We start from the raw sequence: 55,785 nt of genomic DNA on the forward strand, positions 1-55,785 counted from the left end.
AGCCGCGACCCACACTGCAGACCCGCCAGCACCAGACCATCAGCAGGTACAAAGCTAGAGATAACACCGTACTAAAGATGAAAACGACCTCTGAGAGGGCATCTGAAAAGCCTGTCAGCGACTGGGTTTTCGAGGCGACGCACCAGAAGCATGGCCATGGCGAGGCCCCTCGCAACTCTTGCCGGCACCGGGCGAACAAGCTGACGTCTTGGGGCCCCAGTGCCGGAGCAGTGCGTCAGAGCAGTGACTGCACGGCGTAGAGGGCACCGAGTGCGCCGAGCAGCAGGTGCAAGGCGGTTTCCGTCAGTCGGGGTTGCAGGCGTGCGCTGACGTAGCCGCCGATCAGCCGCCGAGGCCAGGCCTAGGTGCCAGTCCGTGGACATCCCGCAGGGCCGGACCTGAACATCACCCGCGTGCACCGGCGCTGGGGCACGGCCAGCCTTCCCAAGGCGGGCCGGGTCCGCTTCCGGTGGACCAAAGACCTTCCCGTGGGCAAGCGTGCGGGCGCGAAGTACCGGATCACCGGGGGCCCGGCTGGTCAAGGACGCGCTCGGCTGGCACATCGCCTTCCGTGTCCAGACCCTGGAGCCCAAGCCTGAGTCCCGCACCGGGCCGGATGTCGGCATCGACGTGGGCGTCACCGTGCCCGTCGCCCTCTCGGACGGCGAAACGTACGAGCACGGCGCATGGCTGACCGGCAAGGGAAGGCCAAGCTCCTGCACCTGGAGCGGCGCGCCGCACGGCGTAAGCAGCACCGTAAACCCGGCGAGCGCACCAGCCGCCGGCTGCACCGTACCTACGACCCGATCGCAGGCCTGCGCGCGAAAGCCAAGCACCGGGCCTTGGACTGGCAGCACCGGACGACCACCGCCATCGCCCACACCTACGGCACTGTTGTGGGCGAAGCCCTCACCGTCACGAACATGGTCAAGAACCCGGACTGCGGCTGGTCGGGCAACGCCGACCACAACGCAGCCCGCAACGTCCTGCACCTCTACCGGATGGGCCTCGCGCTCATTTTGGCTGCCGGAAGGGCAGTCGTCAGGCGCGCAAAGCGCGTCAAACCCGCTACCGCGAGGTAAGCAGGAATCTCCCCGCTTCAGGCGGGAGAGCACTTCACCTGAAGGTCCGTAGGCGCAGGCTGTTGGTGACGACGAAGACCGAGGAGAAGGCCATCGCGCCTCCGGCGATCATGGGGTTGAGCATGCCGAGTGCGGCGAGGGGGAGGGCGGCGATGTTGTAGCCGAAGGCCCAGAAGAGGTTGCCTTTGATGGTGGCGAGGGTTGTGCGGGAGAGGCGGATCGCGTCGGCGGCCACGCGCAGGTCGCCTCGTACGAGGGTGAGGTCGCCGGCTTCGATCGCTGCGTCGGTGCCGGTGCCCATGGCCAGGCCCAGGTCGGCGGTGGCGAGGGCGGCGGCGTCGTTGACGCCGTCGCCGACCATAGCGACGGTACGGCCCTCGGCCTGGAGCCGTTTGATCACGTCGACCTTGTCCTGGGGGAGGACTTCGGCGATGACCTCGTCGATACCGACGGCCTTGGCGACCGATTCTGCGACGGGTTGGTTGTCGCCGGTCAGCAGCACCGGCGTCAGGCCCAGCCTGCGCAGTTCGGCCACGGCTTCGGCGCTGGTCTCCTTGATCGCGTCGGCGACGGTGAGGATGCCGCGCGCCTCGCCGTCCCAGGCGACGGTGACTGCCGTGCGTCCTTCGGCCTCCGCCGCGGCCTTGGCCTCGGCCAGTTCGCGGGGCAGTTCGATGGCCCACTCCGTGAGGAGCTTCTGTCGGCCGACGAGTACGGCGTGGCCGTCGATGACGCCCTGGACGCCGAGGCCGGCGATGTTCTGGAAGTTCTCCGGTACCGGCAGGCTGCCCACCCTCTCGGCGGCGCCGGCCGCGATGGCCTGGGCGATGGGGTGCTCGGAGGCGTGCTCCAACGAGCCCGCCAGCCGCAGCAGTTCGTCCTTGTCCACGCCGGAGGCGACGTACACGTCCTGGAGTTGCATGCGGCCGGTGGTGACGGTGCCGGTCTTGTCCAGGACGATCGTGTCGACGCGGCGGGTGGATTCCAGGACCTCGGGGCCTTTGATGAGGATGCCGAGTTGGGCGCCGCGGCCGGTGCCGACCATCAGGGCGGTCGGGGTGGCGAGGCCCAGCGCGCAGGGGCAGGCGATGATCAGGACGGCGATGGTGGCGGTGAAGGCGGCGGCCGTGTCGCCGGTGGCGCCGAGCCAGGCGCCGAACGTGGCGACCGCGATGAGGATGACGACCGGTACGAAGATGCCGGAGATGCGGTCGGCGAGGCGCTGCACCTCGGCCTTGCCGTTCTGCGCGTCTTCGACCAGCCGTGCCATCCGGGCGAGTTGGGTGTCCGTGCCGATGCGGGTCGCCTCGACGACGAGCCGTCCCCCGGCGTTCACGGTCGCGCCGGTCACGGCGTCGCCGGCACTCACGTCGACCGGCACCGATTCGCCGGTGAGCATGGAGGCGTCCACCGCCGAGGCGCCCTCGACGACGGTGCCGTCGGTGGCGATCTTCTCGCCGGGCCGTACGACGAAGCGGTCACCGGCCGCCAACTGCGCGACGGGGATGTGTACTTCCTGGCCGCCCCGCAAGACCGCGACGTCCTTGGCGCCCAGCTCCATGAGCGCCCGCAGGGCGGCGCCCGACTTCCTCTTGGCGCGAGCTTCCAGGTACCGGCCCGCGAGGATGAATGTTGTCACCCCGGCGGCGGCCTCCAGGTAGATGGAGGAGGAGCCGTCGGAGCGGGAGATGGTGAACTCGAAGCCGTGGCGCATGCCCGGCATGCCCGCGTCGCCGAAGAACAGCGCCCACAGCGACCAGCCGAGCGCGGCGAGCGTGCCGATCGACACCAGGGTGTCCATGGTCGCGGCGCCGTGCCGCAGGTTCGTCCAGGCCGCCTTGTGGAACGGGAAGGCGCCCCAGACCACGACCGGAGCGCCCAGTGTCAGCGACAGCCACTGCCAGTTGTCGAACTGCAGGGCCGGAACCATCGCCATCAGGACGACCGGCACCGAGAGCGCGAGCGACCCCAGCAGGCGCTGCCGCAGGGAGAGCAACTCCCCGTCCACAGCGGGTCCGGCCGCCCGGGCGGCGCCCTCGTCACCGGCCGGTGGAGTGGGAGGCGGCGGCTCCTTGGCCGTGTAGCCGGCCTTTTCGACGGTGGCGATGAGGTCGGCGACCCCGACCCCGACCCCGTCGGCGTAGGAGATCTTCGCCTTCTCGGTGGCGTAGTTGACGGTCGCCGTGACGCCGTCCATGCGGTTGAGCTTCTTCTCGATGCGGGCCGAGCAGGAGGCACACGTCATGCCGCCGATGGAGAGCTCGACCTCGGAGGCGGACCGGGACGCCGGGCCGGGCAGTCTCGTATCAGGAGCCGCGTTTGTCATGGGAGGTTCTCCTGGGACAGGCCGGGACGTGCGGCGTCCATGTCAGAGGGAGCGGCACGCCCCGGCGGGGAGGAAACGCGGGGCCCGGGGCTGTCGGCCCCGGAAGGTCTCAGACCGTGCCGACGAGCTCGTAGCCCGCTTCGTCGACGGCGGCGCGGACGGCTTCCTCGTCGAGCGGGGCGACGGCGGTGACCGTCACCTCGCCGGTCTCCGCGACGGCCTTCACCGAGGTCACACCGGCGATCGCGGATATCTCCTCGGAAACCGCGCCCTCGCAGTGACCGCAGGTCATGCCGGAGACCTTGTAGACGGCGGTCACCTCACTTCCCTGGGTGCCGGACACGCTGGCGGAGTTCTTCTGATCGGTCATGGGTCTTCACCTCAGGCGCGCGATACGTTGGGGGGCATACCCCTGGGGGGTAGATGGTATACCCCTAGGGCGTATATTCCCATCCCGTTGGCGCGATACCCCATGGGGGTATATGTTTCGTCGTAGACCTTACTGTTGTCGGCCCTTCCCGGGAGACTTTTATGAAGACCTGGCCGAAGATCACTGGCTTCATCGCGGCACTCGCCGTCGTGTTCGGGGCGGCCTACGGTGTGGGCAGCCTCGCCGGATCCGACGACGCGGGCACCAAAGCGGCTACGCAAGCCGCCAGTGAGGTCGGGACGGCGGAGAGCGGCGGCGCGGACGAGGCCGTAGAGGTACCCGAGGGACTGCAGGTCTCGGCCCACGGCTATTCGATCGACCTGAAGACTCCGCGGATCGAGCGAGGACGCACCACCGACATACGGTTCGCCATCCTCGACGCGAAGGGGCGGCCGGTCACCGACTACACGATGGATCAGGAGAAGGAACTCCACCTGATCCTGGCCTCCCGCGACCTGACCGTCTATCGCCACCTGCACCCCACGCGCTCCGGCGACGGCACGTGGCGCATGCCCGTGAACCTGCCGACGGCCGGTGACTACCGCCTCTTCGCGGACTTCGCCCCGGCCGCCGGGGACGGTGAAAGCCTCACCCTGGGCACCGACCTGGCGGTCGCGGGGCGCTACGAGCCGCAGTCGCTGCCCAAGCAGGAGCCCGCCAGCGAGGTCGACGGCTACACGGTCACTCTGCGTGGGGGCCTCGACGCCGGCTCCGCACGGGAGTTGACCTTCGAGGTGAACAAGGACGGCAAGCAGGTGACCGACCTGCAGCCCTACCTCGGCGCATACGGGCACCTGGTTGCCCTGCGTGCCGGAGACCTGGCCTACCTTCACGTCCATCCCAACAGCGAAGCCGGCGACCCCAGGACGAAGCCCGGGCCGACCGTCTCCTTCACCGCCACCGCGCCCAGCGCCCACGGCTACCGCCTCTTCCTCGACTTCAAGCACGAGGGCAAGGTGCGGACCGCCGACTTCACCGTCCGGGCCGACCTCGCCGGCGACACCGCCGCAGCGGAGGACGTGCCCGCCGAGGAAAGTGGCTCGGCGGAGCACGACGAGCACGAGTGACACCTCACCGCCGGCCGCGGGCAACCCGGCGGCGGTCGGGAAACACGGCCCGGTAGAAGCGCGAGGAGCAGTCGCCCGCAGGGTTCGTCGGAGGGTCGCTCTCCGACCTCCTCGGACGGACGACGCTCCCGCTGATCTCCCTCCTGGGGGTGATCAGCCTGCTGACCGTCCTCGGCGCCGTCGGCGAAGCGGGCCGGATACGACCTCCGCGGCGACGGCCTGCCGCACCGGGGGAATGCCCCTCGGTCAGGCGGACGGTGCGCCGGTGAGGACCTCGACCTGGCCGGTGTCGAGCGAGTAGTAGGCGCTGACCACGGCCAGGTCGCCCTTTTTCACCATCGGCGCAAGGTCCCTGTTGGACCGCAGGTCGGCAGCGGTCTGCTTGACGTGGACGCGGATCATCGTGTCGACCGGGTCGGCGGCCTTCGCCGTGACGGTCGCCTCGTACGCCGGCTTCAGCGCGTCGGAGATCGCCTGCAGGTTGCCGGGCAGCTTCTTGCCGTCGCGCATGGCTTCGTACGCCGCCTTGATGGCGCCGCAGCGCTGATGTCCCAGGACGACGATCAGCGGGGTCCCCGAGGTCACGGGCCCGTACTCGACGGAGCCGGTGACCACCGGGCCGACCACTTGACCGCCGGTACGCAGGATGAACAGATCGCCCAGCCCCGTGTCGAACAGGAGCTCCGGCGGGACCCGGGAGTCGATGCAGGACAGGACGACCCCGTACGGATCCTGCTCCTGGGCGACGAACTCGCGGCGCGCCGGGTCTCGGTCGGGATGCTGCAAGGTGCCGTCCACCCAGCGCTTGTTGCCGTCCATCAACCTCGCGAAGGCCGACCAGGGCGAGTCCGGCCGGACACTCGCGGTGGGTGAGGCGCTCTTCGCCGCCGCGGCTCCCGTCGCCTGCTTGCCCGAACTCTCCGATTTCGACGAACAACCGGCGATCAGGGCTACCGTTGCCGCCGCCCCGCCGGTGATTATGGCTCGGCGATGCTGTTGTCCAGTGCTGCTCAAAGTCATTGCTCTTCCTGTCACGTGCGGATGTCGGTCGGAAATTCTTGGGGTGATGAGGGGGATGAGGGGTGATGAAACGTGCGGCGTCCCGGCTTGTCCCAGCAGGAGCGAAGCGGGTGATCTCACTGTGCGCGACGGTCGTCAAGCGCTCGTACAACGTTGATCAAGCAGAGAAGAAATAGCGGTGCAAGAACGCGCGGTGGCCTCGTGTGAGGCGTCACCACGAAGTGCCGGCACCGTCTCTTGGCGTCCACGTGGTCTAGATCGATGCCGTTCACGCAGGTGGTGCCTTTGTGGTCCAGGTGCGTCAACGGGGTCGGTGACAGCAACGTGACACGTGATGGCGCTCAGGCCCCCGCCGGGCAGCTGCTGGCAGGGACCTCAGCGTTCCGTGGCGGCGAGGTCCGCTCCTCGATCCTGCTGCGGCGTCTGCGAACGCCTCGATTGCCCGCACGGTGGTGCCCTGCCTCGTTGTGCACGCAGCCGTGGAGAGCCGCACCGATCGTTGAAGCAATCTGAACCAAGATGCCGGGTTCTGTGCCGCAAAATGATCGGCCGGAGTCAGAACCAGGATGTGCATAGGAGGAAGGCGTGCTGAAGTTGCTGGGCTTCTTCGAAGAGCTCGGGTATGCGGGCGAGTTCGCGAATGGGTTGCTGCGGATGCAGGTTCAGCCGGTCGGCGAGCCGGATGAAGTTCGTATCGTGGAGTACCTGGATGTCGGCCACCGGATCACGGCTTTCATGGAGGCAGGTGTCGATGTCCTCGCAGGTTCGGTTCATCGCCACACCTCCGGGTGCTCCTCGCTGGCCACCGACGGGGAGTGGATGTGGCGGGCCGACTTCGCGCACTACCTGGAGACGTACCACGTGCCTCTGCCCGCAGCTTTCACCGCACGGGTGCGAGGGCTGCGTCATCAGATGCCGGACCTGGACAGTGCGGACTTCGCTCCGCGCTGGAATGACACTCTGCTGAATCTTGGATGGGGCCCGGTCGGTCCTTGGGACGCTGCGCAGGAAGCCCTCCGCCCGCAGCCGCGAGCTGTGCCTACTCGGGCGGAGTTCGTGGCCCGGGCTCGCCAAGAGCGACCGGCCGGCCCCTGGGGAAGATCACTGCGAAAGCCTCGGCGGCCCAAGGGATAGTCGGCGTCGGACGCTGACTGCGTTCTGGCGGGGCCCCGGTTGGTGGCGCTGCTTCCCGTCTTCCCGCCCACCGGCCCGCGGCCGATGCTGGCGATGGCGGCCGGCTTCTGCGTCGAGCGCGGAGCCGACCCGGTGGCCTGCGCCGAGCCGATCCTCGGCGGCGTCCACCAAGACCTGCTCGACGCCCTGGAGTTCGCCCGCCGCTGGACAGCCCCCGGCGCGGCCGAGGACGAACTACCGGAGCCGGACAAGAAGATCATCGACGATGCGCTGCCGGCCCGCCTCGGCGCCGACACGTACGAGGCCACGCGGCTGGCGCTGGCCTGGTGCTCGGTCGAGGAGTGGCTGCCGCCCGCGCTGGCCGTACTGTGCCGCAGCACCGAGGTGCGCCGTCGGCACGCATCCGGGATCCTCCCCGCCTGCAGCGCCCTGGCGGCTCTGGAGCGCCACGACCTCAAATGTCTGGCCTACGCGCTGGCGGTTCTGGACGACGAGCCCCTCATCGTGCTGCACAGGCCCACCGGGACCGGGTTCGAGGTGCGCATCGGGGGAATCGGGGACAACTTCCAGTTGCACACGCTGCTCGCCCACGTCCTCGTCGGCGGCGGCCATGTGCCCGGCACCACGCCTTCCGCAGAGAGCGTCCGCCTGGCCACGGACCCCGAGCCCGCCCAGGGACGCACCCAGACCGTCGCAACCGGGGCCTTCGAACTCCTCGCCCCGGACGGTGAGCGGATCTGGAACGAGGGGCTGCCCGACGGCATCCCCGTGGTGGAGGGACATCGCGTGCTCGTGCTCGACGAGCCGACATACCAGCGCAGTTGGAACGCCGACCGGTTCTTCCCGCATCTTCCGGGCACGGCCGAACTCACCCGCGTCCTGACAGCTGACGAGACGCGGACCTGGTTCGCCCGCACGTCGCCCGCCGACGGGACCCGCCGGCCTGCCTGACTCGTTGGGCCGGCTTCCCGGCAGGGTCCGTGGCCAGGACCCGGGAACGGTATGCGGTCGGACCCCGCATGACGCGGGTTGTCCGGCCCAAGCGCGGGTTGCCATGGCTTGTGTGGGCAGGTCGCAGATCCTCCCCCTGACGGCGACTGCGCTGTATTTCCTCGTGTGCGCGGTGCCCGCGACCTCGTGGCCGAACCGGCGATGGCGACGACCATCGAAGGTGTCCGCAGTCGCCTGAGTTCGCAGCTGAGCGGCAGCTGCCGCAGCCCGAGCCGGTCCGGGAGGCCCTGAAGTGCTTCAGGGGCGCGCGGGCGGCGGAGCATCGTGAAACCCCGGATGTGGAGGATCTTCGTCCTGCGGCGGACACTTGGGGAGGTCTGGCGAGTGTCCGCGCCCCCGTTCCTGTAGAGAATGTGTGATGTGGGAGCGTGAACGGGTGAGTGAGAAGAACGTCGAAACCCTGCAATATCGCTTTGACGGGCCGGAACAGGCTCCCGTCCTGATCCTGGGACCTTCCCTGGGCACGACCTGGCACAGGTTGGAAACGCCGTCCATACCAGTCCAGTGAGAGCACGTGGGTCCACGAAAGGCCAGGTCAGAGCTTAGAGGATCGGTGGCGTCGATCCAGTCCGTGACACATTTGTGAGACGCGAAGGCAAGAGGGGCACAGTCCGCGGGGCTGTGTCTCTCGGCTTCTGTATCTCGTCTCGGCGGCGGCTGAGTCGCCCGTTGCCGGCGCCGGGAGTCTGGCGGAGTGGGTGCTCAGGTGGGTCCGTAGGGGCTCCAGCCGTGCATGAACGGCTGGAGGTCTTCGGTGCGAGGCTCGGGGATTTCGGGTAGCAGCGGTGAACCGTTGAGCGGGTTAGGCGTGGGACGTGGCTCTCGGTCCACGCGATCCATGCCTCGGCTTCCTCCCTGGCCGGCCAGGGCGGCAGACTTTCTGCGGGAAGTCGGAGTGCGCCGACGTATTCGACGAGGCCGGCTGCGCGTTGCCACGCCGCGTGCTGTGCTTCGAGGGCCCTGGCAAGATTTTTGTAGCCGGAGATCATTACGGGGACGTGGTCCGGGAGGAGCCGTGGCGTCTCAAGTGTGCGATCAGGATGACGCGTTGCCGTAGGAGCGGGACGCCGGCGCGACCGGCCATGATGCGTTTCTGGAGCTTGATGTCCGTGGCGGTTTCGGCGTGGTTACTCAGGTTGAACTCGTAGAGTCGGGCTGAGTACTCATCGCGGTATTGCCGTAGCTGTGCTGGCCTCGGATCACATGCCGTCCGGTGCGGAACGTCGGCGGCTTGTCCAGAAGGAGAACCGACTTCGCCGGTTGGGCCGGGTGTCGAGAATGCGGTCGTGGATAAACGTGCTGGGCAGTTCGGCCGTCCGGCGGGCGAGTTCCTGGAACGCTGAGAGGTATGAGCTGTCGCTTCCTCGCAGCTCGCGCTCTCGTTCTACGAATGGCTGGGTGGCCCTCCAGACGTTGATGATCCGGTGACGTAGAAGCGGAAGAAACAACTTCTCGTCCACGAGCTGGAAGACGGTCAGGGTGGCGAAGGACTGGTAGTAGTACACGACATTGCAGAAGGCCGCCTTCGCCTCGCTGGGAAGCCCACGCACTCCCTCGCTCGGGTCGTGTTCCTGCTGAAGACGGTTGTACACATAGTCGTGCTGGTCGTGAAACGCGGCTGACCGGAACTCGTCGAGCAGAGTGATCATCGCCTGAATATTGTTCACGTGCTGGCTGATCCGCGTCTGCCGGACACCAATCCAGGTGGGAACGGCGATGGCGACCACGGCGATGACGACTGGGAGCACGTTGATGAGGAACGCTTTGAGCATCCGATCAAGCTAGAGAGGAATCGCAGCCGACAAGCCGGATGCACGCATCTGGAACATTTCTGCCTGCTCTTGTAGTGAGCCCGTCGCTATTCAGGTTGACTCGTAGAGCCTGCGGGATCGTGACGGTTCATGATCCCTGCGGTACGACGGGATCATGAGGTACGCGCAGAGGGGCGGGTACACGCCCGCCGAGCGGGAGAAGCGGGAACTGCTGAGGCTGGAGGCGGCGGAGCGGTTCGAGCGCGGTGATGATGCCGCGGTGATCGCGGCCGAAGTAAAAAGACGCGGCGACGACACGATTCTTGCGGCCATCTGGCGGTGGATCAGCTCGGTCATCCCTGGACCAGATCAGAACTTCAGTCCGCCACCAGGCCCATAACCGGTGGGGAAGTATATTCGACCGCCGGTGAGGAAGCCGCTGACCGTCTCCGGTGGAACAACATGGGGGACAGGGGCCGGGGCTTCGGCATAGTCGGTTGATGCCCGGTGGCTGACGTCTCGTCGTGTTGGGTGGAGTCCGATGCAGAACAGGCGCGGACGTCCGTGATCATGGAGTTCTCTACGCTCTGTAACCTTGGACTGCCCGTGCCTGCCGACGCGACGCAGCCGTATAGGGCGTCCACGCAGAGAGTAGTGGGGAATGAGTGTGGTGGAGAGCTGGTCCCGCGTGATGAGTCTTCTTCGGGAGCGCGTCCCGACCGATCATGCGGATCTGCCCGGGCCGGCCACGGAACAGATGCTTGCGGCCGCCGAGGAACGGATGGGCATCCAGCTTCATCGGGAACTGCGGGCGTGGCTGTTGCAGAACAATCTTGATCTTCCTGAGGAAGATGTGGACGACGATGTGGCGTGTTGCGGTTTCGCCGGGTTTCCGGACGAGGGAAGTTTCTTTCTGGGCATCCGGGCGATGGAGAAGCTCTACGCGAACCACTCCGTGCCCGGTTGGGTCAACCCTCCAGATCAGCCGGACAATCCGTTCTGGCGCAATGAGTGGATCCCGTTCCTGTCGGACCAGGACGGCTGGACAGGAAAGTTCATCGACGTGCGGGATGGCCGTATCGGCAGGTGGTTCGTGGGTGAGATCACGACCACGGGCGAGTACGCGTCACTGGCTCACTATTTCGACTCCGTGGCGGAAGCGCTGACGAAAATCGCCGATGGAAGCCATCCGACCTGCTCGGTCGCCGAAGGACGACTTGTCTGGTCGTGAAGCCAAAGTGCCCCCGGTTGTTCCTGCACCGCATCGAGTTCACCCGGCTGCGCCACGACCCGCGCACCCAGGCGTACTACGAACGCCGCACCCAGGAGGGCAAGACCCGACGTGAGATCATCCGATGCCTCAAGCGATATGCCGCCCGAGAGGTCTTCAACCTGGTCAGACCGGTTTCCCGCACCCCCGCGTTATAGGGGCGTCTGTGAGACGCGAGGGCAAGAGGGGCACGGTTCGCGGCGACCGGCTGCGTCTGGGCTTCGGACCGGTACCCCCACCCCGACTTGCATCTGACGTTGGCGTCAGGTTTTAGCGTGGCTGCTGTTGGCGTTCCGCAGCTCCCTGCGGACATCCCCCTTGCCACCAAAGATCTTCCGTGCCTGCTGTGAGCGGGTGCGACCGACAGCAGGAGTACTCATGCGCGCAGCCGTTTACCGTTCGCTCGGCGGCCCGGACGTGGTCGAGGTCGCCGAGGTCGCCAAGCCTGTTCCCGGCTTGAGTGAGGTTCGTATCAAGGTTCAGGCGGCCGCGCTCAACCCGGCCGATGCGGCGGCCTGGGTCGGGGGCTATTACCCGGCTCCGCCGGAGGGGGTCGCCTATGGCCTCGGCTGGGATGTAGCCGGCGTTGTCGACGCCGTCGGCCCGGGTACCCCCTGGACGCCCGGGCAGCCTGCCATCGCGTTCAGTTACGGCTTGCCCCTGGGGCTGAACCGGGGGCAGGCCGAGTACATCGTGGTTCCTGCCCATGCGATCGCGGCGGCGCCGGGGGGTGTCGACCCCGTCCACGCCTCCACCATCCCCCTCAACGGGCTGACCGCTGCCCAGTCCGTCGAACTGCTCGGTATCCAGGCCGGCCAGAGCGTGCTCATCACCGGCGCGGAGGGGGCGGTCGGCGGTTACGCGGTGCAGCTCGCGAAGCGACGGGGAGCGGTGGTCATCGCGACCGACCTCTCGCCCGACGGCGAGTTCGCGAGCAAGGTGGCGGGTGCCGACGTGTACGTGTCGGCGTCGCAGCCTCTCGTCGAGGCCGTCCGCACGGTTCGTCCCGAGGGAGTCGATGCCGTTCTGGACACGGCCAGGCTGGGGCAGGCAGTCATCGGGGCGGTGGCGGACGGCGGCAGGTTCGTGACCACACGGCTCGACGCCCTGCCCCAGGCCGAGCGGGGCATCCGGGTGCTGCTGACGCAGGTCGGCCCGGACGGAGCGATGCTTTCGACACTGTCCGACCTGGCCGCGGCGGGAGACCTGGCGTTGCGCGTGGCGGAGACGTACCCGCTGGAGGAGGTCGCGAAGGCTTACGCGCACATGATCAGGGGTGGGTTCCAGGGGCGTGTGGTCCTCACCATGGAGTGAGCGCGAGGCCCTTTCGTACGACTGGGACATGGCCGGCCGGGGCGGGCCCGTTCGGTGATGAGGTTCTCGGTGAACCGGAGGGCGCGTCGCCCTCGTTCATGCATCGCGGCAGGACCTCCCGGACGAGCCTGCTCGACGGGCCGGCGGCGTACAGTTACTGGATCATCCTGACCCGCTGGACCGAGCCGTCCTGGTACTCTCGCTGCCCGCCGCCGGTACGCGTGGGGCCGAGCAGGCGCTGCTCCTCATGCTCACGGCGTTACGCACGGCCTCGACTACTTGCCCGGCCAGTGCCGGGGGATACGGGGGCCCGCCGTATCCGGGCATGGGCAGGATGCAGCAGAATCGTGAACCGGGTGCTCCGCGCGACCACCCCTGTATCGGCAGCCAGTCGTGGAAGACGGTGTGCACGCATACGTCGTTGCCTCATCTCAGCAACGCCTGAGCCGCCGCGCTGGATCCCCAACGGAACTCATGAGTGTCCAGCAACAACCTCCGGCCCGGAAGGTGCTTCAGGCCGCGCCGACGAGAAGGTGCTGGCCAAAACCATCGCGCACTACGGCCGCGTCGACCGTCTCTGGAGTGACGAGTTCGGCTATGTGGAGCACAACGCTGCATCCGCGGTCACCGCGGCCATCGTCCGCGCCCTGTTCCGTCGCACCAATCATGCCTTCTCCTGCTGCAACTTCCTTACCAGAGCTGCCACTTGTAGGGCAGAGCGGAGGCCAGCCGGGAACGAGGGGCACCTGCCGGGCCATCGGGGGCACCGGAGCGGGTCAGGGTTCGGGCCGACGCGATCCGCCCGCGCACTCGGGGAGTGCGCGGGCGGATCGCTCACCGATGGTTCACACCAACGGCTACCGAGGCGCGGCTACGGCGTGGCTGTCAACGCCGTGTGTCCGAGGGTGGTCGACCCGTCGCCGTACTCGACGGCGCCGACGTACTGTTGGCCGCGTTTCGCGTCCGGCCACGACACCGTGACGTCCGGACGGTCGCCCGCCGAGGCATTCTGCTCGCTCGGGGTGACCGTGGGTGTCACGGCCGGGGTGCCCTGGCCGACCTTCCAGCTCCGCAGGGTGTACTGCTGGCTGGTGGTGCCGGCCGGCAGTTCGTACTGGAGGACGTAGACGTCGTAGTCGCCGGGCGGCAGATCGACGTGTTCGTCGGAGCCGGGGCCGGCCCAGTCGCCGACGTGGTTGCGGGCGGTGTCGAAGGCGTACAGGTCGAGGTTGCTGCCGGGGACGTGGTCCGCGGAGGTGATGGCGAACCGGGTGAAGGGGGCGCCTGCGGGGACGTGGACGCGGTGTTTGACTACGGCGTCGTTGGTGCCCTGACTCATGGTGAAGTCCGCCTGGTCGGTGCCGGTGAGGGTGCCGGTGGTCTGCTCGCCGGTGTAGAGGGACGCCTTCGCGGTCAGTTCGCCGTTCCAGCTGACCCCGGTCCTCAGCGTCGCGGAATCGCCTCCGGTGACCGTGACCTCGTCCGGGGCGGACAACGCTACGGAGCGCAGGGCGACCGGGCTGGTGACCTCGTGGTGGCTGTGCGCGTCGCTCCACGTCAGGGAGCCGAAGGACCAGGCGTTGTGGGCCGCACTCGTACGCTCGAAGGTCACCTTGTACGACGCCGACGCGCCCGGCGTGACCGTCAGCCGCTTCGGGGTGACCTCGGCGCGGAAGCCCGGCGGGGTCTGGAGATTCGCCCTGTACGTGGCGGTGCGCGCCGAGACGTTGGTGACCGTGCGCGTCACCGTCTGACCGGCCAGCAGGTCACCGACTGCGATCGACGGATAGTTGAGGTCGCTGGGGTCGGTCTTCGTGGCCGTGGCGCAGGCATCGGTGCCGTCCTCGGTGGTCGGCTTCTGGCCGATCGCGCAGAGGTAGGCGGTCCAGTCGGCGGAGGTGGAGTCGTAGACCAGGCCGGGGTCGGTGGCCCGGGTGACTCGGGGCAGGCCCGCGCCGTAGTCGAGGGGCGAGGCGGAGTCGGCCAGTTCGCGGCCGATGGGGTCGCCGTTCTCGTCGGTGGGCGTGGCCGTCGTCATCAGCGCCGACTTGATCTCCATCGGTGACCAGTCGGAGTGCAGTTGCCGCAGCAGGGCGGCGAGGCCGGCGATGTGCGGGGACGCCATCGAGGTGCCGTCGGAGAAGCTGAACCGGCCGGGGTAATAGCTGGTGCTGCCGGGCACCACGCCCGCCGGGATGGTCTGACCGAAGGAGGCGATGTCCGGCTTGAGCAGGTCGCCGTCGCTGAAGTGGTCCGGGCCGCTGGAGGAGAAGGAGGCGATCTCCCGGGTGGCCCGGTGGCTGCTCTGGGTGGGCGTGAACCGGGCGGTCGCGCCGGCTTGGGAGGCGTATGCGTGGACTGCCTTCGCGTCGTCGAGGTCGAGTTGGATCAGGGGCACCGAGAAGACGTACGGGGGCAGGAACTCGTCGTAGGCCGGGGTGTCGGTGAGTACGAGACCCTTGCCGCCGACCGCCAGGACCTCGTCCGACTTGTCGTCCTCCCAGATGCCGGCGCCGCCTCGGTCGCAGACGATGATCTTGCCCTTCGCCTGGGCCGGATCGAGCGTGCCCGGCGCGCACAGCGCAGCCCGGCCGGCGTCCGAGCCGTCCTTGCGTACGGCGGCTGCCTCGACCAGCGGGGCAGAGCCGGCACCCGGGTTCAGGCCGACGCGGGTGTAGCGGCGGCCGTCGCCGAGGACCAGGGAGGTGGTGTACTGGGTGTCGTGCGACGACGCGGCGACCGTCGTGACCCACGGGCCGGTGTGGTGCACCGAGTCCGGGCCGCCGTTGTTGGCGGCCGCGGCGACGAACACGCCCGCCTTGGCCGCGTTGAACATGGCCTCCATGTCGGGCTGCTCGGTGAGTGTGCCGGTGATGGAGAAGTTGATGACGTCGACGCCGTCCGCCACGGCCCTGTCGATCGCGGCCGTGAGGTCCACGGTCGGGCAGCCGAAGCCCGGCCAGCACGCCTTGTAGAAGGCGAGGCGGGCAGCCGGGGCGACACCACTGAGCCTGCCCTCGGCGTTGCTGCCGGGTACCGACGCGGCGACGCCGTGGTTCCCGGCGGCCGTGCTGCCGGTGTGGGTGCCGTGGCTGCTGGTGTCCAACGGCGAGGGGGCGTCTTCGCGGTCCGCGGGGACGCCCGCACCGAACCACTGTGCGCCGATCACCTTGTTGTTGCAGGTCACCTTGTGCGTGGGGTCGTCGCCCGGGTCACAGTCGCCGTGCCACTTCCTGGCGATGGCCCCGGCGTCGGGGCGCGGATTCGGCAGTGCGGCGAACATCGGGTTCGAGGGGTCGAACCCGGTGTCCACGATCCCGACGATCACGCCTTCTCCGGCGTGCTCGGGGCCGCCCGCCTTCGCCCACAGGCCCTTGGCGCCGGAGAGGCCGAGAAGTCGGGGGGTGTCGGGGAACTGGGCGTGGCGGGCCGTCCGGGGCGCCTGGGAGCCCGGGGTGTGCGGTGTTCGGACTTCTGCGGGTCCGGTGAGTGCTGATCGCGCGGTGCCCCGCGCCCCTGAAAGACCTTGGCCCTGGGGGCCGCTCACCCCGCCGGAAGGGGTCGGCTGCTGGGCCGCAAAAGCCGTGACCTTGCCCTCGGTCCCGTCCTGGCCATCGGCCACGGTCCGGATGTAGGTTTCCGCCCGGCCGTCCGCCCTCTGCCCATCGTCGGGCCCCGTCGACGTCAGCTGAGCGACCGTGTTCCGGGTCACCGAGACGACACCAGGCGTCGAGGCCAGCTTCGCGGCCTGCCGGCCGGTCAGTTCGGCGGCGAATCCGCTGAACGTGTAGGAGTAGTCGTAGAGCGTCTCGACACCGGGCACGGCGTCGAGGACCCGCTCCCGACGGTCGTCCAGGTGCGCCACGTACTTCTCGACCGTGGCGGAGTCGGCGTCGAGCCGCTTCCCCGCCGTGGGCGCAGTCCGCTGCAGTCGGGGCAGCCCGCCCTCGTACGCGGCGACGGGTGGGTCGGCGAGCTTGACGATGTAGGTGTCGTCGCCGTAACTGCCTTTGCCGCCAGTGGAGTTGGTGTCGGAAGCGGTGGAGGTGGGAGCGATGACCGCCATGAGGGTCAGGGCTCCGGCGAGGAGGGGCGCGAGAGTGGTGATGGCCGCTCTCGGGCGTATGGGTGTGCGTGTCACTTGTGATCCATATCGATCGGGTGCCGCGGAAGAGCCGGGCGCCAGGTGTCCGGGCGCCATCCGCCTCTGCGGCTGTGGGGGTGTGCGGGGGCTACGGTGGGACTGTCGAAACCGTGCGCCCGAGGGGGCTCGAACCGTCGCCGTGTTCGACGAGGCAGAGGTACCGCGTGGCCTGGAAAGCAGGCCAGATCACTTTGAGTCAGAGCCCTCGCCCGCGGCCACCGCCGGGGTGACAGTGGTGGGGGTGTCGGGTTCGCCCTGGCCGAGATTCCGGCTCCAGAGCATGTACTGCGAGGTCTCCCCGGCCGGGCGGTGGCGCACCCTTGCGTGGATCCCGCGGGTCCAACACCTCGGTCAGCCGCGCCGGCAGGCCCGGGATCTCCTCGGAAACGACGTCGGAACACTCACGGAGTTGGCCAAGGGCAATCGGGATCAGCGATGACGCATCGGCAGGCACGGTCACTGTCACACTCCGGCCCCGCTGAACTGACAGATCGCCACGAACTGGGGGCGTAACGCGACAACGCCAAAGCCTTGACGCCGAAGAAGCTCATCGAGTGCCTGCAACCAGCAAGCTGACTCCGTCAGAGCCAGAGCACATCACAGCCTTCGCCAGCCCCGGAGCGGTTCAACGGGCGAGAGCGTCGGGCAGCGCTTCACCTATGTGGTGTGGTCCTCAACGGCCTGGATGAGCGCGCCGTCGGGGTCGTAGAACAGGAAGGATCGGATTCCGGGCAAGGGGGACCGGACGTAGTCGGTCTGAACCTCGATACCAGCGGCCTCGACGCGCTTAAAAAGGTCATCGATGTCGGACACTTTGAGCCCCAGCTCCGTGATGCCGGTCGCGCCGTAGCGCAGGTACTCGTCCGGAGCCTTGGTGGTGAACGGGTTGGCCGCCTGTTGCAGTTCCAGCGTCGCGCCGGAGTCGTCGGAGACGAGCACGATCCGGGTCGCCGCGCTCTTCACGCCGAGGATGTCGTCGAGCGTCGAGGTGTCGAACCACTCGCCCGGCTGTGTGACGTCGTACAGCGTGTTCTTGAATCCCAGGAGGTCCTGGTAGAAGGGCAGCGATCGCTCCAGGTCGCTCACCATGCAGATGTGATGGAAGGGCACGATTCTCCTCTGTGGGGTGAGGGAGGGGTAGCCGCGGGCACATTGGCCAGGTGGCAGTGACCCAGACCCGTCGACGGCCAACTACCGGCGCTGTTCTGTAACTTCAGCCGCAACGCTAGAACCTGACGCTAGTGTCAGGTGCAAGTCTTTCGGGTGAGACCCCCGCGAGGCGATGGACAGGGACGGCGGTCGGCTCGGCAAAGGATCGCCCGCCACTGAGGTGAGAAGGTCCGTCAGAACCGCCGATCTGTGACGGTCTGCAACTGACGGACCGGTCAGTGGAGTTGTGCGGACGGCCGGAAGGAACGGAGCGCCGCGAGCCGAAATTGCGACTCGAGTTGGTGGCGTTGACTCGTTGGTTGGTGATGTTGGCGGTGTGGGGCGGAGCCGGGGTTGCGTCGCCGGGCCAGGGTTCCGAAGCCGGCGCAAGGACGCCGACTCTTCGGCCCGCGCCGGGTGGTGCGCCGTGGCTCCCACGGTGGAGATGATCGGGAAGGTCACGCGGAGTCGTTGCCACGGGCTGGTGGCCGATTCTCTGGACCTGGTGGAGGAGGACGCCCGCTGTCGGCAGGACCAGGAGCCGGCCGGTGGCCACGGGCTGCGGCAGCCCGGCAGCCCGGCAGGCACCTTGCAGTAACCGCGGCACATCGACGCCCCCTGCCGCAGCTGCTTCGGCAGCAGCGGCGAGGCCGTCCGCCACCACCAGCGTCCGGTCCGCGTCGTGCCCCGCGCCGACAGCTGGTCGTGCCATGCGCTCGGGCAGCAGGTCGGGGACGATCGTCATTCGCGCAGAAGTGCGCCGCCGTTGATCGACCAGACCTGGCCGTTGATCCACTCCGCGTCGTCGGAGAGCAGGAACGCCACCACTCCGGCCAGGTCGCCGGGCCGGCCGAACCGGGGGCTGGGGATGGTCATTCGCGCGAATTCCAGCGCCTGAGGGGTCAGGGCCATCTTCTCCGCGGACTCGGTCATCACCACCCCGGGCGACACGCAGTTGCAGCGGATGCCCTCCTTGCCCCAGCGGGAGGCGACATGGCGGGTGAGCGCGTTGATCCCGGCCTTGCTGGTCTGGTACGCCGCGCGTTGGTGGTCGCCCACGTGCGCGGACGCCGAGGAGGTGTTGACGATCGCTCCACCGCCCTTTGCCAGCAGCAGGGGAAGGGCCGCGCGGCAGGTGAGCGCGAAGCCGATCAGGTTCACCTCGAGGGTGCGCCGCCATACGGCCGGGTCCATGTCCAGCAGGTCGCCGTCCCGGCCCAGCACGTCCGCCGAGGCGTCGGCGGCGACGTTGTAGAGCCCGTCGACTCCGCCGAGCTGGTCGACGGTGGTGTCGAACAGGGCGCGTACCGACCGCTCGTCGGCGAGGTCGAACTCGACGGCGAGGGCGGCTCCGCCGACGTCGCTGATGCGCTTGGCGGTGGCCTGCGCCGCGTCCACGTCGATGTCGCCGATCACGACCGTGGCGCCCTCGGCGGCGAGGCGCTCGGCGGTGCCCGCGCCTATCCCGTTACCGCCTCCGGCGATGACGATGCGCTGTCCGGTGAGTCCCCTCATGGCATGGCTCCTGTTCCTGACTGATGCGGAGTGACCGGGTTCTTGGGTGGGGTGGCGTGCTGGCACGCACGACCGGCGGCTCCTTGCACGGTTCACGTCGGCCGGACAGCGCCACCACCTCCATGAAGCACGTTAACCGACAGTCGTAGGAAAACCAACAGACGTCGGTTAGGTATCGTGTCAGCCATGACCACGACCCGACAGAACCCGCCGGTAGCCGACCGGCGCGTACGTCGCACTCACGCGGCCCTGCAGGGCGCGCTGATCAAGCTCGTCGAGGAGCAGGAGCTGGGGCAGATCAGCGTCGCGGACGTGGCCGAACAGGCCGGTGTGAACCGCACGACCTTTTACGACCACTACCGGGACGTGCACGAACTGGCCGAGGCCGCCTGTACCTCGACGATCGACACCCTGATCGAGTCACTCCCCGTCCTCGACCCCTCACCGGCGGACCCGGACGCGGAACCCGCCCGGTCACTCGTCGCGTTCTTCGAGAACCTCGCCGAGCACGCCGGCCTCTACCGCAGCCTCCTGGGGCCGCAGGGCAGCGCCCGCGTCATCGACCACATCCGCAGCCGCATGACCGCCAGCGTCCATGTCACCGTGCGCCTGAACGCCGGCGCCGCGCCGGACAGTGCCTCGTCGGCCGACATCCCTCACGACGTACCCGCCGCGTTCATCGCCGGCGCACTCCTCGGCGTGGCCACCGACTGGCTCCAACGCGACAGCCCCCGCACACCGACCGAGATGGCCGAACTGACCTGGCCACTTCTTGTCGCCCACTACCCCGCCGACACACAGCACGCCAGAACATGAGGTGATCCTCCGGCTCACGAGTCTCGGGGCTCGGCCTGCCCGGTCAAGCGCCCCACCGTGCGCGCGTGGTCGGCGCGTACGCTGGCCGCTCGGTCGATGATCATGGCCTGGGCGCTCCCGCCGTCCGACAACCGAGTGGCCGGTGGCCCGGGTTCACCGGTGTGGGCAGCCGACCGGATGGCAGGGGAAGGAAGCGGTGTCGGATGGGCGAAGATGCTCTGCGCTGGAGCCGGTACCGCGGCATGCCGTGGAAGAACGGCGGCGGTGTGACCCGGGAGGTCGCGTCGGGCGCCGTGCAGGCGCCCCTGGCCTCGGTGGAGAGCACGGACGGCTTCGACTGGCGGGTGAGTGTCGCGGACGTGGACGCGGGAGGCTCCTTCTCCGCCTTTCCCGGGATCGACCGTGTGATCACCCCCGTCGAGGGCGAGGGCATGGTGCTGACGGTGGACGGGACAGCGCATCCGGTCTGGCCGCTGAGCCCCTTCGCCTTCTCCGGCGACGCGGCGACGGACTGTCGGCTGGAGGCGGGCGCGGTCCGCAACCTGAATGTGATGACCCGCAGGAGCCGTGCGACGGCACAGGTGCGGATCATCACCGTCGCCGCCGCACGGGTGACGGAGTTGGCCTGCGCCGCGGGCGAGACCCTGCTCGTCATGGCCGTCACCGAGGGGATCACCATCGACGGACCTGACGGCCAAGAGATCACGCTCGGCCGTCTCGACTGCGTGCGCCACGAAGGCCCGGCGGCGCTGACGCTACGGGGCGACGGCGTGGTGGCCGGGATCACGATCACCGCGGTGCGCTGAAAGCGGGAAACCAGCGGCCACCCGGTCGTCTCGGTGGCGGTAGCGGCGATGCGCTGACCCTGTGCGACCTGCGGTGACTGTGTCATCTGCATGGTCGCCGCGATGTCACCGGTGCCGCGGAACCGGATCCGATCTGGGCATTGACGAAGTGCAGAGCAAGGGGCAGTGCCTCGTTCTTGTCCATGCGAACGCCGAGCCGCCGCTCGATGATGCCCAGAGCGGCCTGAGGTCACGGTGAGGTCCGTCGCTGAACCGGCCTGCCGCACACCACCTTGTGGGTGGGCAGGCCGGTTCAGGCGGTACTGGCGGCGGCGCCGCGTACGGGGTGGCTGTGGTGCGGGTGGCTCGGGTCCGTCGCCACCGCGATGATCTCGTCGAGGCGGGCGCGCACTGCCGTCAGGTCGCCGATCTGGCGGTCGATGCGGGCCCGTTCGGTGATGAGGCTGTCGGTGAAACCGATGGGCGAGGGGCCCTCGTTCATGCACCGCGGCAGGACCTCGCGGACGAGCCTGCTCGCCAGGCCGGCGGCGTACAGCTGCTGGATCATCCTGACCCGGGCGACCGCGCCCTCCGGGTACTGCCGCTGCCCGCCGCCGGTACGGGTGGCGCCGAGCAGCCCCTGCTCCTCGTAGTACCGCAGTGCCCGGACGCTGACCCCCGCCTGTTCGGCGACCTCTCCGATCCGCATCGCTCCTCCTTGCCGGTCCAATGTCATGTCAGAGGTGCCTCTGACGTCAGTGGGAGGTTTCAGCGTAGCCGATGTCGTCATCACGGGCCTTTCGTCTGGCCCCGGCCGGCCACAACGTGCCGGATCACGGTGAACCAGGTGCACACATGGCGACCTGGCGGTGCCGGGAGGCGAGGGGTCAGTGGCGGGGCAGGAGGGTGCGCAGGCGGGCGGTGTGCTCGTCGATGGCCTGGGGGCCGTTGCTGGTGAGCAGGCGGACGCCTTCCTCCCAGATGACCTTGATGGCGGTCGGGTTGGTGGTCGTCCGTACCTCGTAGCCGGCGTTCCTGAGGGCTTCGTCGATGAAGTAGCCCATGCGTACCTTCTTGCCGGGGATCTTGAGGTAGCCGTTGCTGAGGACGAAGAGTTCGGCGGATTTGGCGACCGTGGTCACGCTGACGCCGTTGAAGGCGTGCTGGGTGTCGGTGACGACGGTGCCGTCGGGGCTCACCCGGTACTTGGCCGAGGCCATGGCGACGGGGGCGTGGCAGATCAGCGAGATCAGCACCTGGTTCTCCCGCGCGGTGTGCAGGAGTTCGCCGAGCCAGGGGTTGTCGACGAAGTCGACCATGGGGGCGTGGCCGCCGGGCATGTGCACGAAGTCGAACGCGCCCAGGTCGAAGGCGTCCTCGGGGTCGCGGTGTCTGAGCACGAGCTGCTCGATGGACTGGTAGGTGTGCTCCGGAAGGTCCTGCATCGACTTGACCAGGTCGTCACGCAGCACCACGACCTCCTTGTCACTGCCCGGCAGCGACTCGGAGACCGGCAGGCGGCCCAGGTAGCGGCGGGCGAGGGCGAGTTCGCTGTCCCGGCGGGCGACGAGTCCTGGCCGTTTGGCACGGAAGGTGTCGACATCGAAGCGGAACGCCTGCGCCGCGGTGGCCGAGACCGTTGCGGAGCTGAACTTGTCCGCGGCGTGCATCGACAGGGCCAGGCCGTTGATCTCCAGCTGCGGGACGAGCCCGCCGGGGGTGGCGAAGGTGAACTCGTACTCGTTGCCGAACTCCTTGAGGATCTGCGCCAGCTCGACCAGGTAGAACCCGGTCGAGACACCGGGGTGGTCCGCCGGTTCGGTGAGCGGCAGGACAGCGGCCGACGGGACGACGATCAGCGCCTTGGGCTTGGACGAGTGGGTGGGGGCGGGGGTGTCCATGGCATGCCTTCTTTCGGTGTACGAGCAAGGAAGAAACGGACGGGGCGCTTCCCGGTTACGACGTGTCGCGCCCCGTGGCGCGTGATGGTGGTGGTCAGGCGGTGGCTGCGGCCGGTGCGTAGACCGTGGCTGGGTCGAGGGCCAGGTTCGCCTTGGCCTGCGCGGACATCGGGTCGGCGATGACCTCGGCCTGCTTCGCCTCGACCCCGTCGAGCGCGGCCCTGACGACGTCGGCCGGATCGTTCTTCTCGAACGGCAGTCCCTTGGCCAGGTCGGTGTCGGTGGGTCCCAGATACAGGCCGGTGACCAGGGTGTTCTGTGCGGAGAGTTCGAGGCGGACGCTGTTGGTCAGGCTCCACGCGGCGGCCTTGGCCGCGTGGTAGGCGCCCCAGTGCTCTGACGGGACCCAGGAGGCGACCGACAGGACGTTGACGATGGCCCCGCCGCCACCCGCCTTCAGGATCGGGGCGAAAGCCCGGATCATGCGCAACGGGCCGTAGTAGGCGGTGTCCATCTCCAGTTCGATCTGCTCCAGGTCGCCGTTGACCAGGCCGTTGACGGTGTTGATGCCGGCGTTGTTGACCAGCAGCGTCACGTCCGAGGCGACTTCCGCCACGGCGGCGACGGAGGCCGGGTCGGTGATGTCGAGCCGGAGCACCTCCGCTCCGGGCAGATCGACGCTCTCGGGGTTGCGCGCGGTGGCGTACACCTTGGACGCTCCCCGCTCCAGCAGTTGGGTGGCGAAGTGTCGGCCGAGGCCGCGGCCCGCACCGGTGACGAGGGCGACAGAGTTGGCGATGTCCATGGGAGAGGTCCTTCACGTAGGAGTGCGGCGTCGGACGCACCGTGGGCGGGGTCGACACCAGCTACGCTAAAACCTCTCGCTAACGTCAGGTGCAAGTCCTTTCAGGGTGGGAGCTCCGCGAGGAGGCGTCGTGGCTCGCCGGCGAGCTGCTGGCGGCGACTCATGGGTCATGGCACAGACCATGTACGAGGGGATCAGGTGGCGGTTCGGTCGGAGTCGACGAGTGCCGCCGGATCGACGCGCTGAATCTCGGTGCTCCGCTCTGCCGCCATGACCTGGGCCCCCAGAGCTCGGGCAGCTGCCGCCCGCTGTGCATCCTGCTGACTGCCGTCCGCGAACGGCCGGGTTCCGGTTCCGCTGAGATCGGTGCCTTCCAGGACCTGCGGTAGCCGCGTGCGCCGGTCCAGCACGGCGTGGGCGGTCGCGGTGAGACGGGACGCGGCCGGGCGCGCGTCGGGGAGCCAGGCCAGCACCAGCTGGGTGGGCGGGTATCCGTAGACGGGCACTGCTCGTACGGATCCGCCGAGGCGGTCCCGGACGCTGTCGCCGACGACGACCACGAGCCGGCCGAGTGCGACGCGGTCGACCATGGTGTCCAGCGCCTCGTGGGGCAGTTCCGCTTCGTAGCCCGGCAGTGCTTCCACCTCTGCGAGGGTCAAAAACGGGCGGTCGGCCAGAGGGTGGCCCGCCGGGAGCAGGACGACCGGCTCCTCAAGGCCGAGCTCCATCACCTCGAGACCAGAGCCGGGGGTGGCGACCGACTGGCACATCAGGGCGACGTCCGCGGTGCCGTCCCGAAGAGCGCCGATCTCGTCGTAGGTGAAAACCACCTCGGTGAGCACGCCGTCCGGGCCCCGTGCGCCGACGGCGAGGAGATCGGGCAGAATACCCGGGCCCGCGGCGGGGCGTACCGCGACGGTGACCCGTTGCGGTACGGCGGCCTTGCGCGCCTTGCGTACGGCGGTGTCCAGCGCCGCGAGGATCGTGCGGCACTCGGCCAGGAAGACCTCGCCCGCGGCTGTCAGCGTCACCTGCCGTGTGGTGCGTTTCAGCAGGGGGACTCCCACGCGGCGCTCCAGTTGGGCGATGGCGCGGGACAGGGGCGGCTGGGTGATGCCGAGGCGTTCCGCGGCCTGGCCGAAGTGCAGGGTCTCGGCCACGGTCACGAAGTAGGCGAGTTCCCGGGTCTCCAACTGATTCATGCTTCCAAGGTATTACCTGTTGCCCAGACAGTCATTGCTCCGCCGCTGACGCCCTGGTCAGCTTGGTCGTGCGCCTCCCAGGCCCCCGGCCGGTCGAGGTGCTCGTGCCGTGCCGACCCCGCACGCATCACACATCACGAGAGGCAGAGCTGTGAAATCCGTTCAGTACCAGAGCTTCGGCGGTCCCGAGGTCCTTGAAGTCGTCGACGTTCCGGATCCGAAGATGTTCGCCGATCTCGTGGTGGTGAGAATCGAGGCAGCCGCGCTCAATCCGGCGGACCTGGCCTTCCAGGCCGGATACGCGGATCCTCTCGTGGACTCCCTCTTCCCGGTGACACCCGGATGGGACCTGGCCGGGGTCATCGAGCAGGCCGGACCCGCGACGACGGGATTCAGGCCGGGCGACGAGGTGATCGGCTTCGTCCGTGACAAGGCCATGCACTACGGCACCTACGCGGAGAAGATCTCGGCCGAACCGCGCCAACTGGTGCGCAAGCCGAGGAACCTGAGCTGGGCCCAGGCCGCCGGACTGCCGGTCGCCGGGCTGACCGCCTACCAGGCGATCGTGCACAGCCTTGAGGTGACCGCCGGAGACGCCGTCCTGGTCCACGGGGCGGCGGGAGGCGTCGGACACCTCGCCGTCCAGATCGCCGTGGCACGGGGCGCCCGGGTGATCGGGACGGGCTCCGAGGCCAGCCAGGCGTTCATCGAGTCCCTGGGAGCGACGCCCGTGCGCTACGGCGACGAACTCGTCGAGCAGGTACGCAAGATCGCCCCGGACGGGATCGACGCCATCCTCGACACCGCCGGGCGTGGCTCCCTGTCCACGACCCAGGAGATCGCCGCCCTCGGTGCGCGGGTCGCCTCCATCACGCGGTCCGCCGCCGAGTACGCGGGGGCCATCGACGTCTACCTCCACCTCGACGGCGACGACCTGACCCGGCTGGTGGAGCTCGCCGAGGAGGGCAAGCTCACGGTGCACGTCGAGCGGGCATTCCCGCTCGAAGAAGCGGCGCAGGCCCAGCAGTTGCTGGACGGCGGCCACGTCCGAGGCAAGATCGTCCTGGAAAACCGCAGGGAGGCATGAGGACCATGCAGGACAGTCCCGTCATCACCGCGGTCACCGACATCGCCTCTCCCCCGGCGGAGGTGTGGAAGGTGCTGACCGACTTCGCCGGATACGCCAAGTGGCACCCCGCGCTGCGTTTCATCGATGCTCCCACCGAAATACTCCCCGGAACCCAGCTACGGGCCCAGGTGACGCTGGGGACCGAGAGCGACGGGGAGTACAGATTCACGGTCGCCCACTACGAGGCACCTCGGCGGCTCGTCTGGGAGGGCGGCATACCCGACGTCCTCATGGGGCGGCACTCCTTCGATCTCAAGCCCCGTGACGGCGGAACACGCTTCACGGAATCCGAGGAGTTCACGGGCACGGCCGCCGTGGAAACCGTGGAGCCCGCCCGGTCCCAGATGGAAGAGAGCTACGCGAGGTACGGCAGGGCCCTGAAAGAACGACTCCTTTCCGGACACTGACCACCCGCGCAACCCACACCGGAGACGTCCGCGCCCGAAGACCGCAACTCCCCACGGTCTTCGGGCGCGGGTACACCCGAAGACGCAGACCCAGCACCACGCGGTAAAGCAACGAACGGCAGGTTCGGCATCGTCGGCGTCGCGGTGCACGCATGGCCGTCAAGGCGGGGATCGACGTACCGCTCAGCAACCCGCACGGTCTCCAGACCCTCGAACCCTCACCGACCGCCTCGCCTCGGGCGCACGCTCGCTCCGGCTCAGGGCGCGCGGGCACCTCGGTGAACGTCCCGTATGCCTCGGCCTGCTCATCAGTCAGCTCGGCCGTGGGTGTCGGCGCCCTTCTCCTGGCGGCCGGCGTGGGTGGCGGGTGCACCCTGGTGCAGAGCAGGGGTGGCCGCCCAGCTGGCGAGGAGCTTGAGCCGGTCTTCGTGGGGGGTGCCCGGCTCGGCGGTGTAGATGGTCAGGGAGTGCGCTTCGCGGGCGGACACGGGCAGGTCCAGCGGCTGGTAGGTGAGTTCGAGGAGGCCGGCGTCGGGGTGGTGGAAGCGTTTGACGCCGCCGTGGTGGATGCGCACGTTGTGAGCGGCCCATTGGGCGCGGAATTCGGTGCTGACCGTGGACAGTTCACCGACGAGCGCGCGCAGGGACTTGTCGCCTGGGTAGCGGCCGGCTTCCGCGCGCAGCAGCGCGACGGTGATGTTGGCGGCGCCGTCCCAGTCGTGGACGAAGTCGTGGGAGGCGTCGTCGAGGAAGTAGTACCGGGCGAAGTTGGGGCGACTGCGTTCGTCGGTGGTGCTGCTGTCGAACATCGGCGCGAACAGGGCGCGGGCGAGTGCGTTGGTGGCCACGATGTCCAGGCGGCCGTTGGTGACGAACGCCGCGGACAGGGTCATTGAGTCCAGAAGCCACTGGACGCGGGGCGGGACGTCGACGGGCTTGCGGCGGCGCCGGGTGGCGGGGCTGGGCTGGGCGGCTTTGGCCAGGTCGAAGAGGTAGGTGCGTTCGTCCTCGTCGAGTTGCAGGGTGCGGGCCACCGCTTCGAGGACATCGTCGGACACGCCGCTGATATGGCCTTTCTCCAGCCGCGTGTACCACTCGGTGCTCACCCCGGCGAGGACGGCGACCTCCTCGCGGCGCAGCCCGGGTACCCGGCGCCGGCCGCTGGTGGGCAGGCCGACCTGCTCGGGGGTGAGCTGGGCGCGGCGGCGGGCGAGAAAGTCACGGATGTCGGCGCGGTTGTCCAGGCGGCGTTCCATGCTCTCAACGCTACGGTCCACAACCGTGGGGAGGGGGGTCGAGCTTGTACCCCCGACAAACGCAGCCTCCCGCGCTCGCGGTGGAGGCTGTTTCGTGGGACGCGAACCACGTTCTCGATCCCTGCGGAGATGATGTATGACCACGCGAGGAGGTACCCTCCACGCCCCTGCCGGTGTACGCGTCGACGACGGCGAGCGTCCACCCACCCGGCTTCCGCTCGTCGTCTACGTGCTGACTCTCGGCACTTTTTTGATGGGCACGACCGAGTTCGTGGTGGCCGGGCTGCTGATCACTGTCTTCGCGGTCGGGATGATCGTCGGCGCGCCGCTGACGGCGGCAGGCGTCCGCACATGACGAGGACCGTGGCCCCCGCGGTGACCACGGTCCTGCTGCTGGCGCTCTGCCTGCTGTCCGGCCACGCCGCGCCCACGGTTGCGCTCATCGCCCTGCTGGGGCTGTTCGGGCTGGGCGCGAACCCGGTGCTCATCTTCCTGGGGGTGAGTTTCGCGGGTCAGGCGCTCCCTCTGAGGTCCGCGCTGACCGAGTCCCCTTTGAGGGCCACGGGCCCGGCGGCTGTCGGCACCGGCATCGCCGCGCTGACCCTGATCCCCGCGATCACCATCGCCCTCATCCAGCGTCGCCGTCCTATGGCGCGCATCCAGGCCGCTACGGCGTGACGCCCGCCCGGGGCCGGTTACGCCCTTTCAGCAGGGGCAGGCGCGAAATGCGCATACCGAAGAGAGTGCGGAGATCCCGTACCTCCCTGAAATCCACCGGCGCCACAGGCGCCGACGCACAGAAAAAGGAGACTCACCCATGCGTGGAGTAGTCATGCACACAGCCGGTGACGTCCGGGTCGAGGAGCGCGAGGATCCGAAGATCGTCGAACCCACTGACGCGATCGTGAAGCTGACCGCGACCTGTATCTGCGGCTCCGACCTGTGGCCGTATCGCGGCATCGAGCCCGCCGACCACACGCTCATGGGCCATGAGTACGTGGGCGTGGTGGAGGAAGTCGGCTCGGATGTGACGACCGTCCGCCCCGGGGACTTCGTGGTCGGATCGTTCGTCATCTCGGACAACACCTGCGAGATCTGCCGGGCCGGGTTCCAGTCCAAGTGTGTGCACGCCGAGTTCGTCCACGGGGGGATCGGCACCCAGGCCGAGAAGGCGCGCATCCCGCACGCCGACGGCACGCTGGTCGCCACCCCGGGACAGCCCGATCCCGAGTTGATCCCCGCACTGCTGGCCGCCTCCGACGTGCTCGGCACCGGCTGGTACGCCGCCGTCGCCGCCGAGGCCGGACCCGGCAAGACCGTCGCGGTCGTCGGCGACGGCGCGGTCGGCCTCATGGCTGTCCTCGCCGCCAAACAACTGGGCGCGGAACGCATCATCGCCATGTCCCGGCACCCCGAGCGGCAGAAGCTGGCCCGCTACTACGGGGCCACCGACATCGTCGAAGAACGCGGCGACGAGGGCATAGCGAAGATCAAGGAACTCACCGGCGGGCTCGGCGCGCACTCGGTCATCGAGGCCGTCGGAACCCAGGAGTCGTTCATGCAGGCCGTCGGCGCCACCCGCGGCGGCGGACACCTGGGGTACGTGGGCGTGAACTACGACGTGTCCATCCCCGGGATCGAGCTGTTCTTCGCCGGGATCCACACCCTCGGCGGCCCGGCCCCGGTGCGCCGGTTCCTGCCCGACCTGATCCAGCTCATCTGGGACCGCAAGATCGACCCCGGCAAGGTCTTCGACCTCACCCTGCCCCTCGACCAGGCCCCGGAGGGCTACAAGGCCATGGACGAGCGGCGCGCCACCAAGGTCCTGCTCACCCTCTGACACACCAGCTCACGCCGCCTCCCGGCCGAAGCGCGGGCCGTGGGCCGGTCCTCGGCGGCGTCGATCACGCCGATCGGTCACCGGTGGTCCACTCGCGTGAACACCGATTCCGTCCTCTCGTCGCGCCGTGGCGCAACGAGAGGACGGCAGGACCTTCGAGCTTCTGGCGCTTTCGCGAGTATCAGGGCGACACCGAAGTCGTTCGAGCCGAAGGTGCGGGCGATGACCAGGCCCACCAGGGGCCGACACCGACGATGGAAATACTGGTCACGGAGTCACCTGTATGTTCCTGAATTGGGATAGCGCCCTCCGGTTCGCTGTGGCAAGCGCAGCACGAAAAATGGATAGGTCAATCCGATTGCTAGACTGGCTGGTATGACCCCTGGCGCTCAGCACCCCGACGGTCCCGCCGTTCAGCCTCTGCGCAGTGACGCCGAGCGAAACCGGGAGCGGATCATCGCCGCAGCGCGCACGGTGTTCGCGCGGGACGGCCTGAGCGCCTCCATGGCTTCCGTGGCCCGCGAGGCGGGCGTGGGGATCGCCACCATGTTCCGCCGCTTCCCCACGAAGGAGGAACTGGTCGACGCCGTCTTCTCCGACCGCATGGGTGCCTACGCCGACGTGGTCACCGGTGCCCTGGAGGACCCCGACCCGTGGAACGGTTTCGTCGGCTACATCGAATCCGCCTGCGCGATGCAGGCCGCCGACAACGGCTTCGCCGATGTCCTGACCATGACCTTCCCTACCGCCAAGGTGTTGGAGGAACGCCGTAACGGGGCGTACGAAGCCATGCTGCGGCTCATCGACCGCGCCAAGGCCACCGGCCGCCTGCGCGAGGACTTCGACCCCTCGGACCTGGTACTGATCCACATGGCCAACGCCGGCGTCGTCAACGCCACCGGCGACGCCGCCCCGGACGCCTGGCGGCGCGTCGTCGCCCTGTTCATCCAGTCTCTTGAGGCCCCGGCCCGCGGCCCGCTGCCCGGCTCGCCCGGGCACGACGCGCTCTACAGGGCCATGCTCCGCGTCGGCCAGGGCACCACCAGACCGGTGCCGGGCAAGGGCGGCTGACTTCAGGACCGGAGCACCCGTGCCGGGGCGCGGCACGGGTGCGGCATGTCGGGCAAGAGCGCTGGCACATGGCGGTGGCGGGCACTCGCAGTTGTGGAGATGTACCCGCGCTCGCGAGGCAGTTGGCGTAGCGACGCGACACCCAGGTCGGTGACGGTCGCGACGCACTCGATGAATGCACATGCGAACGCCGTGAGTCGTTCTCTCGCCGGTGCCCCTATGCCGAGGGGAGGCGGACCCGACCTGCACGCGTCCTGAAACTCGGCCTCGGCGAAGAGAGCCAGGAGAAGACTGCTCCGGTCGGTGAACCGGCGGATCACACCCGAACCCCGGCGCTCCCCTGTGGGGATCGTCAGTCGGGGATCGGGGTGAGGATCTGGTGGAGTGTGCGGTGGGTGATCTTCCAGCGCCCGTCGTCGAGGCGGTAGTGGTCGGCCTGTTCGAAGATGTGTCCGCCGGTGGCCACAGTGTAGGGGGCGGGTCCGGATTCGGTGGGTGGGCGGCCGCCGTACCCGAGCAGGGTGACGGTTCCCTGAGCGGTGGTGTCGCCGATGGTGTGGAAGTGCGTGGCCCCCATTATGTGGCGGGCGGTCAGCTCCTCGGGCCCTGGACGGGCGTTGAGCAGGTCCAGGATCTCGCCATGGCCACGTATCTTCTGTCCGAGCCGCTCGTAGAGGGCGTCGGGGGCGAAGAATTCAAGCACCGCGTCGTACTCGCGGCGGTCGTAGTGGTGGTAAAAAGCAGTGCTGAGCCGGGCCAGCGCCCAGGCGGTCGCGTCCTCGTCGGTCATGCCGTCGTTCCGTTTGGGGTGATGCTGTCCGGGCTGGTGCGGGTCTTGAGGACGAAGTCGAACTCCATCGAACGGTAGGGGCCCTGGAAGCCTGCGGCTGCTGTGTCCTTGGGGTCCTCGTGCAGGACGGTGTCGGCCTGCAGCGCGGGAGGGGCCAGGGTTCCGCCGACGAAGTCGACGGGGATGACCGGGTCTCCCTTGAAATAGACCTCACCCCGCCAGGGAGTGATCAGGTCGGAGTGGTGGACCTCGTAGTGGATGTGGGCCGGACGGTAGAGGCTGCGCCCGAGGGCTGCGACGGCTTGGACGACCCCGTCGACCTTCCTGATGTGGGAGTCGGCGTAGGCGACCGGGGTGACGGTGGTGAAGGTGTAGCGGCCGTCGGCGTCCGTGAACAGGTGGCCGCGCAGGTTGTACGTGGGCACTCCGTCGTCGTACAGCCCGGAGTAGTCGCCGTTGTTGGCCGCATGGTAGATGTCCACTTTGGCGCCCTCGACCGGCCGACGGTTGCCGTCCAGAACGCGGCCGGACACGACCAGGGGAGTGCCGGGTTCGTCCGGTCGCATCGGCAGGACGCCGGGATTGTCGATGCGTGGGGAGCCTGCGATGTACGTGGGGCTGTTGACCTCTTCGGAGGGGGTGTAGCCGTCCCGGCCGCCCTGGAAGACTTCGCTGAACAGCGGCATGGCGACCAGTGCCAGCGGGGCGCCCGTGGCCGCCTGGGCCTTCTGCAGCAGGCCGGTGACCGCATTGAGGTCGTCGAAGGTCAGTCCCTCCTCGTCCCGCATGCGGGCCAGAGCGTCCTTGAACGCCTTGACGAGACGGACTGCGCGGGGGTTGATCAGTGCCGGGTCGACGTAGGACGGATCGGTGGTCGTGGTCATGCCGGTCTACTCCTCTAAATGCGGTGGGGGGATTGGCTGATGGCAGGCATCAGCAGGCCGCGGGTGTGAGGGATTAACTGCTCGCTGGACTCGGTGGTCCCCATCACGCCCGAGGCCGCGAACGGCGCGGTCGGCAGTATCCGTCGCAGCCGAGCTCTTCTCCTTGACCGCGCCGCGGCCCGGAACGCCGCGGCGCGATCAAGGTTGGACGAAGGACGGATGACGCAAGCCGGTCCGGTGTCAGAGGCTGAAGACGAGCTCGGCCTGGTCGCGCTTGGTGGTGTGCAGCTCCCAGTAGACGGGGGAGATCTCCTCGGGCTGGGCCGTCGGGAAACCGGGGACGGCCGGCGTGCCGATCGACACGTCGATGCCGACGTGGGCGGCCTGGATGCCGGTGCCGTCCAGTTCCTTGTGCAGGTTGACCGCCCAGTTACGCAGGGCCGCGGCGGCGGCGTTGACGTTGCCGACCTGCGGCACGGGGTCGATGGAGCCGGCGCCGGTCGTGTAGAGCAGGGTGCCCGCACCGGCCTCGCGCATCGCGGGCAGCACCGCCTTGGTGGCGGCGATCGCCCCGTACAGCTGGAACTCGATCTCGTGCTGCACGTGGGACGGATCGGTGTCGGCCGGGGTGGTCATAGCCGTGGAGCCGAAGGTCCCCACCGGGGAGTACTCCAGGACGTCGATGCTGCCGAACTTCGCGGCGGCGTCCTTGAGTGCCTGGGTGAGCGCGTCACGGTCGAGCACGTCTGCGGGAAACGCGGCGGCGGTGATCTCCTCGCCGGACAGGGTGGCGACGAGCCCGTCGAGCTTCTCGCGGTTGCGCGAGATCAGAGCGACATTGAAGCCCTGGGAGCCGAAGGTGCGGGCAATGGCCAGACCCAGCTGGGGGCCGGCTCCGATGATGGCGATGCTGGTCACGGCAAAGTCCCTTTCAGGAAGACATGGCACCGGAAGGCAGAGATCTGGATAGGTTTATCCGATTCATGATCCGGATAGCTCTTTCCGGTTCGTTGTCGCCACGGTACCACGGAACTGGATAGGGTGATCCGATTGCCCGTGGCGTGATGTGGGCCCTGGCGCCCGGGGGTGGGAGAAGCTGATCGGCGTGCTCAAGGCGACGCGGCGTGCGGTCACTCGGGCGGCTCCCTCACCGGACTCCTGCGCGGGCTCGCACCAAACATCCAGCGGGCCTGACGTGCTCAATCGAGCCCGGGCGCACGGTTCGCGGCCGTTAGCGTCCGGGGTGGCGGTCGGTGCGGGCCCGCAGTGCTGTGACGTCACAAGCCCCGACCGGTCACGCGTCGAGCGGCACCGCCCTACAGTCCGACGATTGTCGGCGATCGCGATTTTCCCCATCTAGGGTGTTTTAGTTACTTCGTTATTCTTCATCCTGAATTCTCCTGATTGGCAATGGGCGCGGCGGAGTTCGGGATCGAGGGACCTGGTCATCGCGGAGTTCGCGTGAGCGGTCTTCGGCCTGTGGGTGGGAAGGCCGATGGGCAGCCCGGATGGCGAGGAGAACGTTCGTCGTGGTCGATGTCACGGGCGGCCCGCCGATGAGCGAGGCCGACTGGGCCGGACTGTTCAAGAGCTGGTTCCTGGAACTGGCCAACTTCCGACTGAGGCAGATCACTTGGACGGACATCGACCAGCACCGTGACTACATCGAGAGCCTGCTGGGAACGGTGACGGCCACCACGATCCACCAGCGGCTGCGCGACGAGCACAAGCTTCAGGTGCCGATCTCCGCGTTCCGCCGCTGGGCGCACGCCACGCTGCCCGACAAAGTGAAGAGGTCGCAGGTCACCGTCCTGCCCGAGGACATCGAGCCGGGCGAGGAGGCCCAGATCGACTACGGCTTCCTGTGGCAGTGGATCAACCGGCACACCAGCACACGGCACCGGATCTGGGCCTTCGTGTCTGCGACCGGACCAAAACCGTCGTCCGCTGGCACGCCGCGCCAGGTGAAGCGGTCCCGCTGCATCCGGAGGCAGTTGGCTTCGCCGGCCACTACGACATCGACATCGACGTCTTGGCCGCCTACCGGCCCACCGGCAAGGACCGGGTCGAGCGCCAAGTCCTGATCGTCCGCGACCACGTGCTCGCCGGACGGGCCTTCTCCTCCACCGAGGAGATGGACGCCGCCTTCATGGCCTGGGTGCCGCAGCGACGCGCCCGCACCCACGCAACGCACCACGAGGTCATCGGACTCGGGCCGCCCGCGATCACGCGGCCCTCAAGCCGCTGCCGCCCCGCGCCGTTCGTCCTGGCCCGCTGGTCGACCGCGACGGTCGGGCCGGTGGCGCCCTCCGGATGTGAGGGGGGCGCGTCGCGCGTTGCGTTCACGCTGTACGTGAGTGTGGTGCCGTATGCGAAGGAGGGATGACCCGGCGATCGGCCCGGCCACCCCTCCTCGTCGTCACCGTCAGCCGAAGTCGCGCACCTTGATCGAGTAGATGCCGCGGCCGTGCGTGGCCGCGTACAGGGTGCGGCCGTCAAGGCCCAGCTTCAGTTGGAGCACGGCGACGGCCGGGAGGTCGCCGACGCGCTGCCAGGTGCTTCGGCCCGGGCGCGGTAGACGACACCGAGGTCGGTGCCGACGGCGAGGCCGCCCTACGGTGTGACGATGGCGGAGTCGGCCGGCACGTCAGGGAAGTTCCTGGAGATGTCCTTCCAGGTGGTGCCGCCGTCCTTGGACTCGAAGACATGGCCGACACGCGCACCCGGGCCCGGGCCCTCGGTCCACTGCCCGGGGAAGCCGTTGACCGTGATGACCACGTGGCCGGCGTTCTTCGGGTCGACGGCGAAGCCGCAGAGGTAGCGGTTGGGTACGGTCCCGTCGACCGGGAGCGTGATGTCGTGCCAGCCGGTGCCTCCCCCAGACTCCGTCCGGGAGGTGCCCCCAGCGTTGCCGACGGAGATGCCGCGGGCGGAGCCCTGGTTGTTGCAGGGGCCGCACCAGGCCGCGTAGACCTTGCCGCCGGAGGCCGCGACGGCCGTCGCGGTGTGGTCGGCTCCGAGGTCGTCACGCTGGCCCACTCGTCGCCGCTGCGGATGGCGTACCCGTGAGTCTGCACCCACACGTGACGGCCGCCCGCGATCCACGTCGAGGGGCTCTCCGCGTCGGCCGCGAGCGGGGCGATGAAGCGGGTCTCGCCGGTGGCGTTGTCGGCCGGGGCGACGTCGTAGGACGTGACCTTGGAGGCGTCGTCGATCCAACTGCCGTCGTTGACAGCGCAGTTCTGGGTCACCTGGATGGAGAGGTAGACGTAATCCTGAGCGATGTTGCACTCGTTGGCCGGGTCGGTGAGGGTGCCGCCGCCGTCGCCCCCGAAGTTGGCTTCGTCCAGCCCGTTCGTGCCATGGCCGACGACGGACTCCCGGTAAGGCGGGCCACACGGCTGGCCGTCAATGCCGGTCATGGGCGGACGAGAAGTCAACTCACTGTCAGCCCGTCCAGGCCAGGTTGAGCACCGGTTCGGACGAACCTATCCGGCAGTGATCGGATCATGTCGTTGTGCCGGTCCTGGTGGGACTGTTGCGTGGTGCTATCCCGGGCGGGGTCTGACTCATGAGATCTATGACCGAAGTGTCCAGTCACAGGCTTGTCGACTGTCGTTGCGGGATGGTGTCTGCTGTCACCGAGCCACAGGGCGTGTCCCAATAGGGGCCTTGCCGAAGTTCAGGCGCCATCACGGTTCAGACCGCCCGAGCAGGCCGGTGCCAGCCACCCAGTACGTCACCACGCGGGAGGCGAACCAATCATGACGACCCGACAGAGCAGCACCTCCTCCAGCACGGATCCTCCCGTTCCGGGCGAGGTCGTCCTGGGCGTGGACACGCACGGCGAGATTCATGTTGCCGCGGTGGTCTCCCCTCTGGGGGAGGTCCTGGGCACTGAGTCCTTTCCGGCCACGGCGACCGGCTACCGTCGGCTGCTCGTCTGGGCCCGCAGGCTGGGGGTGGTGCGCCGGGCTGGTGTGGAGGGCACCGGTACCTTCGGCGCGGGCCTGTCCCGCTACCTGCTGGCTCAGCGCGTCGAGGTGTTCGAAGTGAACCGGCCCGACCGCTCGGCCCGCCGTCTGCTCGGGAAGTCGGACCCGCTCGATGCGCAGGCTGCTGCGCGGGCTGTGCTCAGCGGTCGCGCCCGGGCCCGGGCCAAAACCGGCGACGGTCCGGTGCACAGCGCTCGGATGTTCAAACTCGCCAAGGACTCCGCGGTCAAGGCCCGCACCCAGGCGATCAACCAGCTCAAGGCCGTCCTGGTCATAGCTGACCCCGCCTTGCGGGAGCGGTTGTCGAGCCTGGGCAATGCCGAGTTGTTCCGCACGTGCGCGCGCCTTGGCCTGTGCGACGGCGGGGGCGACGAGGACGCGGTGGCCCAGGCCACCCATATGACCCTGAGTATGCTCGCCGAGCGCATCGAGCAGCTCACCGGGCAGATCGATGAGCTGAACCGGCGCTTGACGCGGCTCGTCGAGCGCCACGCCCCGCAGCTGCTCGTACCGGTGGGCATCGGCCCGGACAGTGCCGTCACGCTCCTGATCACCATGGGAGACAACCCCGAGCGGCTGAACACCGAGGCATCCTTTGCCGCCCTTTGCGGAGTCAGCCCCGTCGAGTACTCCTCGGGCCGGCGGAGCACGCGCCGGCTCAACCACGGCGGCGACCGCCAGGCGAACGCCGCCCTGCACCGCATCGTGTTCACCCGGCTGCGACACGACCCGCGCACCCAGGCGTACTACGAACGCCGAACCCAGGAGGGCAAGACCCGCCGTGAGATCATCCGATGCCTCAAGCGATATGCCGCCCGCGAGGTCTTCAACCTGGTCAGACCGGTTTCCCGCACCCCCGGGTTATAGGGGCGTCCGTGATACGTGAGAGGGTCTGAGGCGTGAGTGAGACACCGTCGAACACCCTGCAATACCGCTTTGACGGGCCAGAAGAGGCTCCCGTCCTGATCTTGGGACCCTCCCTGGGTACCACATGGCACATGTGGGACCGCCAGATACCGGAGCTCGTCAAGCAGTGGCGGATCTTCCGCTTCGACCTGCCCGGACACGGCGGCGCCCCCGCGCACCCCGCCGGGTCGGTCGCCGACCTGGCCGGCCGTCTGCTGGCCACGCTCGACGCGGTCGGCGTGCAGCGCTTCGGCTACGCGGGCTGCGCGCTCGGCGGTGCGATCGGCGCCGAACTGGCGCTGCGCCACCCGGAGCGGCTGGCCTCGCTCGCGCTGATCGCCGCCTCGCCCCGCTTCGGGACCGCCGACGAGTTCCGCCAGCGCGGGGTGATCGTCCGGACGAACGGGCTCGATCCCATCGCCCGTACCTCTCCCGAGCGCTGGTTCACCACCGGGTTCGTCGCCGCCCAGCCCGCGATCACCGAGTGGGCCGTACAGATGGTGCGCACCACCGATCCCGGCTGCTACATCTCCGCCTGCGAATCGTTGGCCTCCTTCGACGTACGGGGTGAACTGGCCCGGGTCGGGGTGCCGACCCTCGTCCTCGTCGGCTCCGACGACCAGGTCACCGGCCCCGCCGAGGCCCGCACCCTCGTCGCGGGCATACCGGACGCCCGCCTGGCGGTCGTACCCGGCGCCTCCCACCTGGTCCCGGTCGAGCAGCCCGCGGCCGTCACCGACCTCCTCGTACGCCACTTCTCGACGGCCTGGCAGCCCGCGTACGACTCCGCCACCGGCCAGATGGCCATCCCGGCGGCCCCGGTCAAGCCGGTCCTGGCCGCTCCCCAGCCGACCGCCCCCATCGCGGAGATCGCGCCGCCCGTCGTCCAGCCCGAGGCGCGAGACGGCCGTCCGGACCAGTACGGCGCCGGGATGAAGGTCCGCCGGGAGGTGCTCGGCGACGCGCACGTCGACCGGGCACTCGCAGAGGCGGACGAATTCTCCGGGGACTTCCAGGACTTCGTCACCAGATACGCCTGGGGGGAGATCTGGAACCGGCCCGGCCTCGACCGGCGTTCCCGCAGCTGTGTCACCCTCACCGCCCTCGTCGCGGGCGGCCACCTCGACGAACTCGCCTTCCACACCCGCGCCGCCCTCCGCAACGGTCTCACCCCGGTCGAGATCAAGGAGGTGCTGCTCCAGGCCGCCGTCTACTGCGGGGTACCGGCCGCGAACAGCGCGTTCAAGGTGGCCCAGCAGGTCATCCGGGAGGAGACGACTCCCGAGGAGTGAGTGCGCGGGCGCGACTGCCGAGCCGGGTGGCGAAAGCACCTGTCTGAGACCGGTCTCAGCTGCCCGCCGCCCCTGCCCGCGCGGCAGGATGGACCCATGAAGCTGACGAAAAAATCGCACGCCTGCATCCGCCTGGAGAAGAACGGGCAGACGCTCGTCCTCGACCCCGGGGGATTCAGCGAGGAGGACGCCGCGGCCGGCGCCGACGCGATCCTGGTCACCCACGAGCACGCCGACCACTTCGACGAGGGCCGGCTGCGCGCCGCCCTGGACGCCAACCCGGCCGCCGAGCTCTGGACCCTCGCGTCGGTGGCGGAGACGATCTCCGCCGCCTTCCCCGGCCGCGTCCACACCGTCGGTCACGGCGACACGTTCACCGCGGCCGGCTTCGACGTACAGGTCCACGGCGAACTGCACGCGGTGATCCACCCGGACATCCCGCGCATCACGAACGTCGGCTACCTCGTCGACGGCGCCGTCTTCCACCCCGGCGACGCCCTCACCGTCCCCGACCACCCGGTCGACACGCTGCTGCTCCCGGTCATGGCCCCCTGGAGCAAGGTCTCCGAGGTCGTCGACTACGTCCGCGAGGTCAAGCCGCGACGCGCGTACGACATCCACGACGCCCTGCTCACGGATCTCGCCCGCCCGATCTACGACCGTATGGTCGGCGGACTCGGTGGCTCCGAGCACCTGCGGCTGGCCCCGGGGGCCTCGGCGGAGGTCTGAGCCGCGTTGTCAGACCCGGCGGGTAGGTTGTGAGGCATGCGTATCGCGACCTGGAACGTGAACTCGATCACCGCCCGCCTGCCGAGGCTGCTGGCCTGGCTGGAGAGCACCGGCACGGATGTGCTGTGCCTCCAGGAGGCCAAGGTCGCCGCCGAGCAGTTCCCGTCCGACCAGCTGCGCGAGCTGGGCTACGAGGTGGCGGTCAACGCGACCGGCAGGTGGAACGGCGTCGCGGTGATCTCCCGCGTGGGCCTGGAGGACGTGGTACGGGGCCTGCCCGGCGACCCCGGCTACGAGGGCGTCGAGGAGCCCCGGGCCGTCTCCGCGACCTGCGGCCCGATCCGCGTCTGGTCGGTGTACGTGCCGAACGGCCGCGAGGTGGCCCACCCGCACTACCTCTACAAGCTCGGTTGGTTCGAGGCACTGAAGGCAGCGGTCGCGGACGACGCGGCCGGCAGCCGCCCGTTCGCAGTCCTGGGCGACTTCAACGTGGCCCCGACGGACGACGACGTCTACGACCTGGCCGCCTTCGAGGGCCTCACCCACATCACCCCGGCCGAGCGCGCCGCCCTGGCCGCCCTGCGCGAGGCGGGCCTGACGGACGTGGTCCCGCGCCCCCTGAAGTACGACCACCCGTTCACGTACTGGGACTACCGCCAGCTCTGCTTCCCCAAGAACCGGGGCATGCGCATCGACCTGGTCTACGGCAACGAGCCGTTCGCCAAGGCGGTGAAGGACGCGTACGTCGACCGCGAGGAGCGCAAGGGCAAGGGCGCCTCGGACCACGCGCCGGTGGTGGTGGACCTGGAGGTGTAGGGCACCTTTTCAAGAGCTTGCGGGCCACTTTTCAGCGCTGGTCGGCATTTCCAGCCTGTCCGGCTTCGAGGACGAGCGCGTTCAGCGCGAACCGGGGGTCTGGGGGCGGCGCCCTCAGGGACGCCGGCTGCACCCACGGCGCCTACGGAACCAGCGCCCCCAACTCCACCGCCCCAGCCAGCGCAGCCAACCCCGCGTCGCCGGGATGCAGATGGTCCCCGCTGTCGTACGCGGGGAGCAACCGCGACGGCTGCGCCGGATCCCGCAACGCCGCGTCGAAGTCGACCGTCCCGTCGAAACCGGTGTCGGAGTCGGGGCCGGCCGCGGCCTCCTCCCGGATCCACGTGTTGACGGCGACCCGCTGCTCGTCGACCACCGAGGTGCACCGCGCCTCACCCCCGCACGGCCCGATCGTCGCGACCAGCACCCGCAACCCGCGCTCACGCACCCGCTCCGCGAGCTCCCGCAGACCGTCGATGACATCCTCCGCCGAAGCGCCTGTCCGCAGGTCGTTCACGCCCTCGAAGACGATCGCCGTACGCGCCGACGCCTGGGCGAGGACGTCCCGGTCCAGGCGGTGCAGGGCGCTCACCCCGCCCGAGTCGGTCGAGACGCCGTCGCCCGGGTAGCGGTCGGTGAGGACGCGGTTCGCGGCGATGCCCTGGTTGAGGACGCCGTACCGGGGGACCGCGCTCTGCGCCCGCAGCCGGTCGGCGAGCACGTCGGGCCAGCGCCGGTTCGCGTCCAGCGTCGACTGCTGCCCGTCGCTGATCGAGTCGCCCAGCACGACCACCGCCCCGGGCCCCCCGCCGACGTCCACCCCGGTCAGCAGCGGCCACGTCGCGAGCGTCGACGTGTAGGGCGCCGGGGAGCCGTCCGCCGTGTGGTCGCCCGGTGAGCTGACGTAGGAGCGTTGCTGCGTGAGCCGGTGCAGCGGGGCCGCCGTCACCGTGCCCGGCAGATGGAAGCTCACCAGCAGATTGGTGTCCGCGGGCACCGTGAAGTCCAGCGGATCGCTGAACGACTGTGCCCCGGCCGCGAGTTCGGCCCCCGGCGCCCCCTGGAACGTCAGTGGCACCGGCGTGCCGCTCGCCGTCGCCCCCGCCGCCTGTACGGCGACCGTCGCGCTGCCGATCCGGACCGGCGCCGACGCGAAGGTGTTGTCGAAGCGGACCCGCACGCGCGGCCCGCCGGCCGAGGTGTGCACCACGAGCCGCAGTGTCCGGTCGGTCCACGGGCCCACGGTCGCGTACGTCGACGTCGGAGCCGCCCAACTGCCGGTCCAGCCGGACGGGTCGGCCCGCACCGACAGTGCGAACACATGCAGGTCGGCCGCGTACGGCAGCCGGACGGAGTCGAGCTCGCGCCCTTGCTCGATCGGCACGGTGACGACGTACAGCCGCGCTTTCTCGGCGAGTTGGCCGTCGGGGGTGTTCACATGCGGCAGGGCGACCGCCTTGGTGGCGAGGGGGCCCTTGCGCCAGTCGGGGGCGGTCAGCCAGTACGAGGACTGGGTGCCGTCGGTGTACGAGACCGTGCCCGCGGCGCTCACGTCGTCGCCGCCGGTGCTCGCGACCAGGAAGGCGAGGGCGTCGCCCTGGCCGCGCAGGCGTACGGGCTGGCCGGCGGCACGCACGTTGTCCGGCTCGCCCAGCTCGCGGTGCGGCCAGGTCAGCCGGGCGCCCTGGACGGTGAGGGTGCGGCCCGCGGTCCAGCCGGCGGCCGTCAGGTCCTGGGCCGACACAGAAGCGCCCGAGCCGTCGAAGTCGGCCGCGCCGGGGGAGGTGTCGTCACTGACCGCGGTGTTGTCGAAGTACTCGGTGAGAGGGAGCGGTTCGGTGGCCCGGGCCGCGGAGGACAGGGGGATCAGCGCCGCGCACAGGGCGAGGATGACGCCCGGCACCCAGAGCCCTCGGATTCCCGGCTGTCGATCACCTCGGCGCATCTCCGTCCCCCCGTCCGCTCGCCTGCCGCTCGATGCAGTGTGAAGTTAAAGAGGTACCAGTTGCCCGTCCACGCGGCGACTTGCTCGGGCACACATGAGGAACTTGGCCGGAACCGGCGGCCCCGCGCGCCCTGTGGTGCGGTCGGCGGTGTCAATGACACGCTGGACGTATGAACATCCCTTTCCTGGGCAACTGGCGCAAGCGGCATGAGAGGCATGGACTCGCCCGAGGCGCGGCGGTGTTCTCCGACAGTGCACCCGATCCCGAGGCGGTCGCCGGGCTCCTCTCCGAGTGTGAGCTGCTCCGCCACCAGGCGGACCTGGCGGGCGTCGAACTCGACGACTCCGCCGCCTCGTTGGAGGCACTGGACCAGCTGCTGCCGGGCTGGCGGGACGACGAGGAGGCGCTGCCCCGGCTCGGCAACGACGCGGGGCTCTATCTCGGCACGGTCATCGTGCGGACCGTCCCCGGGGCCGCCTGGGACTTCTGGCCGGACGGTCAGCCCGTCGTACGGCTGTCGTCGGGCCGTGAGTTCGACGTGGTCGCCTCCGGTCGCGAGTGGGCGTCCAGCGGCGCTCCCGAGCTGTCGCAGCTGTACGCGGAGGTCTCGGAGGCATAGGCGCGATGTCGAGCCTGACGTAAATACGGCTAATGGCCGAAAAGTGCGTGTCGTGTATTAACTCCACTCCCGTCTGGATAGTTTGCGGCGGACCACGACACAGCTGAGAGTGAGTAGGGCTGGGCATGGCTGTCGATCCGCTGATCGAGCTGCATGAAGTCAACAAGCACTTCGGTGACCTGCATGTCCTCCGGGACATCGACCTCACCGTGGCCAAGGGGGAGGTGGTCGTGGTCATCGGCCCGTCCGGATCGGGCAAGTCGACTCTGTGCAGAGCGATCAACCGGCTGGAGCCGATCGAATCCGGGACGATCAGACTCGACGGGCAGCTGCTGCCCGACGAGGGCAAGCCTCTCGCGCGGCTCCGTGCCGAGGTCGGGATGGTCTTCCAGTCGTTCAACCTCTTCGCCCACAAGACCGTTCTCCAGAACGTCTCGCTGGGCCAGGTCAAGGTGCGCGGGCGCAAGAAGGAGGAGGCCGACAGGCGCTCCCGTGAGCTCCTGGACCGCGTCGGCCTCGCCTCGCAGGCGCCCAAGTACCCGGCTCAGCTCTCCGGCGGCCAGCAGCAGCGTGTGGCCATCGCCCGCGCCCTCGCCATGGACCCCAAGCTCATGCTCTTCGACGAGCCGACGTCGGCTCTCGACCCGGAGATGATCAACGAGGTCCTGGAGGTCATGCAGCAGCTCGCCCGCGACGGGATGACCATGCTCGTCGTCACCCATGAGATGGGCTTCGCCCGCTCGGCCGCCAATCGGGTCGTCTTCATGGACGACGGCCGCATCATCGAGGACCGCACCCCCGAGGAGTTCTTCACCGACCCTCGCAGCGACCGGGCCAAGGACTTCCTCTCCAAGATCCTCAAGCACTGAGGTCTCGCCCAAGTCCGTTCGCCGCCTGGTGAGTTGAGGGTGCCGTGAGCGTACCGACGGACAGCTTCCCGACGGAGGCCCGGACCGGGAGGCGAGCCGCGCCGAACCTCGACTACGATTTGCCGTTCATCCCCATCGGGATGTGGACGGAGGTCGAGGACGTGGCACCGGCCGAATCAGGGACGCTGCTGCGCGTGCAGTAGTAAGAAGGGCACGCGCTCGCCCGGCAGCAGCCGGAGATCACTGCTCGCACAGGGGTACCGACACGTATGAGGCGTCGGGCTCCGGTGGGGAGGAGGTCAGCTGCACGCCGGTCGGGTTGTGCTCGATGCGTTGCCGAGGCCGAGCGGGCCCACGTCGTAGAGGTACGCGACGAGGGTGCCGCTCTCCTTGGTTCCGCTAGGACGCACGGTGGGAGTTGCGCGCCGTGACGGCCGGTATGGGCGTCTGAGCGGCCCGGGTGATGTCCGTGACCAGCTCGACGACATCGGGGCCGTACGCCTGCGAGTTGACGACCTTCAGGAGCAGGGCGAAGGAGTTGTTCCCGTGTTTGCGGGCCAGCCGTTCGTGGTTGCGGGCGACATAGCGGGTCGCGGCCTGGTTGGTGATCGCGCGCTGGCCGCAGAAGAGGAAGACCGGGCGGGCCTCGCGGCTCTGGCCGGCGGTGAGCCGCGCGAGGATCACGTACTCGCCCTGGCCCGGCTCCAGGCGGTAGCGCTCGGTGCCGATCTGGAAGGCACCGCGGTCCGGGCCGGGTTCGGCGTCGACGTTGACGCGTACACCGGGGAGCAGCGAGTGCAGATGCGCCGCCATGCGGCGATTGGAGGCCGGGCCGCCCACACAGAACTCCGTCCGCTCGCCGAACCCCTGCTGGGCGGCGTCGTGGGCGACGACCTGGGCGTGGGCGTTGCAGTCCTTGATGAGCGCGGAGAGCTCCAGGAGCGCGAACACGTCGTGGCGCATCACGGTGAGCTCGGGGCCGCCGGCCTCGCGGTTCACCACGAGCAGCGACTCGGAGTTGTCCGGCAGCCCGAAGAAGGCCTGCTTGCGGCGGAGTTTGCGCTTCCACAGATAGGTGCGGGCCAGCCAGCCGAGGGCTGCGCTGATACCGGCCGCGACCACACCGAGGGCGATATTGCGCACGTCGTCAGTCATGGGCGCGCATGGTAGCGGTCAACCGGAACGGCGTTCGAGTGGGGCCTTACGGGACCACCGGGAATGAAGTTACGCTGCGCGGACGGTCATTGACTGGAGGTATTCATGCGTCGCCCTGTCGCGCGGAATCTGGCGGTCCTTGCGGTGTCTGCCGCGGTGGTGTCGGTGGGGGCGGCGGCGCCACCTTCCGACGCCACGTCCGCGGATACAGCTGTGGGTAGGTCTGTGGAGAAGGTCCCGGTCGCCGTCGGGTACGGCGGTGCCGTGGCGAGCGTGGACGCGGACGCCTCGGCTGCCGGGATCGAGATCCTGCGCAAGGGCGGCAACGCGGTGGACGCCGCCGTCGCCACGGCCGCCGCGCTGGGCGTCACGGAGCCCTACTCCAACGGCATCGGCGGAGGCGGCTACTTCGTCTACTACGACGCCAAGTCCCGTACGGTGCGCACGATCGACGGCCGCGAGACGGCACCCCTGACGGCCGACTCGGGTCTGTTCCTGGAGAACGGGCAGCCGATCCCCTTCGCCGACGCCGTCACCAGCGGGCTGGGCGTCGGTACGCCGGGCACGCCCGCGACCTGGCAGGCGGCGCTGGACAGTTGGGGCAGCGAACGGCTCGGTACGCTGCTGAAGCCGGCGGAGCGGCTCGCGCGCGACGGCTTCACCGTGGACGCCACGTTCAGAGCGCAGACCGCGTCCAACGAGGCGCGGTTCAGATACTTCCCGGACACGGCCGAGCTGTTCCTGCCGGGCGGTGCGCTGCCGGTGGTCGGCTCGACCTTCAAGAACCCCGATCTGGCGCGTACGTACGCGGAGTTGAGCCGCAAGGGCGTTGGCGCCATGTACCGGGGGAAGCTGGCCCAGGAGATCGTCGACACCGTCAACAAGCCGCCGGTGGACCCGGGTTCGGGCTACAACGCACGTCCCGGCGAGCTGTCGCTGACGGACCTGGCGACGTACCGGGCGAAGCGGCAGGCGCCCTCGAAGACGTCGTACCGCGGGCTGGGTGTGTACTCCATGGCGCCCTCCTCGTCGGGCGGTACGACGGTCGGTGAGGCGCTCAACATCCTGGAGAGGACGGACCTTTCGAAGGCGAGCGAGGTCCGGTTCCTGCACCGCTACATCGAGGCGAGCCGGATCGCCTTCGCGGACCGGGGGCGCTGGGTGGGCGACCCGGCCTTCGAGGACGTACCGACGAAGGAGCTGCTGTCGCAGTCGTACGCCGACTCGCGCGAGTGCCTGATCAAGGACGACGCGGTGCTGACGAGCCCGGTCGCACCCGGTGACCCGCGCAACCCGGCGGCCTGCGACAGCGGTGGCATCGCGGCGCCGACGACGTACGAGGGTGAGAACACGACGCATCTGACGGTGGCCGACAAGTGGGGCAACGTCGTGTCGTACACGCTGACCATCGAGCAGACCGGCGGCAGCGGCATCACGGTCCCGGGCCGTGGCTTCATCCTCAACAACGAGCTGACCGACTTCTCCTTCGCGCCGGCCAGCCCGGCCGTACACGACCCGAACCTGCCGGGGCCGGGGAAGCGACCGCGCTCGTCGATGTCCCCGACGATCGTCCTGGACGCCCACGGCAAGCCGGTGGTGGCCCTCGGTTCACCCGGCGGCGCGACCATCATCACGACCGTCCTGCAGACCCTGACGGGCCTCCTGGACCGGGGGCTCCCGCTGGTCGACGCGATCGCCGCACCGCGCGCGAGCCAGCGCAACCAGACGACCACCGAGCTCGAACCCGGGCTGTGGAACAGTGAGTTGAGGACCGAGTTGGAGGCGATCGGCCACGGCTTCCGGCTCAACCCCGAGATCGGCGCGGCGACCGGCGTACAGCGCCTGCCGAACGGGAAGTGGCTGGCGGCCGCCGAGACGGTGCGACGCGGCGGCGGATCGGCGATGGTGGTGCGGCCGGCTTCGTGAGTCAGCCGAGGGTGGGCGGTGGTGACGTGTTCGTGTTCGGCCGCCCGTCCTCGTAGCGGCTGACCGTCGCCGCCGGCCAGGTGTACTCGATCTCCGCCACGGTGAAGCCCGCGGCCATCAGCAGGGGGCGCTCGGCCGTGCGCAGACCGCCCGCGCGCTCGTAGAACGCGATCGCGCGGGCGTTGCCGGCCAGGACCTCCAGGCAGACGTCCCGGCCGGGACTGTGCCGGGCCGCCCAGGCGAAACCGTGGTGCAGCAGGGTGCGGCCGACGCCGGTGCCGACACGGTCCGGCCGGGCGTGCAGGTTGTCCACGTGGACCCGGCCGTCCGGAGTCGTGTCCAGATGGATGAAGCCGCGCAGCTCACCGTCCTCCTCGGCGAGCAGGAGACACCGGTCGCCGGACGGCGCCGCAGTGCGGGCCCGCCACGTGGCGAGGTGCTCCGCCGCCAGTGGGCCGTCCAGATACGCGGCCGGCATGAGCGCGGTGTACGCGCTGCGCCAACTGGCCGTGTGCAGGGCCGCGATGCCCTCCGCGTCGGTGGAGGTGCCGTTCCTGATACGCATGAAGACGTAGGTTACGCGCGGCTCGTGTGCGCGTCCTGGCGGGCCGTCAGCACCCGCGGCCCCGACTCCGTGATCGCCACCGTGTGTTCCGCGTGGGCCGCGCGGGAGCCGTCGTTCGTGCGCAGGGTCCAGCCGTCCGGAGCCTCGTGGTAGTCGTCCTTGCCGCTGCCGATCAGCATGGGCTCGATCGCCAGGACCAGACCGTGGCGCAGCGGCATGCCCCGGCCGGGGCGGCCCTCGTTGGGGACCGGCGGGTCCTCGTGCATCCGGCGGCCGATGCCATGGCCGCCGAAGCCCTGCGGGATGCCGTACCCCTCCGTACGGCACACCTCGCCGATCGCGTGCGCGATGTCGCCGATGCGGTTGCCGACGACCGCCGCCGCGATACCCGCCGCGAGCGCCCGCTCGGCGGTCTCGACGAGCCGTACGTCGGCCGGGCGCGGCTCGCCCACGATGAAGCTGATCGCCGAGTCGCCCGCCCAGCCGCCCAGTTCGGCGCCGAAGTCGATCGAGACGAGGTCGCCGTCGAGCAGCCGGTAGCCGTCAGGGATGCCGTGCACGATCGCGTCGTTCACCGAGGCGCAGATCACCGCCGGGAACGGGGTGGGCGCGAACGAGGGCCGGTAGCCGAGGAAGGGGGAGGTGGCCCCGGCCGCCCGCAGCACCTCGTGTGCCAGCTCGTCCAGCTCCAGCAGGGAAACGCCCACGTCAGCGGCTTCCCGGACGGCGGTCAGGGCTTTGCCGACCACCTGGCCCGCCTCGTACATGGCATCGATCGCTGTGTTCGTCTTGAGTTCCACCATGCCAATTACTATACCGGTATTAGAATGGTGGCATGGTACGCACTCCCCTCACTCCCGAAGAGCGTGAACGCGGCGAGCGGCTCGGCCGGCTGTTGCGTCAGGCGCGTGGTGGCCGCAGCATGGCGGAGATCGCGGGCCGCGCCGGAATCTCCGCCGAGACCCTCCGCAAGATCGAGACCGGACGGGCACCGACCCCGGCCTTCTTCACGGTCGCGGCGCTGGCGCGGGTCCTCGGACTGTCCATGGATGAACTGGTCGGGCAGTGCGCGCCGGTCGCCCCGGTCGCGGCGTGAGCGCCGCGGGGCGGTTTTGGCCATTGTCGCAGTGGTTCACATCACGTTCTGCTGGGCGCGCGGTACTCTGCGTCCGGTCCGAAAACCCCTCGTAGCCCGTCCGTAACACGGCTGGTGTTTTGTACGGGGCGGAGAACTCCGGTCGGGCATGGGGTGAACGCATGGTGGTGGAACAACTCCCGGGGCAGGTGCGGGAGTTCGCTCGGTATCTCAATGGCCTGCTGGCCCGCCTCGATCAGGGCGCCGGCTGGTGCGGCGTGTTCTGGCAGCGCGACCCCGACGGCATGCGTGCCTGCCTGGACGGGCGCGAAGTGCCGCCCTGGGACGTCGTGGAGGCGCTGCTCCAGGATCTCGCCGCCGAGTATGCGACGGGCGCCGTCACCCCCGAGGCCGAGCAGGCCCGTGCCCTGCACCAGGCCTCGCTCACCGCGTTCGACGCCCGCCCCGGCGCCCGCGACGCCCTCGGTGACCGGCTCGACGTGATGCTCCGTGAACAGCGGTACGCCGCCGAACGGCTCGCCGAACTGGGGCGGTTGCTCGGTTCCGCCGCCAACCACGAGGAGGCCGAAGGGCTCCGCCTCGACCTCGCCTGGGCCCACGACGACCACGAACGCGCCTCCGCCCGTTGCATCGAACTCCGGTCCCGGCTGGAGCAGTTGGCCCGCCGGGCCGTGAACGCGGCGACATCTCCCCGCCGTGACTCCGACGACGAGGCGGGCATGTTCGCCGGCCGCACCCAGAACGTCCGCCACCCCGCCGACGAACACCACGGCGACCCGCTGTCCGTGCCGAGGCAGCGCACCGACCCCGACCAGCAGCGCCCGGGCAGCGGCACGGCCACCTGGTACCGCGGCGACCACGACGGCGCCCCTCAGGGCGACGCCCACAGCACCCAGGAGCACCCGGGCGAGAGCGGGGCACCGCGACTCCCCGCCGACTGGTACGAGCCCCAGGCCCCCGAGCCCGAGCCCGAGCCCGAGAACCCCCGTCCCGCCGCCAAGCAGCGCTCCAAGCGCCGCACCCGTGGCAGTGCCCGTTTCGCCGGGATGACGGACGACGCGGACACCGGCGCCCTACCCGCCGTCGACCCCGCCCCCACCCCCGTACCGCCAGCGCGCGCCGCACCGGCCCGCCGTACCCCGCGCGGGGCGCGGTTCGCCGGCGCCGCCGAGGCGGCCAAACCCGCGGTGCCCGTCCGGGAGGCGCTGGACGAGGACGCACGGCACGACACCATCGACGCCGTCCGGACCCTCGTACGACTGCGGAACGAGGGACGCAGCGGGGAGGCGCACGCCCTGCTCGTCGAGGCGGCGTACTGGCCCGCCGCGCGTTTTCCCCTGCTCGCCGCCGAACTGCACCGGGCCGGGCTCGGCGCCGACTGGGCCACCCTGCTCTGGGAGGCCGCCTCCCTGCCCGCCGTCAGCCTGCTCGCCGCCGCCGACGCGCTGGTCGCGGCGGGGCGTGGGCCCGACGGCCAGCAGATCCTGCGGCAGGGCATCGTGCGGCCGGCGGCGGAGATCGGCGAGGCCGTGCTCGGGCTCGTCGAGGAGGGCCGGCAGCGCGAGGCGCGTGCGCTCCTCGACGCGTACGTCCGGGTCCGCACCCCCGAGGAGGCCGCCCGCAGTGTCGCCGCCGACCCCCAGCGGCTCGTACCCCTGCTCCTGGAGGCGGCCCGGGGTGCCTCCGAGGAGCGGTACTGGGATCTGGTGCACGCCCTCCGGGTCGCCGGGCACAGCGCCTGATCCGGTCGGCCACGACTCGCCCACAGGAGTGTGAAACGTGATCGACTCCGCGGGTTAACGGCGATGGTCTTGGCAAGGCTTCTCGGGAGGCTTACTTTCAAGCCCCTACGACCTCTGTCTACGGGCGTAGAGGCTCTCTGACGTCCAGCCGGAAGGAACGGGTCATGGCCAACGTCGTACGTGCCGCTCTGGTTCAGGCCACCTGGACCGGCGACACCGAGTCCATGGTCGCCAAGCATGTGGAGCACGCCCGTGAGGCCGCCCGGCAGGGTGCCAAGGTCATCGGGTTCCAGGAAGTCTTCAACGCCCCCTACTTCTGCCAGGTCCAGGAGCCCGAGCACTACAGCTGGGCCGAGCCCGTGCCCGACGGGCCCACGGTGGTTCGTATGCAGGAGCTGGCCCGCGAGACCGGCATGGTGATCGTCGTGCCCGTGTTCGAGGTCGAGCAGTCCGGGTTCTACTTCAACACCGCGGCCGTGATCGACGCCGACGGCACCTACCTCGGCAAGTACCGCAAACACCACATCCCCCAGGTCAAGGGCTTCTGGGAGAAGTACTACTTCAAGCCCGGCAACCTCGGCTGGCCCGTCTTCGAGACGGCCGTCGGCAGGATCGGCGTATACATCTGCTACGACCGGCACTTCCCGGAGGGCTGGCGCCAGCTCGGGCTGAACGGCGCCCAGCTCGTCTACAACCCGTCTGCCACCTCGCGCGGCCTCTCCGCGTACCTGTGGCAGCTGGAGCAGCCGGCGGCGGCCGTCGCCAACGAGTACTTCATCGCCGCCATCAACCGGGTGGGTCAGGAGGAGTACGGGGACAACGACTTCTACGGCACCTCGTACTTCGTGAACCCGCGCGGTCAGTTCGTCGGCGACGTCGCCAGCGACAAGGGCGAGGAACTCGTCGTGCGTGATCTGGATTTCGATCTCATCGAGGAAGTCCGGCAGCAGTGGGCCTTCTACCGGGACCGGCGGCCGGACGCGTATGAAGGGCTGGTGCAGCCGTGAGTGATCTGTACGGGCGACACAAGGCCGTCCTGCCGGACTGGCTCGCCGTCTATTACGAGGACCCGATCGAGATCACGCACGGCGAGGGCCGCCATGTGTGGGACGCGAACGGGAAGCAGTACCTCGACTTCTTCGGCGGCATCCTCACCACGATGACCGCGCACGCGCTGCCCGAGGTCACCAAGGCGGTGAGCGAACAGGCCGGGCGGATCATCCACTCGTCCACGCTCTACCTCAACCGCCCGATGGTCGAACTCGCCGAGCGCATCGCCCAGCTGTCCGGTATCCCGGACGCCCGCGTCTTCTTCACCACCTCCGGCACGGAGGCCAACGACACGGCGCTGCTCCTCGCCACCTCCTACCGGCGCAGCAACCAGATCCTGGCGATGCGCAACAGCTACCACGGCCGTTCGTTCAGCACGGTCGGCATCACCGGCAACAAGGGCTGGTCTCCCACCTCCCTCTCGCCCCTCCAGACCCTGTACGTCCACGGCGGCGTCCGCACCCGTGGTCCGTACGCCGATCTCAGCGACGACGAGTTCATCGCCGCCTGCGTCGCCGACCTGGAGGACCTGCTCGGACACGTCCGTCCGCCCGCCGCCCTGATCGCCGAACCCATCCAGGGCGTCGGCGGCTTCACCTCCCCTCCCGACGGGCTGTACGCGGCCTTCCGCCGGGTGCTCCAGGAGCGCGGCATCCTCTGGATCGCCGACGAGGTGCAGACCGGCTGGGGCCGCACCGGAGAGCACTTCTGGGGCTGGCAGGCCCACGCGGAGAACGGCCCGCCGGACATCATCACCTTCGCCAAGGGCATCGGAAACGGCATGTCCATCGGCGGGGTCGTCGCCCGCGCCGAGGTCATGAACTGCCTCGACTCCAACTCCATCTCGACCTTCGGCGGCACCCAGATCACCATGGCGGCCGGCCTCGCCAACCTCACCTACCTCCTGGAACACGACCTCCAGGGCAACGCCCGGCGCGTCGGCGGCCTCCTCATCGAACGGCTGCGGGCCGTCACCGCGCAGCTGCCGGGCGTCCGGGAGGTCCGCGGGCGCGGGCTGATGATCGGCATCGAGCTGGTGAAGCCCGGTACGGAGACCGCCGACCCGGAGACCGCCGCCGCCGTACTCGAAGCGGCCCGGGAAGAAGGGCTGCTCCTCGGCAAGGGCGGCGGCCACAACACCAGCGCGCTGCGTATCGCACCGCCAATGTCGCTCACCGTCGCGGAGGCCGAGGAGGGCGTCGCGATCCTCGAACGGGCTCTGAGGAGCTGCGTCCAGTAACACCACAGCAAGGAAGTCCGCCATGCTCACGACCACCACCTTGGAACCCGCCCTGTCGGTCCGCCAGGTCCTCGGCCTGGAACGGGTGCTCGCGGGCGAGCCCGAGGTGGTGGCCGGGGCCGGCCATCTCGACCGGGCCGTGCGCTGGGTGCACGTAGCCGAGGCCGCCGACGTCGGCGTGATGCTCAGCGGCGGCGAGATGGTGCTCACGACCGGGGTGCTGCTCGCCGGGGACGAGGAGGCCCAGGCCGAGTACATCCGCTCGCTGCACCGGGCGGAGGCCGCCGCGGTTGTTCTCGGGCTCGGGCGGGCCTTTCCGTCGCCGCCGGACGTCATGCGGCGCGCGGCCGAGCGGTGCGGGCTGCCGATGGTGGTGCTCCACCGGCCGTTCCCCTTCGCGGAGTTGACGGAGGAGGTCCAGTCCCGGCTGGTGCGGCGGAAGTTCGCCGCCGTGAGCCTGTCGGAGGCGGTAAGGACCGCCCTCACCGGGCTGATCACGAGTGGCGCCCCGCTGCAACTGCTCCTCGACGAGGTCGCCTCGCACAGTGCGTGTCCCGTCGTCGTCACCAACCTCGCCCATCGGGTCCTCGCCACGTCGGGGGAGCGGTCGGCCGTCGACGACGTGCTGCGGGACTGGGAGCGGATCTCCCGGCAGGCCGGCGGCAGCGAGGGCGACGGGTGGATCCGCGCCGAGCTGGGCGGGCGTGGGGAACGGTGGGGGCGGATCGTGCTCTGCGGGTACCGCGGTGACGTGGCCACCGGACGGCTGCTCGCCGACCGGGCCGCCGAGGCACTCGTCCTGCACCGCATGCTCGGGGGCTCCGTGCACACCTGGGAGGAGCAGTCCGCGCAGAGCCTGCTGACGGACCTGGTGAGCGGAGTCGTACCGGCCCGGCAACTGCTTCCGCGGGCGCGGGCAGCCGGACTGCCCGTCAACCGGCGGACCTTCGTGCCGCTCGTCGTACGGGACGGTGAACCCGCCGAAGTCGACCGCGTACTACGGCTGTTGGGGCTGCCGGGGCTGGTCGCCGAGCTCGCCGACGACGCCACCGCCGTCCTGCTGAGCCTCGCCCGGGACCAGGACGCCAAGGCGCTCGCCGCACACTTCGCACTCCGGCTGCGTACGGAGACCGGCGAGGGCCGGACCGTCGTGGCGGCCGCCGAGGCGCTGGCCTCCTGGGACGACGTACCCACCGGACTGCGCGAGGCGCTGCACGTCGCCGCGGCCGTCGCGGCCACTCCGGCGGGGCAGGATCTGCCGGTGCTGGTGCACCTGAGGGACGTACGGCTGCGTGGGCTCGTCCGGTTGCTGCGGGACGATCCGCAGGTGCAGGCGTTCGCCGAGCGCGAGCTGGACGGGCTGCTGTGCGGGGCGGAGGGCGAGTCCGAACTGCTGCCCGTGCTGCGGACCTATCTCGCCACCGGACGCAACAAATCACGTACAGCGCAACTGCATCATGTCTCGCGGCCCGCGCTCTACCGGCGGCTGGAAGCGATACAGACGCGGCTCGGACTCGATCTCGACGACTTCGAGCAGGCCGCCTCCGTGCATATCGCGCTCCTCGCGCACGACGCTCAACAAGGCTGAGAACCGCTGCTCGAACCGTTCTCCATTGCTCCGTCTTACCGCTCCGAAACATCAGAGGACCTGGGAAAACAGTGGTGAAACATGGGCCGACGTGAGGGTGACACCGTGGAACGCCGAACGTCCGCAGGCGTGACACCGTGCAACTCAAACCCGCTCTTCAGGCTTCCTAGGCTCGCCCTACACCGAGTGACCGGAGGTCCCGATGAGCAGGGTGATTCGCGCCGCCATTTTCCAGACTGCCTGGACGGGCGACAAGGAGTCGATGATCCAGGTCCACGAGCAGGCGGTCCGCGACGCCGCGGCGCAGGGTGCTCAAGTCATGTGCTTCCAGGAGCTGTTCTACGGACCGTACTTCTGCCAGGTCCAGGACAAGGCGTTCTACGAGTACGCCGAGCAGATCCCGAACGGCCCGATCGTCAAGCGCTTCCAGGCGCTCGCCAAGGAACTGGGCATCGTCCTCGTCCTGCCGATGTACGAGGAGGAGCAGCCCGGCGTCCTCTACAACACGGCTGCAGTGATCGACGCGGACGGCTCGTACCTCGGCAAGTACCGCAAGCACCACATTCCACAGGTCAACGGCTTCTGGGAGAAGTTCTACTTCCGCCCGGGCAACGTCGGCTGGCCCGTCTTCGACACCGCCGTGGGCAAGATCGGCGTCTACATCTGCTACGACCGGCACTTCCCGGAGGGCTGGCGTGCGCTGGGCCTCGAAGGCGCCGAGATCGTCTTCAACCCGTCGGCCACCTCGCGCGGGCTGTCCTCCTACCTGTGGCAGCTGGAGCAGCCGGCGGCGGCCGTCGCCAACGAGTACTTCGTCGGTGCGATCAACCGGGTCGGCGTCGAGGAACTCGGCGACAACGACTTCTACGGGACCTCGTACTTCGTGGACCCGGAGGCGCAGTTCGTCGGCGAGGTGGCGAGCGACAAGGAGACCGAGCTCGTCGTCCGCGACCTCGACCTGGCCAAGATGCGCGAGGTCCGCGACCGCTGGCAGTTCTTCCGCGACCGCCGCCCCGACGCGTACGGCCCGCTGACGGCACCGTAAAACAGGCGGGCTCCCGCGCCCCTGGAGGGGCGAAGCCCTCCAGGGGCGCGGGGAACTGCGCGACCAGCCACAAACAACCCGCACTCACCGATCGCTGTTAGGAGAGGGAGTATGAGCGCCCGTACCGTCATCCGCGGTGGCCTCGTCATCACCGCATCCGACGAGATCCACGCCGACGTCCTCATCGAGGACGGCCGAATCGCCGCCCTCGCTGCCGCAGGCACCTCCGCCGCCGAGGCGTGGACGGCCGAGCGGACCATAGACGCCACCGGGAAGTACGTGATCCCGGGCGGCGTCGACGCGCACACCCACATGGAACTGCCGTTCGGCGGTACGGCCGCCTCGGACACCTTCGAGACCGGCACCCGGGCCGCCGCCTGGGGCGGTACGACCACGATCATCGACTTCGCCGTGCAGAACGTCGGCCAGTCGCTGCGCGACGGACTCGACACCTGGAACGCCAAGGCCGACGGCAACTGCGCCATCGACTACGGCTTCCACATGATCGTCTCCGACGTGAACCAGGACACCCTCAAGGAGATGGACCTGCTCGTCGAGGAGGGCGTCACCTCCTTCAAGCAGTTCATGGCCTACCCGGGCGTCTTCTACAGCGACGACGGCCAGATCCTGCGCGCCATGCAGCGCTCCGCCGAGAACGGCGGCCTGATGATGATGCACGCCGAGAACGGCATCGCGATCGATGTGCTGGTGGAGCAGGCGCTGGCCCGGGGGGAGACCGACCCGCGTTTCCACGGCGAGGTCCGCAAGGCACTCCTCGAAGCCGAGGCCACGCACCGCGCCATCAAGCTCGCGCAGGTCGCCGGCGCACCCCTGTACGTCGTCCACGTCTCGGCGCAGGAGGCAGTCGCCGAGCTGGTACGGGCGCGTGACCAGGGGCTCAACGTCTTCGGCGAGACCTGCCCGCAGTACCTGTTCCTGTCGACCGACAACCTTGCCGAGCCGGACTTCGAGGGCGCGAAGTACGTGTGCTCGACGCCGCTGCGGCCCAAGGACCACCAGGCCGCGCTGTGGCGGGGCCTGCGGACCAACGACCTCCAGGTCGTCTCCACGGACCACTGCCCGTTCTGCTTCCAGGGCCAGAAGGAG

Annotated in this window: 49 protein-coding genes and 6 pseudogenes (1 of these 55 only partly in view); 32 read left to right on the top strand and 23 right to left on the bottom strand. The window is 69.4% G+C overall.

The window, feature by feature from the left end; translation table 11 throughout:
- Window positions 1-686 precede the first annotated feature (686 nt).
- The gene (locus ACH4TV_RS44010; protein ID WP_398407072.1) at window positions 687-1,082 is read left to right on the top strand and encodes a hypothetical protein; all 396 of its coding nucleotides are present in this window, start codon (window positions 687-689) and stop codon (window positions 1,080-1,082) included.
- Window positions 1,083-1,116: 34 nt separating this feature from the next.
- On the opposite strand, the gene ACH4TV_RS44015 is transcribed toward ACH4TV_RS44010, so the two are convergent.
- A complete protein-coding gene (locus ACH4TV_RS44015; RefSeq protein ID WP_398407073.1) occupies window positions 1,117-3,408 on the bottom strand; it encodes a heavy metal translocating P-type ATPase in 2,292 nt (763 codons plus the stop codon).
- Window positions 3,409-3,517: 109 nt separating this feature from the next.
- Window positions 3,518-3,778, bottom strand: a complete 261-nt coding sequence (locus ACH4TV_RS44020; protein WP_398407074.1) for a heavy-metal-associated domain-containing protein — start codon at window positions 3,776-3,778, stop codon at window positions 3,518-3,520.
- 161 nt (window positions 3,779-3,939) lie between these two features.
- Here ACH4TV_RS44020 and ACH4TV_RS44025 point away from each other — a divergent pair, with 161 nt between their 5' ends.
- Entirely contained in the window at window positions 3,940-4,905 is a 966-nt protein-coding gene (locus ACH4TV_RS44025) for a hypothetical protein (protein WP_398407075.1), read from the top strand.
- A gap of 246 nt (window positions 4,906-5,151) precedes the next feature.
- Here ACH4TV_RS44025 and ACH4TV_RS44030 read toward each other — a convergent pair whose 3' ends face one another.
- Both ACH4TV_RS44030 and ACH4TV_RS44035 read right to left on the bottom strand, forming a co-directional pair.
- Window positions 5,152-5,919, bottom strand: coding sequence for a carbonic anhydrase (locus ACH4TV_RS44030; RefSeq protein WP_398407076.1), 768 nt, complete (start codon window positions 5,917-5,919; stop codon window positions 5,152-5,154).
- Window positions 5,920-6,480: 561 nt separating this feature from the next.
- Complete coding sequence (locus ACH4TV_RS44035; RefSeq protein ID WP_398407077.1) at window positions 6,481-6,705, bottom strand: hypothetical protein; 225 nt, start codon at window positions 6,703-6,705, stop codon at window positions 6,481-6,483.
- Window positions 6,706-7,101: 396 nt separating this feature from the next.
- Here ACH4TV_RS44035 and ACH4TV_RS44040 point away from each other — a divergent pair, with 396 nt between their 5' ends.
- Both ACH4TV_RS44040 and ACH4TV_RS44045 read left to right on the top strand, forming a co-directional pair.
- Window positions 7,102-8,010, top strand: a complete 909-nt coding sequence (locus ACH4TV_RS44040) for a hypothetical protein (protein ID WP_398407078.1) — start codon at window positions 7,102-7,104, stop codon at window positions 8,008-8,010.
- Window positions 8,011-8,428: 418 nt separating this feature from the next.
- Window positions 8,429-8,545 (top strand): annotated as a pseudogene (locus tag ACH4TV_RS44045) (3-oxoadipate enol-lactone hydrolase); the annotation flags it as partial.
- Between the two features lie 724 nt (window positions 8,546-9,269).
- On the opposite strand, the gene ACH4TV_RS44050 reads toward ACH4TV_RS44045, so the two are convergent.
- Window positions 9,270-9,842 carry a hypothetical protein gene (locus ACH4TV_RS44050; RefSeq protein WP_371663519.1) on the bottom strand — a complete coding sequence of 191 codons (573 nt, stop codon included), beginning with the start codon at window positions 9,840-9,842 and terminating at the stop codon, window positions 9,270-9,272.
- A gap of 154 nt (window positions 9,843-9,996) precedes the next feature.
- On the opposite strand from ACH4TV_RS44050, the gene ACH4TV_RS44055 reads away from it, so the two are divergent.
- The 4 genes and pseudogenes from ACH4TV_RS44055 to ACH4TV_RS44070 all read left to right on the top strand — a co-directional run bounded on the left by ACH4TV_RS44055 (window position 9,997) and on the right by ACH4TV_RS44070 (window position 12,405).
- Entirely contained in the window at window positions 9,997-10,221 is a 225-nt protein-coding gene (locus tag ACH4TV_RS44055) for a hypothetical protein (RefSeq protein ID WP_371663520.1), read from the top strand.
- 261 nt (window positions 10,222-10,482) lie between these two features.
- A complete protein-coding gene (locus ACH4TV_RS44060; RefSeq protein ID WP_371663521.1) occupies window positions 10,483-11,052 on the top strand; it encodes an SMI1/KNR4 family protein in 570 nt (189 codons plus the stop codon).
- A gap of 23 nt (window positions 11,053-11,075) precedes the next feature.
- Window positions 11,076-11,249: pseudogene (locus ACH4TV_RS44065) on the top strand (IS110 family transposase); the annotation flags it as partial.
- Window positions 11,250-11,469: 220 nt separating this feature from the next.
- Window positions 11,470-12,405 (top strand): NADP-dependent oxidoreductase, encoded by a 936-nt coding sequence (locus ACH4TV_RS44070; protein WP_319064186.1) that lies wholly within the window; start codon window positions 11,470-11,472, stop codon window positions 12,403-12,405.
- A gap of 154 nt (window positions 12,406-12,559) precedes the next feature.
- Here ACH4TV_RS44070 and ACH4TV_RS44075 read toward each other — a convergent pair.
- From ACH4TV_RS44075 to ACH4TV_RS44090, 4 genes and pseudogenes are all read right to left on the bottom strand, one after another.
- Window positions 12,560-12,649, bottom strand: a pseudogene (locus ACH4TV_RS44075) (MerR family transcriptional regulator); the annotation flags it as partial.
- A 627-nt stretch (window positions 12,650-13,276) separates the two neighbouring features.
- A complete protein-coding gene (locus ACH4TV_RS44080) occupies window positions 13,277-16,546 on the bottom strand; it encodes a S8 family serine peptidase (protein WP_398407079.1) in 3,270 nt (1,089 codons plus the stop codon).
- Window positions 16,547-17,206: 660 nt separating this feature from the next.
- Complete coding sequence (locus ACH4TV_RS44085) at window positions 17,207-17,659, bottom strand: VOC family protein (protein WP_086746768.1); 453 nt, start codon at window positions 17,657-17,659, stop codon at window positions 17,207-17,209.
- A gap of 780 nt (window positions 17,660-18,439) precedes the next feature.
- Window positions 18,440-19,213: an SDR family NAD(P)-dependent oxidoreductase gene (locus ACH4TV_RS44090; protein WP_319097266.1), complete on the bottom strand. Its 774-nt coding sequence runs from the start codon at window positions 19,211-19,213 to the stop codon at window positions 18,440-18,442.
- A gap of 186 nt (window positions 19,214-19,399) precedes the next feature.
- Here ACH4TV_RS44090 and ACH4TV_RS44095 point away from each other — a divergent pair, with 186 nt between their 5' ends.
- Both ACH4TV_RS44095 and ACH4TV_RS44100 read left to right on the top strand, forming a co-directional pair.
- On the top strand, window positions 19,400-20,029 hold the full coding sequence (locus ACH4TV_RS44095; protein WP_086746771.1) for a TetR/AcrR family transcriptional regulator: 630 nt from the start codon (window positions 19,400-19,402) through the stop codon (window positions 20,027-20,029).
- A gap of 203 nt (window positions 20,030-20,232) precedes the next feature.
- Entirely contained in the window at window positions 20,233-20,835 is a 603-nt protein-coding gene (locus ACH4TV_RS44100; protein ID WP_319097265.1) for a HutD family protein, read from the top strand.
- Window positions 20,836-21,127: 292 nt separating this feature from the next.
- On the opposite strand, the gene ACH4TV_RS44105 is transcribed toward ACH4TV_RS44100, so the two are convergent.
- The 4 genes from ACH4TV_RS44105 to ACH4TV_RS44120 form a co-directional block, all read right to left on the bottom strand.
- Window positions 21,128-21,523, bottom strand: coding sequence for a MerR family transcriptional regulator (locus ACH4TV_RS44105; RefSeq protein ID WP_086746773.1), 396 nt, complete (start codon window positions 21,521-21,523; stop codon window positions 21,128-21,130).
- Window positions 21,524-21,701: 178 nt separating this feature from the next.
- Window positions 21,702-22,715, bottom strand: coding sequence for a DJ-1/PfpI family protein (locus ACH4TV_RS44110; RefSeq protein WP_319097264.1), 1,014 nt, complete (start codon window positions 22,713-22,715; stop codon window positions 21,702-21,704).
- A 94-nt stretch (window positions 22,716-22,809) separates the two neighbouring features.
- Window positions 22,810-23,520, bottom strand: coding sequence for an SDR family oxidoreductase (locus tag ACH4TV_RS44115; protein WP_086746775.1), 711 nt, complete (start codon window positions 23,518-23,520; stop codon window positions 22,810-22,812).
- Between the two features lie 194 nt (window positions 23,521-23,714).
- Entirely contained in the window at window positions 23,715-24,722 is a 1,008-nt protein-coding gene (locus ACH4TV_RS44120; RefSeq protein ID WP_319097263.1) for a LysR family transcriptional regulator, read from the bottom strand.
- Between the two features lie 151 nt (window positions 24,723-24,873).
- On the opposite strand from ACH4TV_RS44120, the gene ACH4TV_RS44125 reads away from it, so the two are divergent.
- Together ACH4TV_RS44125 and ACH4TV_RS44130 are read left to right on the top strand one after the other, a co-directional pair.
- Window positions 24,874-25,809 (top strand): NADP-dependent oxidoreductase, encoded by a 936-nt coding sequence (locus ACH4TV_RS44125; protein WP_398407081.1) that lies wholly within the window; start codon window positions 24,874-24,876, stop codon window positions 25,807-25,809.
- A gap of 5 nt (window positions 25,810-25,814) precedes the next feature.
- On the top strand, window positions 25,815-26,258 hold the full coding sequence (locus ACH4TV_RS44130; RefSeq protein ID WP_319097261.1) for an SRPBCC domain-containing protein: 444 nt from the start codon (window positions 25,815-25,817) through the stop codon (window positions 26,256-26,258).
- A 308-nt stretch (window positions 26,259-26,566) separates the two neighbouring features.
- On the opposite strand, the gene ACH4TV_RS44135 is transcribed toward ACH4TV_RS44130, so the two are convergent.
- Complete coding sequence (locus tag ACH4TV_RS44135) at window positions 26,567-27,514, bottom strand: helix-turn-helix transcriptional regulator (protein ID WP_319097260.1); 948 nt, start codon at window positions 27,512-27,514, stop codon at window positions 26,567-26,569.
- A gap of 136 nt (window positions 27,515-27,650) precedes the next feature.
- Here ACH4TV_RS44135 and ACH4TV_RS44140 point away from each other — a divergent pair, with 136 nt between their 5' ends.
- The 4 genes from ACH4TV_RS44140 (at window position 27,651) to ACH4TV_RS44155 (ending at window position 30,425) form a co-directional block, all read left to right on the top strand.
- A complete protein-coding gene (locus ACH4TV_RS44140) occupies window positions 27,651-27,869 on the top strand; it encodes a hypothetical protein (protein WP_086746780.1) in 219 nt (72 codons plus the stop codon).
- Window positions 27,866-28,192 (top strand): hypothetical protein, encoded by a 327-nt coding sequence (locus ACH4TV_RS44145; protein ID WP_319097258.1) that lies wholly within the window; start codon window positions 27,866-27,868, stop codon window positions 28,190-28,192. The genes ACH4TV_RS44140 and ACH4TV_RS44145 overlap by 4 nt, the downstream gene beginning before the upstream one ends.
- A gap of 139 nt (window positions 28,193-28,331) precedes the next feature.
- The gene (locus tag ACH4TV_RS44150; protein ID WP_218779565.1) at window positions 28,332-29,354 is read left to right on the top strand and encodes a zinc-dependent alcohol dehydrogenase family protein; all 1,023 of its coding nucleotides are present in this window, start codon (window positions 28,332-28,334) and stop codon (window positions 29,352-29,354) included.
- Window positions 29,355-29,729: 375 nt separating this feature from the next.
- On the top strand, window positions 29,730-30,425 hold the full coding sequence (locus ACH4TV_RS44155; protein ID WP_319097256.1) for a TetR/AcrR family transcriptional regulator: 696 nt from the start codon (window positions 29,730-29,732) through the stop codon (window positions 30,423-30,425).
- Window positions 30,426-30,777: 352 nt separating this feature from the next.
- On the opposite strand, the gene ACH4TV_RS44160 is transcribed toward ACH4TV_RS44155, so the two are convergent.
- From ACH4TV_RS44160 to ACH4TV_RS44170, 3 genes are all read right to left on the bottom strand, one after another.
- Window positions 30,778-31,215 carry a nuclear transport factor 2 family protein gene (locus ACH4TV_RS44160; protein ID WP_319097255.1) on the bottom strand — a complete coding sequence of 146 codons (438 nt, stop codon included), beginning with the start codon at window positions 31,213-31,215 and terminating at the stop codon, window positions 30,778-30,780.
- On the bottom strand, window positions 31,212-32,099 hold the full coding sequence (locus ACH4TV_RS44165; RefSeq protein ID WP_319097254.1) for a hypothetical protein: 888 nt from the start codon (window positions 32,097-32,099) through the stop codon (window positions 31,212-31,214). Before ACH4TV_RS44165 ends, ACH4TV_RS44160 begins: the two co-directional genes overlap by 4 nt.
- A 240-nt stretch (window positions 32,100-32,339) precedes the next feature.
- Window positions 32,340-33,017: an SDR family NAD(P)-dependent oxidoreductase gene (locus ACH4TV_RS44170; RefSeq protein ID WP_319289091.1), complete on the bottom strand. Its 678-nt coding sequence runs from the start codon at window positions 33,015-33,017 to the stop codon at window positions 32,340-32,342.
- 1,000 nt (window positions 33,018-34,017) lie between these two features.
- On the opposite strand from ACH4TV_RS44170, the pseudogene ACH4TV_RS44175 reads away from it, so the two are divergent.
- Window positions 34,018-34,349 (top strand): annotated as a pseudogene (locus tag ACH4TV_RS44175) (IS21 family transposase); the annotation flags it as partial.
- A gap of 175 nt (window positions 34,350-34,524) precedes the next feature.
- Here ACH4TV_RS44175 and ACH4TV_RS44180 read toward each other — a convergent pair.
- Window positions 34,525-35,440: pseudogene (locus tag ACH4TV_RS44180) on the bottom strand (glycosyl hydrolase); the annotation flags it as partial.
- Window positions 35,441-35,863: 423 nt separating this feature from the next.
- Between ACH4TV_RS44180 and ACH4TV_RS44185 the strand changes: the two are divergent.
- The 4 genes from ACH4TV_RS44185 to ACH4TV_RS44200 all read left to right on the top strand — a co-directional run bounded on the left by ACH4TV_RS44185 (window position 35,864) and on the right by ACH4TV_RS44200 (window position 39,837).
- Window positions 35,864-36,961 (top strand): IS110 family transposase, encoded by a 1,098-nt coding sequence (locus tag ACH4TV_RS44185; protein WP_328751548.1) that lies wholly within the window; start codon window positions 35,864-35,866, stop codon window positions 36,959-36,961.
- Window positions 36,962-36,993: 32 nt separating this feature from the next.
- Window positions 36,994-38,292, top strand: coding sequence for a 4-carboxymuconolactone decarboxylase (gene pcaC / locus ACH4TV_RS44190; protein ID WP_398407082.1), 1,299 nt, complete (start codon window positions 36,994-36,996; stop codon window positions 38,290-38,292).
- 96 nt (window positions 38,293-38,388) lie between these two features.
- Window positions 38,389-39,021 carry an MBL fold metallo-hydrolase gene (locus ACH4TV_RS44195; protein WP_398407083.1) on the top strand — a complete coding sequence of 211 codons (633 nt, stop codon included), beginning with the start codon at window positions 38,389-38,391 and terminating at the stop codon, window positions 39,019-39,021.
- A 36-nt stretch (window positions 39,022-39,057) separates the two neighbouring features.
- Window positions 39,058-39,837: an exodeoxyribonuclease III gene (locus ACH4TV_RS44200; protein ID WP_398407084.1), complete on the top strand. Its 780-nt coding sequence runs from the start codon at window positions 39,058-39,060 to the stop codon at window positions 39,835-39,837.
- A 142-nt stretch (window positions 39,838-39,979) separates the two neighbouring features.
- Here ACH4TV_RS44200 and ACH4TV_RS44205 read toward each other — a convergent pair whose 3' ends face one another.
- Window positions 39,980-41,782, bottom strand: a complete 1,803-nt coding sequence (locus ACH4TV_RS44205; RefSeq protein ID WP_398407085.1) for a GDSL-type esterase/lipase family protein — start codon at window positions 41,780-41,782, stop codon at window positions 39,980-39,982.
- A 170-nt stretch (window positions 41,783-41,952) separates the two neighbouring features.
- Here ACH4TV_RS44205 and ACH4TV_RS44210 point away from each other — a divergent pair, with 170 nt between their 5' ends.
- From ACH4TV_RS44210 to ACH4TV_RS44220, 3 genes are all read left to right on the top strand, one after another.
- Window positions 41,953-42,402 (top strand): DUF6278 family protein, encoded by a 450-nt coding sequence (locus ACH4TV_RS44210; RefSeq protein ID WP_398407086.1) that lies wholly within the window; start codon window positions 41,953-41,955, stop codon window positions 42,400-42,402.
- Window positions 42,403-42,527: 125 nt separating this feature from the next.
- Window positions 42,528-43,271 (top strand): amino acid ABC transporter ATP-binding protein, encoded by a 744-nt coding sequence (locus ACH4TV_RS44215; protein ID WP_398407087.1) that lies wholly within the window; start codon window positions 42,528-42,530, stop codon window positions 43,269-43,271.
- A 44-nt stretch (window positions 43,272-43,315) separates the two neighbouring features.
- On the top strand, window positions 43,316-43,474 hold the full coding sequence (locus ACH4TV_RS44220) for a hypothetical protein (RefSeq protein ID WP_398407088.1): 159 nt from the start codon (window positions 43,316-43,318) through the stop codon (window positions 43,472-43,474).
- Window positions 43,475-43,511: 37 nt separating this feature from the next.
- On the opposite strand, the pseudogene ACH4TV_RS44225 reads toward ACH4TV_RS44220, so the two are convergent.
- Window positions 43,512-43,708 (bottom strand): annotated as a pseudogene (locus ACH4TV_RS44225) (acyl esterase); the annotation flags it as partial.
- Window positions 43,671-44,426 (bottom strand): hypothetical protein, encoded by a 756-nt coding sequence (locus ACH4TV_RS44230; protein WP_398407089.1) that lies wholly within the window; start codon window positions 44,424-44,426, stop codon window positions 43,671-43,673. The gene ACH4TV_RS44230 and the pseudogene ACH4TV_RS44225, both read right to left, overlap by 38 nt.
- Before the next feature lie 105 nt (window positions 44,427-44,531).
- Here ACH4TV_RS44230 and ggt point away from each other — a divergent pair, with 105 nt between their 5' ends.
- Window positions 44,532-46,352, top strand: coding sequence for a gamma-glutamyltransferase (ggt, locus tag ACH4TV_RS44235; protein ID WP_398407090.1), 1,821 nt, complete (start codon window positions 44,532-44,534; stop codon window positions 46,350-46,352).
- 1 nt (window position 46,353) lies between these two features.
- Here the strand turns inward: ggt and ACH4TV_RS44240 are convergent, their stop codons facing one another.
- Both ACH4TV_RS44240 and map read right to left on the bottom strand, forming a co-directional pair.
- Complete coding sequence (locus ACH4TV_RS44240) at window positions 46,354-46,917, bottom strand: GNAT family N-acetyltransferase (RefSeq protein WP_398407092.1); 564 nt, start codon at window positions 46,915-46,917, stop codon at window positions 46,354-46,356.
- A gap of 11 nt (window positions 46,918-46,928) precedes the next feature.
- Entirely contained in the window at window positions 46,929-47,720 is a 792-nt protein-coding gene (gene map / locus ACH4TV_RS44245; protein WP_398407093.1) for a type I methionyl aminopeptidase, read from the bottom strand.
- A gap of 32 nt (window positions 47,721-47,752) precedes the next feature.
- Between map and ACH4TV_RS44250 the strand changes: the two genes are divergently transcribed.
- From ACH4TV_RS44250 to hydA, 7 genes are all read left to right on the top strand, one after another.
- Window positions 47,753-48,013 (top strand): helix-turn-helix domain-containing protein, encoded by a 261-nt coding sequence (locus ACH4TV_RS44250; RefSeq protein ID WP_398407094.1) that lies wholly within the window; start codon window positions 47,753-47,755, stop codon window positions 48,011-48,013.
- A gap of 161 nt (window positions 48,014-48,174) precedes the next feature.
- A complete protein-coding gene (locus ACH4TV_RS44255) occupies window positions 48,175-49,755 on the top strand; it encodes a hypothetical protein (protein ID WP_398407095.1) in 1,581 nt (526 codons plus the stop codon).
- A gap of 164 nt (window positions 49,756-49,919) precedes the next feature.
- Window positions 49,920-50,762, top strand: a complete 843-nt coding sequence (locus ACH4TV_RS44260) for a nitrilase-related carbon-nitrogen hydrolase (protein WP_398407096.1) — start codon at window positions 49,920-49,922, stop codon at window positions 50,760-50,762.
- On the top strand, window positions 50,759-52,045 hold the full coding sequence (locus ACH4TV_RS44265) for an aspartate aminotransferase family protein (RefSeq protein WP_398407097.1): 1,287 nt from the start codon (window positions 50,759-50,761) through the stop codon (window positions 52,043-52,045). The genes ACH4TV_RS44260 and ACH4TV_RS44265 overlap by 4 nt, the downstream gene beginning before the upstream one ends.
- A gap of 22 nt (window positions 52,046-52,067) precedes the next feature.
- Complete coding sequence (locus ACH4TV_RS44270; protein WP_398407098.1) at window positions 52,068-53,633, top strand: PucR family transcriptional regulator; 1,566 nt, start codon at window positions 52,068-52,070, stop codon at window positions 53,631-53,633.
- 202 nt (window positions 53,634-53,835) lie between these two features.
- Window positions 53,836-54,678: a nitrilase-related carbon-nitrogen hydrolase gene (locus ACH4TV_RS44275; protein ID WP_398407099.1), complete on the top strand. Its 843-nt coding sequence runs from the start codon at window positions 53,836-53,838 to the stop codon at window positions 54,676-54,678.
- A gap of 111 nt (window positions 54,679-54,789) precedes the next feature.
- Window positions 54,790-55,785 carry the 5' portion of a dihydropyrimidinase gene (hydA, locus tag ACH4TV_RS44280; RefSeq protein ID WP_398407101.1) on the top strand. Its footprint extends 408 nt past the window's final position, so only the first 996 of its 1,404 coding nucleotides appear in the window; the start codon lies at window positions 54,790-54,792; its stop codon lies off the right edge, out of view.

The sequence above is a fragment of the Streptomyces sp. NPDC020898 genome (assembly GCF_044333925.1).
Lineage (GTDB): Bacteria > Actinomycetota > Actinomycetes > Streptomycetales > Streptomycetaceae > Streptomyces.

Bases quoted from the DNA above. Each gene is read 5' to 3' on its own strand.
- ACH4TV_RS44205 (WP_398407085.1), bottom strand. From the start codon at position 41,782: ATGCGCCGAGGTGATCGACAGCCGGGAATCCGAGGGCTCTGGGTGCCG.
- ACH4TV_RS44255 (WP_398407095.1), top strand. From the start codon at position 48,175: ATGGTGGTGGAACAACTCCCGGGGCAGGTGCGGGAGTTCGCTCGGTAT.
- ACH4TV_RS44140 (WP_086746780.1), top strand. From the start codon at position 27,651: ATGACCACGCGAGGAGGTACCCTCCACGCCCCTGCCGGTGTACGCGTC.
- ACH4TV_RS44210 (WP_398407086.1), top strand. From the start codon at position 41,953: ATGAACATCCCTTTCCTGGGCAACTGGCGCAAGCGGCATGAGAGGCAT.
- ACH4TV_RS44120 (WP_319097263.1), bottom strand. From the start codon at position 24,722: ATGAATCAGTTGGAGACCCGGGAACTCGCCTACTTCGTGACCGTGGCC.
- ACH4TV_RS44215 (WP_398407087.1), top strand. From the start codon at position 42,528: ATGGCTGTCGATCCGCTGATCGAGCTGCATGAAGTCAACAAGCACTTC.
- map (WP_398407093.1), bottom strand. From the start codon at position 47,720: ATGGTGGAACTCAAGACGAACACAGCGATCGATGCCATGTACGAGGCG.
- ACH4TV_RS44025 (WP_398407075.1), top strand. From the start codon at position 3,940: ATGAAGACCTGGCCGAAGATCACTGGCTTCATCGCGGCACTCGCCGTC.
- ACH4TV_RS44010 (WP_398407072.1), top strand. From the start codon at position 687: ATGGCTGACCGGCAAGGGAAGGCCAAGCTCCTGCACCTGGAGCGGCGC.
- ACH4TV_RS44095 (WP_086746771.1), top strand. From the start codon at position 19,400: ATGACCACGACCCGACAGAACCCGCCGGTAGCCGACCGGCGCGTACGT.
- ACH4TV_RS44160 (WP_319097255.1), bottom strand. From the start codon at position 31,215: ATGACCGACGAGGACGCGACCGCCTGGGCGCTGGCCCGGCTCAGCACT.
- ACH4TV_RS44060 (WP_371663521.1), top strand. From the start codon at position 10,483: ATGAGTGTGGTGGAGAGCTGGTCCCGCGTGATGAGTCTTCTTCGGGAG.
- ACH4TV_RS44275 (WP_398407099.1), top strand. From the start codon at position 53,836: ATGAGCAGGGTGATTCGCGCCGCCATTTTCCAGACTGCCTGGACGGGC.
- ACH4TV_RS44260 (WP_398407096.1), top strand. From the start codon at position 49,920: ATGGCCAACGTCGTACGTGCCGCTCTGGTTCAGGCCACCTGGACCGGC.
- ACH4TV_RS44090 (WP_319097266.1), bottom strand. From the start codon at position 19,213: ATGAGGGGACTCACCGGACAGCGCATCGTCATCGCCGGAGGCGGTAAC.
- ACH4TV_RS44100 (WP_319097265.1), top strand. From the start codon at position 20,233: ATGGGCGAAGATGCTCTGCGCTGGAGCCGGTACCGCGGCATGCCGTGG.
- ACH4TV_RS44150 (WP_218779565.1), top strand. From the start codon at position 28,332: ATGCGTGGAGTAGTCATGCACACAGCCGGTGACGTCCGGGTCGAGGAG.
- ACH4TV_RS44250 (WP_398407094.1), top strand. From the start codon at position 47,753: ATGGTACGCACTCCCCTCACTCCCGAAGAGCGTGAACGCGGCGAGCGG.
- ACH4TV_RS44115 (WP_086746775.1), bottom strand. From the start codon at position 23,520: ATGGACATCGCCAACTCTGTCGCCCTCGTCACCGGTGCGGGCCGCGGC.
- ACH4TV_RS44230 (WP_398407089.1), bottom strand. From the start codon at position 44,426: ATGACTGACGACGTGCGCAATATCGCCCTCGGTGTGGTCGCGGCCGGT.
- ACH4TV_RS44105 (WP_086746773.1), bottom strand. From the start codon at position 21,523: ATGCGGATCGGAGAGGTCGCCGAACAGGCGGGGGTCAGCGTCCGGGCA.
- ACH4TV_RS44195 (WP_398407083.1), top strand. From the start codon at position 38,389: ATGAAGCTGACGAAAAAATCGCACGCCTGCATCCGCCTGGAGAAGAAC.
- ggt (WP_398407090.1), top strand. From the start codon at position 44,532: ATGCGTCGCCCTGTCGCGCGGAATCTGGCGGTCCTTGCGGTGTCTGCC.
- ACH4TV_RS44050 (WP_371663519.1), bottom strand. From the start codon at position 9,842: ATGCTCAAAGCGTTCCTCATCAACGTGCTCCCAGTCGTCATCGCCGTG.
- ACH4TV_RS44135 (WP_319097260.1), bottom strand. From the start codon at position 27,514: ATGGAACGCCGCCTGGACAACCGCGCCGACATCCGTGACTTTCTCGCC.
- ACH4TV_RS44020 (WP_398407074.1), bottom strand. From the start codon at position 3,778: ATGACCGATCAGAAGAACTCCGCCAGCGTGTCCGGCACCCAGGGAAGT.
- ACH4TV_RS44185 (WP_328751548.1), top strand. From the start codon at position 35,864: ATGACGACCCGACAGAGCAGCACCTCCTCCAGCACGGATCCTCCCGTT.
- ACH4TV_RS44165 (WP_319097254.1), bottom strand. From the start codon at position 32,099: ATGACCACGACCACCGATCCGTCCTACGTCGACCCGGCACTGATCAAC.
- ACH4TV_RS44240 (WP_398407092.1), bottom strand. From the start codon at position 46,917: ATGCGTATCAGGAACGGCACCTCCACCGACGCGGAGGGCATCGCGGCC.
- ACH4TV_RS44110 (WP_319097264.1), bottom strand. From the start codon at position 22,715: ATGGACACCCCCGCCCCCACCCACTCGTCCAAGCCCAAGGCGCTGATC.
- ACH4TV_RS44055 (WP_371663520.1), top strand. From the start codon at position 9,997: ATGAGGTACGCGCAGAGGGGCGGGTACACGCCCGCCGAGCGGGAGAAG.
- ACH4TV_RS44015 (WP_398407073.1), bottom strand. From the start codon at position 3,408: ATGACAAACGCGGCTCCTGATACGAGACTGCCCGGCCCGGCGTCCCGG.
- ACH4TV_RS44070 (WP_319064186.1), top strand. From the start codon at position 11,470: ATGCGCGCAGCCGTTTACCGTTCGCTCGGCGGCCCGGACGTGGTCGAG.
- ACH4TV_RS44145 (WP_319097258.1), top strand. From the start codon at position 27,866: ATGACGAGGACCGTGGCCCCCGCGGTGACCACGGTCCTGCTGCTGGCG.
- ACH4TV_RS44130 (WP_319097261.1), top strand. From the start codon at position 25,815: ATGCAGGACAGTCCCGTCATCACCGCGGTCACCGACATCGCCTCTCCC.
- ACH4TV_RS44270 (WP_398407098.1), top strand. From the start codon at position 52,068: ATGCTCACGACCACCACCTTGGAACCCGCCCTGTCGGTCCGCCAGGTC.
- ACH4TV_RS44155 (WP_319097256.1), top strand. From the start codon at position 29,730: ATGACCCCTGGCGCTCAGCACCCCGACGGTCCCGCCGTTCAGCCTCTG.
- ACH4TV_RS44200 (WP_398407084.1), top strand. From the start codon at position 39,058: ATGCGTATCGCGACCTGGAACGTGAACTCGATCACCGCCCGCCTGCCG.